The organism is Microbacterium sp. PRC9, from assembly GCF_031844125.1.
Taxonomy (GTDB): Bacteria; Actinomycetota; Actinomycetes; order Actinomycetales; family Microbacteriaceae; genus Microbacterium.
The window spans coordinates 398,313-452,312 of sequence record NZ_JAUZUR010000004.1; the positions used below are offsets into that span (position 1 = coordinate 398,313).

General features: G+C 69.7%; 61 protein-coding genes, 1 tRNA gene, 1 other RNA gene and 1 pseudogene (2 of these 64 running past the window's edge). 24 read left to right on the forward strand and 40 right to left on the reverse strand.

Annotated elements, in window-relative coordinates:
* Positions 1-526: the 5' portion of an aldo/keto reductase gene (locus Q9R33_RS11170; RefSeq protein WP_056367757.1), read on the reverse strand. 455 nt of this gene lie to the left of the window's left edge; 526 of the gene's 981 nt are visible here — the first part of the coding sequence; it begins with the start codon at positions 524-526; its stop codon lies off the left edge, out of view.
* Between the two features lie 148 nt (positions 527-674).
* Between Q9R33_RS11170 and Q9R33_RS11175 the strand changes: the two genes are divergently transcribed.
* Positions 675-1,568, forward strand: coding sequence for a helix-turn-helix transcriptional regulator (locus Q9R33_RS11175; RefSeq protein WP_056367758.1), 894 nt, complete (start codon positions 675-677; stop codon positions 1,566-1,568).
* 60 nt (positions 1,569-1,628) lie between these two features.
* On the opposite strand, the gene Q9R33_RS11180 is transcribed toward Q9R33_RS11175, so the two are convergent.
* Positions 1,629-1,829 (reverse strand): hypothetical protein, encoded by a 201-nt coding sequence (locus Q9R33_RS11180; protein WP_310247241.1) that lies wholly within the window; start codon positions 1,827-1,829, stop codon positions 1,629-1,631.
* Positions 1,830-1,858: 29 nt separating this feature from the next.
* Between Q9R33_RS11180 and Q9R33_RS11185 the strand changes: the two genes are divergently transcribed.
* The 7 genes from Q9R33_RS11185 to Q9R33_RS11215 all read left to right on the forward strand — a co-directional run bounded on the left by Q9R33_RS11185 (position 1,859) and on the right by Q9R33_RS11215 (position 6,473).
* A complete protein-coding gene (locus Q9R33_RS11185; RefSeq protein WP_310247243.1) occupies positions 1,859-2,029 on the forward strand; it encodes a hypothetical protein in 171 nt (56 codons plus the stop codon).
* 287 nt (positions 2,030-2,316) lie between these two features.
* A complete protein-coding gene (locus Q9R33_RS11190; RefSeq protein WP_310247246.1) occupies positions 2,317-2,781 on the forward strand; it encodes a GNAT family N-acetyltransferase in 465 nt (154 codons plus the stop codon).
* 40 nt (positions 2,782-2,821) lie between these two features.
* The gene (locus tag Q9R33_RS11195) at positions 2,822-3,682 is read left to right on the forward strand and encodes an NAD(P)-dependent oxidoreductase (RefSeq protein WP_311293767.1); all 861 of its coding nucleotides are present in this window, start codon (positions 2,822-2,824) and stop codon (positions 3,680-3,682) included.
* Positions 3,683-3,804: 122 nt separating this feature from the next.
* Complete coding sequence (locus tag Q9R33_RS11200) at positions 3,805-4,260, forward strand: AAA family ATPase (protein ID WP_310247252.1); 456 nt, start codon at positions 3,805-3,807, stop codon at positions 4,258-4,260.
* Positions 4,261-4,314: 54 nt separating this feature from the next.
* Positions 4,315-4,797, forward strand: a complete 483-nt coding sequence (locus Q9R33_RS11205; protein ID WP_310247255.1) for a GNAT family N-acetyltransferase — start codon at positions 4,315-4,317, stop codon at positions 4,795-4,797.
* A 691-nt stretch (positions 4,798-5,488) separates the two neighbouring features.
* On the forward strand, positions 5,489-5,893 hold the full coding sequence (locus tag Q9R33_RS11210; protein WP_311293768.1) for a GNAT family N-acetyltransferase: 405 nt from the start codon (positions 5,489-5,491) through the stop codon (positions 5,891-5,893).
* A 79-nt stretch (positions 5,894-5,972) separates the two neighbouring features.
* Positions 5,973-6,473: a 2'-5' RNA ligase family protein gene (locus tag Q9R33_RS11215; protein ID WP_311293769.1), complete on the forward strand. Its 501-nt coding sequence runs from the start codon at positions 5,973-5,975 to the stop codon at positions 6,471-6,473.
* A gap of 17 nt (positions 6,474-6,490) precedes the next feature.
* Here Q9R33_RS11215 and Q9R33_RS11220 read toward each other — a convergent pair whose 3' ends face one another.
* Positions 6,491-6,781, reverse strand: coding sequence for a hypothetical protein (locus Q9R33_RS11220; RefSeq protein ID WP_311293770.1), 291 nt, complete (start codon positions 6,779-6,781; stop codon positions 6,491-6,493).
* Between the two features lie 87 nt (positions 6,782-6,868).
* Between Q9R33_RS11220 and Q9R33_RS11225 the strand changes: the two genes are divergently transcribed.
* A complete protein-coding gene (locus tag Q9R33_RS11225) occupies positions 6,869-7,468 on the forward strand; it encodes a hypothetical protein (RefSeq protein ID WP_311293771.1) in 600 nt (199 codons plus the stop codon).
* 34 nt (positions 7,469-7,502) lie between these two features.
* Here Q9R33_RS11225 and ssrA read toward each other — a convergent pair.
* Positions 7,503-7,873: a transfer-messenger RNA gene (gene ssrA / locus Q9R33_RS11230) on the reverse strand.
* 168 nt (positions 7,874-8,041) lie between these two features.
* Between ssrA and Q9R33_RS11235 the strand changes: the two genes are divergently transcribed.
* From Q9R33_RS11235 to Q9R33_RS11250, 4 genes are all read left to right on the forward strand, one after another.
* The gene (locus Q9R33_RS11235; RefSeq protein WP_056367780.1) at positions 8,042-8,854 is read left to right on the forward strand and encodes a siderophore-interacting protein; all 813 of its coding nucleotides are present in this window, start codon (positions 8,042-8,044) and stop codon (positions 8,852-8,854) included.
* 28 nt (positions 8,855-8,882) lie between these two features.
* Positions 8,883-9,560 (forward strand): SIMPL domain-containing protein, encoded by a 678-nt coding sequence (locus Q9R33_RS11240; RefSeq protein WP_311293772.1) that lies wholly within the window; start codon positions 8,883-8,885, stop codon positions 9,558-9,560.
* Positions 9,557-10,897 carry a M20/M25/M40 family metallo-hydrolase gene (locus Q9R33_RS11245; protein WP_311293773.1) on the forward strand — a complete coding sequence of 447 codons (1,341 nt, stop codon included), beginning with the start codon at positions 9,557-9,559 and terminating at the stop codon, positions 10,895-10,897. Before Q9R33_RS11240 ends, Q9R33_RS11245 begins: the two co-directional genes overlap by 4 nt.
* A gap of 75 nt (positions 10,898-10,972) precedes the next feature.
* The gene (locus tag Q9R33_RS11250; RefSeq protein WP_311293774.1) at positions 10,973-12,445 is read left to right on the forward strand and encodes an MFS transporter; all 1,473 of its coding nucleotides are present in this window, start codon (positions 10,973-10,975) and stop codon (positions 12,443-12,445) included.
* Positions 12,446-12,449: 4 nt separating this feature from the next.
* Here the strand turns inward: Q9R33_RS11250 and smpB are convergent, their stop codons facing one another.
* The 4 genes from smpB to prfB form a co-directional block, all read right to left on the reverse strand.
* Positions 12,450-12,926, reverse strand: coding sequence for an SsrA-binding protein SmpB (gene smpB / locus Q9R33_RS11255; protein ID WP_045296901.1), 477 nt, complete (start codon positions 12,924-12,926; stop codon positions 12,450-12,452).
* A gap of 70 nt (positions 12,927-12,996) precedes the next feature.
* Positions 12,997-13,911, reverse strand: coding sequence for a permease-like cell division protein FtsX (gene ftsX / locus Q9R33_RS11260; protein WP_310250600.1), 915 nt, complete (start codon positions 13,909-13,911; stop codon positions 12,997-12,999).
* Positions 13,908-15,044: a cell division ATP-binding protein FtsE gene (gene ftsE, locus Q9R33_RS11265; protein WP_310250603.1), complete on the reverse strand. Its 1,137-nt coding sequence runs from the start codon at positions 15,042-15,044 to the stop codon at positions 13,908-13,910. Before ftsE ends, ftsX begins: the two co-directional genes overlap by 4 nt.
* Positions 15,045-15,129: 85 nt before the next feature.
* Entirely contained in the window at positions 15,130-16,242 is a 1,113-nt protein-coding gene (gene prfB, locus Q9R33_RS11270) for a peptide chain release factor 2 (protein WP_311293775.1), read from the reverse strand.
* A gap of 25 nt (positions 16,243-16,267) precedes the next feature.
* Here prfB and Q9R33_RS11275 point away from each other — a divergent pair, with 25 nt between their 5' ends.
* A complete protein-coding gene (locus Q9R33_RS11275; RefSeq protein WP_311293776.1) occupies positions 16,268-17,581 on the forward strand; it encodes an MFS transporter in 1,314 nt (437 codons plus the stop codon).
* Positions 17,578-17,910 carry a hypothetical protein gene (locus Q9R33_RS11280; protein ID WP_311293777.1) on the forward strand — a complete coding sequence of 111 codons (333 nt, stop codon included), beginning with the start codon at positions 17,578-17,580 and terminating at the stop codon, positions 17,908-17,910. The genes Q9R33_RS11275 and Q9R33_RS11280 overlap by 4 nt, the downstream gene beginning before the upstream one ends.
* 124 nt (positions 17,911-18,034) lie before the next feature.
* Here the strand turns inward: Q9R33_RS11280 and Q9R33_RS11285 are convergent, their stop codons facing one another.
* Positions 18,035-19,051 (reverse strand): MarR family transcriptional regulator, encoded by a 1,017-nt coding sequence (locus tag Q9R33_RS11285; RefSeq protein ID WP_310250612.1) that lies wholly within the window; start codon positions 19,049-19,051, stop codon positions 18,035-18,037.
* Between the two features lie 81 nt (positions 19,052-19,132).
* Between Q9R33_RS11285 and Q9R33_RS11290 the strand changes: the two genes are divergently transcribed.
* Entirely contained in the window at positions 19,133-22,987 is a 3,855-nt protein-coding gene (locus Q9R33_RS11290; protein ID WP_311293778.1) for a S8 family serine peptidase, read from the forward strand.
* 81 nt (positions 22,988-23,068) lie between these two features.
* On the opposite strand, the gene Q9R33_RS11295 is transcribed toward Q9R33_RS11290, so the two are convergent.
* Together Q9R33_RS11295 and Q9R33_RS11300 are read right to left on the reverse strand one after the other, a co-directional pair.
* On the reverse strand, positions 23,069-23,893 hold the full coding sequence (locus tag Q9R33_RS11295) for a serine protein kinase RIO (RefSeq protein WP_056367793.1): 825 nt from the start codon (positions 23,891-23,893) through the stop codon (positions 23,069-23,071).
* A 301-nt stretch (positions 23,894-24,194) separates the two neighbouring features.
* The gene (locus tag Q9R33_RS11300; protein WP_311293779.1) at positions 24,195-26,135 is read right to left on the reverse strand and encodes a hemagglutinin; all 1,941 of its coding nucleotides are present in this window, start codon (positions 26,133-26,135) and stop codon (positions 24,195-24,197) included.
* Positions 26,136-26,280: 145 nt separating this feature from the next.
* Here Q9R33_RS11300 and Q9R33_RS11305 point away from each other — a divergent pair, with 145 nt between their 5' ends.
* Positions 26,281-26,886 carry a response regulator transcription factor gene (locus tag Q9R33_RS11305; RefSeq protein ID WP_311293780.1) on the forward strand — a complete coding sequence of 202 codons (606 nt, stop codon included), beginning with the start codon at positions 26,281-26,283 and terminating at the stop codon, positions 26,884-26,886.
* A 19-nt stretch (positions 26,887-26,905) separates the two neighbouring features.
* Here the strand turns inward: Q9R33_RS11305 and Q9R33_RS11310 are convergent, their stop codons facing one another.
* The 10 genes and pseudogenes from Q9R33_RS11310 to Q9R33_RS11355 all read right to left on the reverse strand — a co-directional run bounded on the left by Q9R33_RS11310 (position 26,906) and on the right by Q9R33_RS11355 (position 32,995).
* The gene (locus tag Q9R33_RS11310; RefSeq protein WP_311293781.1) at positions 26,906-27,358 is read right to left on the reverse strand and encodes a pilus assembly protein TadG-related protein; all 453 of its coding nucleotides are present in this window, start codon (positions 27,356-27,358) and stop codon (positions 26,906-26,908) included.
* Positions 27,355-27,828, reverse strand: coding sequence for a TadE family protein (locus Q9R33_RS11315; RefSeq protein ID WP_056367799.1), 474 nt, complete (start codon positions 27,826-27,828; stop codon positions 27,355-27,357). The genes Q9R33_RS11310 and Q9R33_RS11315 overlap by 4 nt, the downstream gene beginning before the upstream one ends.
* Positions 27,803-28,180, reverse strand: coding sequence for a TadE/TadG family type IV pilus assembly protein (locus Q9R33_RS11320; protein WP_396654101.1), 378 nt, complete (start codon positions 28,178-28,180; stop codon positions 27,803-27,805). Before Q9R33_RS11320 ends, Q9R33_RS11315 begins: the two co-directional genes overlap by 26 nt.
* Positions 28,181-28,241: 61 nt before the next feature.
* Positions 28,242-28,442 (reverse strand): hypothetical protein, encoded by a 201-nt coding sequence (locus tag Q9R33_RS11325; protein WP_396654096.1) that lies wholly within the window; start codon positions 28,440-28,442, stop codon positions 28,242-28,244.
* Positions 28,443-28,460: 18 nt separating this feature from the next.
* Positions 28,461-29,378, reverse strand: a complete 918-nt coding sequence (locus tag Q9R33_RS11330) for a type II secretion system F family protein (RefSeq protein ID WP_310250633.1) — start codon at positions 29,376-29,378, stop codon at positions 28,461-28,463.
* A gap of 11 nt (positions 29,379-29,389) precedes the next feature.
* Positions 29,390-30,247 carry a type II secretion system F family protein gene (locus Q9R33_RS11335; RefSeq protein WP_310250637.1) on the reverse strand — a complete coding sequence of 286 codons (858 nt, stop codon included), beginning with the start codon at positions 30,245-30,247 and terminating at the stop codon, positions 29,390-29,392.
* A pseudogene (locus Q9R33_RS11340) lies at positions 30,244-30,759 on the reverse strand (ATPase, T2SS/T4P/T4SS family); the annotation flags it as partial. The gene Q9R33_RS11335 and the pseudogene Q9R33_RS11340, both read right to left, overlap by 4 nt.
* Before the next feature lie 97 nt (positions 30,760-30,856).
* On the reverse strand, positions 30,857-31,348 hold the full coding sequence (locus Q9R33_RS11345; protein ID WP_311293783.1) for a hypothetical protein: 492 nt from the start codon (positions 31,346-31,348) through the stop codon (positions 30,857-30,859).
* Complete coding sequence (locus Q9R33_RS11350) at positions 31,342-32,280, reverse strand: hypothetical protein (protein WP_311293784.1); 939 nt, start codon at positions 32,278-32,280, stop codon at positions 31,342-31,344. Before Q9R33_RS11350 ends, Q9R33_RS11345 begins: the two co-directional genes overlap by 7 nt.
* 304 nt (positions 32,281-32,584) lie before the next feature.
* Positions 32,585-32,995: a hypothetical protein gene (locus tag Q9R33_RS11355; protein WP_311293785.1), complete on the reverse strand. Its 411-nt coding sequence runs from the start codon at positions 32,993-32,995 to the stop codon at positions 32,585-32,587.
* 201 nt (positions 32,996-33,196) lie between these two features.
* Here Q9R33_RS11355 and Q9R33_RS11360 point away from each other — a divergent pair, with 201 nt between their 5' ends.
* Positions 33,197-33,427: a hypothetical protein gene (locus Q9R33_RS11360; protein ID WP_311293786.1), complete on the forward strand. Its 231-nt coding sequence runs from the start codon at positions 33,197-33,199 to the stop codon at positions 33,425-33,427.
* Between the two features lie 52 nt (positions 33,428-33,479).
* A complete protein-coding gene (locus tag Q9R33_RS11365) occupies positions 33,480-33,659 on the forward strand; it encodes a hypothetical protein (RefSeq protein ID WP_311293787.1) in 180 nt (59 codons plus the stop codon).
* Between the two features lie 368 nt (positions 33,660-34,027).
* Here Q9R33_RS11365 and Q9R33_RS11370 read toward each other — a convergent pair whose 3' ends face one another.
* The 10 genes from Q9R33_RS11370 to Q9R33_RS11415 all read right to left on the reverse strand — a co-directional run bounded on the left by Q9R33_RS11370 (position 34,028) and on the right by Q9R33_RS11415 (position 40,428).
* Complete coding sequence (locus Q9R33_RS11370; RefSeq protein WP_311293788.1) at positions 34,028-35,200, reverse strand: hypothetical protein; 1,173 nt, start codon at positions 35,198-35,200, stop codon at positions 34,028-34,030.
* Entirely contained in the window at positions 35,193-35,573 is a 381-nt protein-coding gene (locus tag Q9R33_RS11375) for a hypothetical protein (RefSeq protein WP_311293789.1), read from the reverse strand. The genes Q9R33_RS11370 and Q9R33_RS11375 overlap by 8 nt, the downstream gene beginning before the upstream one ends.
* A 27-nt stretch (positions 35,574-35,600) precedes the next feature.
* Positions 35,601-35,777 (reverse strand): hypothetical protein, encoded by a 177-nt coding sequence (locus Q9R33_RS11380; protein ID WP_311293790.1) that lies wholly within the window; start codon positions 35,775-35,777, stop codon positions 35,601-35,603.
* Positions 35,774-36,211 (reverse strand): hypothetical protein, encoded by a 438-nt coding sequence (locus tag Q9R33_RS11385; protein WP_311293791.1) that lies wholly within the window; start codon positions 36,209-36,211, stop codon positions 35,774-35,776. The genes Q9R33_RS11380 and Q9R33_RS11385 overlap by 4 nt, the downstream gene beginning before the upstream one ends.
* The gene (locus Q9R33_RS11390) at positions 36,204-36,716 is read right to left on the reverse strand and encodes a hypothetical protein (protein WP_311293792.1); all 513 of its coding nucleotides are present in this window, start codon (positions 36,714-36,716) and stop codon (positions 36,204-36,206) included. Before Q9R33_RS11390 ends, Q9R33_RS11385 begins: the two co-directional genes overlap by 8 nt.
* Positions 36,716-36,883, reverse strand: a complete 168-nt coding sequence (locus tag Q9R33_RS11395; RefSeq protein WP_311293793.1) for a hypothetical protein — start codon at positions 36,881-36,883, stop codon at positions 36,716-36,718. The genes Q9R33_RS11390 and Q9R33_RS11395 overlap by 1 nt, the downstream gene beginning before the upstream one ends.
* Before the next feature lie 3 nt (positions 36,884-36,886).
* Positions 36,887-37,207: a hypothetical protein gene (locus Q9R33_RS11400; RefSeq protein ID WP_311293794.1), complete on the reverse strand. Its 321-nt coding sequence runs from the start codon at positions 37,205-37,207 to the stop codon at positions 36,887-36,889.
* Between the two features lie 304 nt (positions 37,208-37,511).
* Positions 37,512-38,255: a methyltransferase gene (locus tag Q9R33_RS11405; protein ID WP_311293795.1), complete on the reverse strand. Its 744-nt coding sequence runs from the start codon at positions 38,253-38,255 to the stop codon at positions 37,512-37,514.
* Entirely contained in the window at positions 38,255-39,760 is a 1,506-nt protein-coding gene (locus Q9R33_RS11410; RefSeq protein ID WP_311293840.1) for a recombinase family protein, read from the reverse strand. The genes Q9R33_RS11405 and Q9R33_RS11410 overlap by 1 nt, the downstream gene beginning before the upstream one ends.
* Positions 39,649-40,428: an ATPase, T2SS/T4P/T4SS family gene (locus Q9R33_RS11415; RefSeq protein WP_396654097.1), complete on the reverse strand. Its 780-nt coding sequence runs from the start codon at positions 40,426-40,428 to the stop codon at positions 39,649-39,651. Before Q9R33_RS11415 ends, Q9R33_RS11410 begins: the two co-directional genes overlap by 112 nt.
* 102 nt (positions 40,429-40,530) lie before the next feature.
* Here Q9R33_RS11415 and Q9R33_RS11420 point away from each other — a divergent pair, with 102 nt between their 5' ends.
* From Q9R33_RS11420 to Q9R33_RS11430, 3 genes are all read left to right on the forward strand, one after another.
* Positions 40,531-40,737, forward strand: a complete 207-nt coding sequence (locus Q9R33_RS11420) for a PLDc N-terminal domain-containing protein (protein ID WP_056367805.1) — start codon at positions 40,531-40,533, stop codon at positions 40,735-40,737.
* A 67-nt stretch (positions 40,738-40,804) separates the two neighbouring features.
* Positions 40,805-40,886: transfer RNA gene (locus tag Q9R33_RS11425), tRNA-Leu, on the forward strand.
* 45 nt (positions 40,887-40,931) lie between these two features.
* A complete protein-coding gene (locus Q9R33_RS11430; RefSeq protein ID WP_311293796.1) occupies positions 40,932-41,717 on the forward strand; it encodes a VTT domain-containing protein in 786 nt (261 codons plus the stop codon).
* A gap of 27 nt (positions 41,718-41,744) precedes the next feature.
* Here the strand turns inward: Q9R33_RS11430 and Q9R33_RS11435 are convergent, their stop codons facing one another.
* Entirely contained in the window at positions 41,745-42,671 is a 927-nt protein-coding gene (locus Q9R33_RS11435; RefSeq protein WP_311293797.1) for a Ku protein, read from the reverse strand.
* Positions 42,672-42,742: 71 nt separating this feature from the next.
* Between Q9R33_RS11435 and Q9R33_RS11440 the strand changes: the two genes are divergently transcribed.
* Positions 42,743-45,373 (forward strand): ATP-dependent DNA ligase, encoded by a 2,631-nt coding sequence (locus Q9R33_RS11440; protein WP_311293798.1) that lies wholly within the window; start codon positions 42,743-42,745, stop codon positions 45,371-45,373.
* A 9-nt stretch (positions 45,374-45,382) separates the two neighbouring features.
* Here the strand turns inward: Q9R33_RS11440 and Q9R33_RS11445 are convergent, their stop codons facing one another.
* The 5 genes from Q9R33_RS11445 to murI form a co-directional block, all read right to left on the reverse strand.
* Positions 45,383-46,294 carry a cation diffusion facilitator family transporter gene (locus Q9R33_RS11445; protein WP_311293799.1) on the reverse strand — a complete coding sequence of 304 codons (912 nt, stop codon included), beginning with the start codon at positions 46,292-46,294 and terminating at the stop codon, positions 45,383-45,385.
* A 9-nt stretch (positions 46,295-46,303) separates the two neighbouring features.
* Positions 46,304-47,011: a hypothetical protein gene (locus Q9R33_RS11450; protein WP_311293800.1), complete on the reverse strand. Its 708-nt coding sequence runs from the start codon at positions 47,009-47,011 to the stop codon at positions 46,304-46,306.
* Positions 47,012-47,128: 117 nt separating this feature from the next.
* Positions 47,129-47,740: an RdgB/HAM1 family non-canonical purine NTP pyrophosphatase gene (rdgB, locus tag Q9R33_RS11455; RefSeq protein WP_056367813.1), complete on the reverse strand. Its 612-nt coding sequence runs from the start codon at positions 47,738-47,740 to the stop codon at positions 47,129-47,131.
* Positions 47,741-47,743: 3 nt separating this feature from the next.
* The gene (rph, locus tag Q9R33_RS11460) at positions 47,744-48,490 is read right to left on the reverse strand and encodes a ribonuclease PH (RefSeq protein ID WP_056367814.1); all 747 of its coding nucleotides are present in this window, start codon (positions 48,488-48,490) and stop codon (positions 47,744-47,746) included.
* Positions 48,491-48,518: 28 nt separating this feature from the next.
* Positions 48,519-49,364 (reverse strand): glutamate racemase, encoded by an 846-nt coding sequence (gene murI / locus Q9R33_RS11465; RefSeq protein WP_056367816.1) that lies wholly within the window; start codon positions 49,362-49,364, stop codon positions 48,519-48,521.
* 109 nt (positions 49,365-49,473) lie between these two features.
* Here murI and Q9R33_RS11470 point away from each other — a divergent pair, with 109 nt between their 5' ends.
* Positions 49,474-50,799: a nicotinate phosphoribosyltransferase gene (locus Q9R33_RS11470; protein ID WP_311293801.1), complete on the forward strand. Its 1,326-nt coding sequence runs from the start codon at positions 49,474-49,476 to the stop codon at positions 50,797-50,799.
* Here Q9R33_RS11470 and Q9R33_RS11475 read toward each other — a convergent pair whose 3' ends face one another.
* The 3 genes in view from Q9R33_RS11475 to Q9R33_RS11485 are tightly spaced (at most 50 nt apart) and all read right to left on the reverse strand, a layout consistent with a single transcriptional unit that may run on beyond the window.
* The gene (locus tag Q9R33_RS11475; RefSeq protein ID WP_056367819.1) at positions 50,800-51,066 is read right to left on the reverse strand and encodes a DUF3039 domain-containing protein; all 267 of its coding nucleotides are present in this window, start codon (positions 51,064-51,066) and stop codon (positions 50,800-50,802) included. It lies immediately after the preceding gene.
* 50 nt (positions 51,067-51,116) lie between these two features.
* On the reverse strand, positions 51,117-52,682 hold the full coding sequence (locus tag Q9R33_RS11480; protein ID WP_311293802.1) for a hypothetical protein: 1,566 nt from the start codon (positions 52,680-52,682) through the stop codon (positions 51,117-51,119).
* Positions 52,658-54,000, reverse strand: the 3' portion of a protein-coding gene (locus Q9R33_RS11485; RefSeq protein WP_310250823.1) for an ATP-binding cassette domain-containing protein. It continues 256 nt past the right edge of the window; 1,343 of the gene's 1,599 nt are visible here — the last part of the coding sequence; its start codon lies beyond the right edge, outside the window; its stop codon occupies positions 52,658-52,660. Before Q9R33_RS11485 ends, Q9R33_RS11480 begins: the two co-directional genes overlap by 25 nt.

The window sequence follows — 54,000 nt, forward strand, 5'->3', positions numbered from 1 at the left end:
TCTGGAGGGCGGAAACGGGCTGTACGGCGTGCGCCCGGCGAATGGTCTGTGCGGATGCTTCGGACAGTCCGAAGTGGAGCACTTTGCCTTCGGCGATCAGGTCAGCGACGGCACCTGCGGTGTCTTCGATGGGCATGTTCGAGTCGACGCGGTGCTGGTAGTACAGGTCGATGTGGTCGGTACCGAGACGGCGCAGGGACCCTTCGACCGCGGCTTTCACGTTCATCGGGGCGCTGTCTGTGACACCGGGTCCGCCGCCGGAGTGTGAGACGAGCCCGAACTTGGTGGCGATCTTCACCTGGTCGCGTCGTCCGCGAAGTGCTTGGCCGACGATCTGCTCGCTGAGGTACGGACCATAGATCTCCGCGGTATCGATGTGGGTGACGCCGAGGTCCAGGGCGCGGTGTATGGTGCGGACGGACTCGTCGTTGTCGAGCGCTCCACCCGTCGTGTAGGTGCCGGCCATCGTCATCGCACCAAGGCCGATGCGAGAGACCTCGAGGGATCCCAGGTGTGCGTTCTTCACGGGTGGTGTGTGCCTTTCTCGAATGTCGCCGTTCGTTCTGCGGCTGATGGTTCGAGTCAACGCTTCTTCCGCCGGGTGAGCGTGGCCCTGTCTATGGGTGGCCCGACAGGAACCCCCTACGCGCCCCGAGTCGGCGTAACTTCGAAAGATGGATGCCTCGGACGCGATCAGCGACTTCCTCACCACGCGGCGCGCCAAGCTCACGCCGTCGCAGGTGGGGCTGCCGGACTTCGGCGGCCGCCGTCGGGTGCCCGGACTCCGCCGGGAAGAAGTCGCACTGGTGGCCGGGATGAGCGCGGAGTACTACAAGCGGCTGGAGCGTGGCAACGCCGCGGGGGTTTCCGAAGCCGTCATCGACGGCGTCAGCCGCGCCCTGCAGCTCGACGAAGCCGAGCACGCCCATCTGTATGACCTGATCCGCGCCGCGAATGCCGGCACCCACCCACAACGGCGAGCGAAGACCACCCGCACGTCGCAACTCACGCCCGGTGCGAGGCAGACGATCGACGCGATGTCGACGGTGCCCGTTTACGTGCAGAACGGCCGTCTTGATGCCGTCGCCACCAACCGGCTCGGGCGAGCGCTCTACTCTGAGATGCTCGATGACGGCCCGCACCCGGCCAACGCCGCCCGGTTCATCTTCCTCGACCCGAGGGCGCGGTCCTTCTACCGGGAATGGGAAGCGCAGACACGTCAGATAGTGGCTGTCCTTCGCACCGAGGCCGGCCGCTCCCCCTACGACCGTCGACTGACGGGGCTTGTCGGCGAGCTCTCAACCCGAAGCGATCTGTTCCGAAAGCTCTGGGGAGCCCACGACGTCCGCGAGCACCGCACCGGCCTCAAACTGATCCACCATCCGGTCGTCGGCGATCTCGACCTCACCTTCCAAGCCATGGACCTCGCGTCCGACCGCGGACTCCAGATGATCGTCTTCTCCGCCGAACCCGGAACCCCCAGCCACGAGCGCCTCCAGCTGCTCGCCAATCTGGCAGAAACCGCCGTCCCTGCGCAATCCGCCGAGAGATCAAGCTACCCAGCCTGAAACGCCGCTCGCCGAGGACCGGCCTACGGGCACTGCACGGATATGGATCGAGCGATCGCCTCAAACGGAAGGCTCCGTTTCGGTAGGAAGTACCTCGGCCCCTTCCAACGTGCTTCCGTCGAGGCAACGCAGAAAGTCGCCCTCGGTCTCGACCTCGATCTCCTGCCCCTGGTCCTGCAACTCGAACGCTTTGCGCGCTTTGCCTGTGACGCTGGAGCCGGGCCGGAGCACTGCGGGATTGATGTCGCCCACGACGAGCACGGGGGCAGAATCCACGTATGCTCGGCCGCATGACCGACTACGCGTTCAAACCCGGGGACGACGTCTTCACCCAGGGCGCACGCGGCACTGTGATCGGCGTCCGGGCAACTCCGTCCGGCAAGTGGGTCTTCGGTGTCGAGGACGCCAACGGGACGGTCGACTACTACACGGCTAGGGCTCTCCGGTTGGCGTCGAGCTAGCGTCGGCCTCGAACCTCCTTCGAAGGAGGACACCTCACGGGACAGGGCGCGAGGCCAACTCGGATGAGTCGAGCCGTCCACACAAAGAAGAAGCCCCGACTGTTACCACACAGCCGGGGCGAGACGAATGAGAAGTTCGCCTATCTCGCCCAGAGTACCGCGCGCACCTGGGAGATGACTGGCGACGACCATTTGGGTCTGAGCGCTCTATCGAGCCGACCGACAAGGGAGCGCGCATCGGGCGACGCGATGCGGCCCAGGTCGACCGGACCGGCGACAATTGGCTTGTGAAGATCGAGCGAGTATCGGATGTCGATCTCGAGGAGATTCGCGCGTTCCTTCGTGAAGCCGATCTGACACTTGCAGGCCTCGAAGCCCCCACTGTCCAACTCTGGATCGAGCGCGACAAATGTGGGGAGATCGTCGGCAGCGCGGGATTCGAGCTAAGCGCAAATCGGAAGCACGCCCTGATCCGAAGCGTGGCGGTGGCGCAGCAGCGCCGATCCGCTGGGGCGGGATCGCGTCTTGCGAAGTTTGCCTTGGAGCGAGCGCACGAAGCCGGCGCTACGCGCGCGTGGCTGTTCTCGCGACGGTCCGGGCCGTTCTGGCAGAACCTCGGCTTCACCCGCGCCGACCGTGAGCAACTCGCGGCGACTCTGCCGGACACGCACCAGGTGCTTCTCTTCGTTGAGACGGGTCAACTCGACCGCGAAGTCGCGTGGTCCCGGAGCCTCAGCGACGACGCGCGCTGAGCGACCGGCCAAGTGAGCCGGCGCGTCCTAAGGTCGACGCATGAGGCGCTCCACCCCGCAATCATCGACGGCCGCCGCGCCCGAAGCCGCGGTGGTGTGGGTGAGTGGTTCGCAGGGCAAGCTCGGGCGCGAGGTGTGCCGCCAGTTGCTCGCGGCCGGCGTCCGCGTTCTGGAGGCTGATCTGCAAGGACCATCCTCCGTGGATCTGGCCGACGCGGACGAGGTGGCACGTTCGATGCAAGGCGCGACCGCGATCATCCACTGCGCCGCGATCCCTTCCCCGGAGCACACCGAGCCCAGCGAACTCGTCCGCAACAACACGATGGCCTGCTTCAACGCGCTGGAGCAGGCGTGGGAGGCGGGCATCAGCACTGCTGTGCTGGTTTCGAGCGGCGCCATCTACGGCACGTCATTCTCGCCTGAGCCGCTCCTCTTCTCGACCCTCCCGGTGAATGAGTCGACGCCGCTCGCCTTTGTTGACCCGTACGCGCTGACGAAGGACTTCACTGAGCGCATGGGCGAGATGTACGCGCGACGCGGAATGACGGTCACGGCGCTGAGGCCGCACTGGATCCTCACTTCCGGCGAGGCCGAGCATGTCGCCCGCACCCGCAGCGACGCCGACGGCGCCGCGAGCCTGTGGGGCTGGATCCACCTCGAGGACGCCGCTCGAGCATGCGTGCTCGCCCTGCAGCCTCGACCCGAGCACCGCGGATACGAAGCGGTAGTGATCGCAAGCGACGACACGCTCTCAGAAACTCCGACGAGCGACTTGCTGGCCCGCCACCTCCCGGGCGCGACTCGCCACGGGGACTTCCCAGACCACAGAGGCGGGTTCGACACCTCGCGCGCAGCCACCGTTCTCGGCTGGCATGCGACGCGCTCGTGGCGACATGGCTGATGCGCCAGCACGATTCCCTCCCCCCGCCAAGGTGGAACGACAGGGCTCCGACAGCAGCCAGAGTCAGTACGGTGAGGGACCCGGTCAGCGCCCGATTCACCAGGTCGGCTAGCGTCTTGAGCGTGAGCCGCATTCTTGTCACCGGCATGTCTGGGGCGGGCAAGACGACGCTTCTCGATGAGCTCCGACGTCGCGGCCACCAAGCGGTCGACACCGATTACGACGGTTGGACGCAGGGTGACGGCACGTGGGATGAGCCGCGCATGGCCGCACTGCTGGCGAATGGGGGCCCTGTCATCGTTTCCGGGACGGTCGAGAACCAGGTGCGGTTCTACGACAACTTCGACGCGATCATCCTCCTGACCGCACCACTCAGCGTGCTCTTGGAACGCGTCTCGGCACGCGTCAATAACCCGTACGGCACAACGGGCGAAGAGCGTGAAGAGATCTCACGCAACCTCCGGGATGTCGAACCGCTCCTCAGGGCGGGAGCAACGCTCGAACTGGACGGCCGCGAGACCGTCTCGGCACTCGCCGATCGCGTCGAGGCCGTCATCCGCGACACGAGGTCACACTAGCGACCGATCAGGGACCGGCTTGCGAGCGTGCGGAGCCTTCGCGATGCTCATCTCGTGACAGGTGTGGTGGTACGGAACGCGACGACGGAAGACGCAGCGGCGCTCGCCGTGCTGAAGGTTGCGTGGGCGGGGCGCCCGAACCATCCTGGGCCCGAGGAAATGCGTTCGTTCTCGAACGACATCGCTTCGTGGATGACAGCTGAAGGAGACTCGCTGATCGCTCGGGTGGCGGAGCGAGACGGCGCCCTGGTGGGCATGGCATGGCTTGTGATCTTCGACCGCGTGCCCGACTTCCACGATCGCAGCCGCTCGACAGGCGATATTCAGAGCGTCTTCGTTCTGCCGGAGTTTCGACAGCACGGCGTGGGGCGGGCACTTGTAGATTCTCTGCTTGAGGCGGCAGACGAACGCGGCATTCTCAGGGTCACCGTGAGTGCGAACGAAGCTGCGGCGCAACTGTATGTGAAAGCGGGGTTCCGCTCCGCGCCGCTCCTCCTGGAACGGCGACTGGACCGTCAAGACGTACTCGCGCCTTGACGGGCGTGGCCGCGTTTCGTCGTCTGCACGCGGAAGGACCCACCTGCGGACTTGGGGTAGTTAGTTCCGCAAACGATGCCGATTGCCTTTCGATCAGCGGCCCGGGGCTAATCTGGGTGCTTTCGACGATTGCGCGAAGCCTCGTGTTCGCGGTGGCCGCGGTGGTCACGTAACGATGCATCGCTTGTGCGGCTGGGAAACGAGGGCTCATGTACGGGAACGCGAGAACGCCGGACCGCCGAGAGCTCGAATACATCGGCCGCGTCCTGGGCGGGTGGCAGGACGATGATGGACCATTGCATCTGCATCCGGGCGATCTCGGATGGTACTCACTGCGAGGATCCGCCGCCACCGCCGCCGGAATGCGCGTGTGGTCCGACGGGGACACCATTGTCGCGGTCGCACTGCTCGATGGCCCCGACCTGCTGCGGTTCGCGATAGACCCGGCGCGGTGCCAGGACGCCTCTCTCGCTTCTCGAATCTCGGCGGACGTCGGTGATGCGACAGCCGGTGTCTTGGAGCCCGGAAGCGCGACGATCGAGGCGCGCGGCGCCGCCGCTCTCGGGGAAGAACTCATGAAGCGCGGGTGGCTGCCCGACGAGCCGTGGACACCACTTCGTCGGAGTCTTGCAGAGCCTGTCGAGGTTCCCGATCTGCGCGTTGAGATTGTCGAGCCGGAGCGCACGGCGGAATGGGTGTCGGTTCATTGGTCGGCTTTCCGCGGGACACCCATGCCCACAAGCGGCTTCGCAACTTCGTCGACGGATGGTGTGCGGCTGCGAACGCTCCATTCTTTGACGCCGGGCGTATCCTTCTGCTGCGCGACGAACAGGACCACCCGGTCGCGGTCTCCGCAGTGTGGTCCAGCGGTGCCGCGCGTCCAGGACTCATCGAACCGTTGGGAGTTCATCAAGAGCACCGCGGGCGTGGTTACGGCGCAGTCATGTCGCGGGCTGCCGCGGCGACACTGCGCGAGATGGGTTCGTCGAGCGTCACGGTTTGCGCAGAAAGCTCTAACGTGGGCGCGGTCGCGACCTACCTCGCGGCCGGGTTCGTCGCCGACCCCGAAGTCACCGACTGGCGCCGCGACGCGTGATGCACCGCCGGGTTGCTTGCGGGCGCTGAGCGACCGGCAAACGCACGACATTCCGAGGCCTATCGGGAACACTGGGTACGTGGAGAAGGTCGCAGCGCAGCAACTCTTCGTCGTGGTCGCACTTTTTCGCCCAGTCGACGTCGGAGCGATCTTTGACCGTCGCGAGTGGCCAGCACACGTCACGTTGGCATCAAACTTCGCAGTCACGGATCACGGCGAGGGACTCGCCCGCGCGGTGAGTAAAGGGTGCGCTGACTACGAACAGCTGTCGGTTCGCTTCGCAGCTCCTGCGATGTTCGGTCGCGATCCGACCGTCCCTGTTCAGCTCGTGGAGTCCGCCGACCTTCACGAGATGCATGAGCGCCTCGCCGATCTCCTGGAAGTCATGCCCGGTTTTGCGGCGGCCGACCCCGACTACTGGCGTGCGGGCTACCGGCCGCACATGACGCAAGTGCCGACCGTCGCCGTCCGTGACGGCGACATCAAGCAGATGGCGCACGTCGCTGTCGCCGCGCTGACCGAGAACACCGCAACCGTCATCTCAGCTCTCGCCCTCTCCCACGAGCCTCACGGCGTGTGAGCCCGCGTGCGGACCGCTCAAGGAGCGGCGCGGTAACTGATCTCCCAATAGTGGAACGTGATGGTGGCTTCGGGTAGCGCGCGTTGAACCTCGCCGTACAAGCGCTCTCCTTCAGCGCGATGTCCGTCAGCGGTGGCCTGGTCCGGCCAGCCCTGCTGCCAATCGAAGAGCTGCTCGAACCGGTCCGCCCAATCCCTAACCTCGCGCTCGAGCTGTGGCGGAAGCGCGGGGTCCCCGTCCGCGCACAGCCCATCGGCAGCCCAGAACGGCCAGCGAGCACCGTAGTCGTTGGCGAATCGGTAATGCATCTGGTGATTCTCCCCGGTGGAGCCGTTTGACGCGCGGACAACAACCGCCCTCCGTTCAGGGCTTCCGACGGAAAACTGCACCCCCTGGTGCCCACGGCATGGCGCTCACCTGCCGAGTTTGCTCGATCCTGCAAAGAGCGCCAGCTATCCACAAGACACGCTGGTGTCGCTCCGGCGCACCCGACGGCGTCAGCGATCGGCGCTACCCTGACCCCGAAGTGCTTCCGCACCGAGAAGGACGCCGAGCCGTATCTCGCCAACACCGAGGTCTCGCGCTCGAACGGCTCGTACACCGACCCGGGTGAGGCGCGTATCACGGTCGGCGCGCTGGGCGTCGAGTGGCTGCGCAACAAAAAGCACGCGCTCAAGGCATCCTCGTTCAGCTCTATGAACACGTCGTGGCGGGTCTACGTCCTCCCTCGGTGGGGCGACGTTCGGATCGGGGATACCCGCGCATCACACGTGGAGCAATGGATCCGGGAGCTGTCCGAGGGAACCGCGACGACGACCCGTACGAAGAGCGCCAAGGCACGCGCCAGCCCGCGATCGGCCAGCGTCGTCTATCGAGCGCTCGGAGTGCTCGCCGGCATCCTCGACACGGCCGTGGGCGACGGAAGGATCCCTCGCAATGTCGCTCGCGGCCGCCACTCCGCAGGACGAGGAAAGCCCCGCGATGCCAATGTTTAGAAGGGATCGCGGGGCTTCAACTCCGTGACAACGGCTGTGGAGATGGGGGGAATCGAACCCCCGTCCATCGCTGGGTAACTGCGGTTTCTCCGGGCGCAGTCTGTGAAATCGTTCTACTCGGCTCCGACCTTTGTCACAGACACCTAAGTCGACAAGCCCATCCTGAAAAGAGTCCCACGCGACGCTCAGGCGACGTCACGCAGCAAGATCCCTAGATGACGCCAATACCCGTGACGGGATCAGTCACGGATTGACGGCGTCGGGCTCGCTGCTCAGGCAGCGAGGGCGAACGCGGACTGCTTCTTTTCGGCAGTTATTGGTTTGCAAGGAGCGTTTACGAGATAACCCTGCATCCTCGGCCCGCTTCACGCAGATTCACAGGCGATGTCGAAACCGATCATCCCCGTTACCTCTTCAGAGGTGTCCTTCTCGCGAAGGGCCGCTGTCACACTGTGGAATTGTCAACACTCGGGCGCCGAAGCATCCGAGCACATCAGAATACAACGGATGCTGCGTCCCCGCCATTCCTGGACGCGAAGCCGGATCGCAGCATCCGTTCTCTAGCATGTAAGGGTGACCTCACCTCGCGCCGCGCGCCCGCAGACCACCCTGTTCGTGACCGGGAGCGCCTGGCTCTCGCCCGACCTGGTGCGGGTGACGCTGGCGGGCGACGAGTTCGCCGACTTCGCCGACCGGCCCGAGACCGACAAGTACGCGAAGCTGTACTTCCCTCCGGCGGGCAGCGCCCTCGAGCCGCCGTACGATCTCGCCACGCTGCGTGAGACGGTGCCGTTCGACGAGCTTCCGACGATCCGCACCTACACGATCCGGCGTGTGGATGCCGCAGCCCGCACCATCGAGATCGACTTCGTCGTGCACGGTGACACCGGCATCGCCGGGCCGTGGGCCGCGAACGCGAAACCCGGCGATCGGCTGACGATGTCGTCCCCCGGAGCGGGTTACTCCCCCGACCTCACCGCAGATCACCACGTGCTGATCGGCGACGAGTCGGCGATCCCTGCGATCTGGTCCGCGCTCGAGGCGCTGCCCGCGGAAGCCGCGGTGACGACGATCATCGAGACGCGGTCGGCCGCGCACCGGATCGAGGTGCCGTCGGGCGCCGTCGTCCAGTGGGTCGACGAGGACCACGACGCTCCCGGCGCGCGGCTCGTCGCGGCAGTGGATGCTGCGGCGTGGCCGGCCGGCCGCGTGCAGGTCTTCGCACATGGTGAGCGAGGTGCGATGAAGTCGCTGCGGCCGCTCCTGCTCGACCGCGGCGTCGCGCGGGCCGACCTGTCGCTGTCGGCGTACTGGGCGTACGGACGCACCGAGGATGCGTTCCAGGCCGAGAAGCGCCTTCCGGTCGGGCAGATCTTCCCCGATTGACCCACCGGTCACGGGTTAGGGTCTGAGGATGAGCGACGTCGTCATCACGGTTCGCGGGGAGCACGAGACCCGCATCGCCCCCGAGCGCGCGATCGCGCACCTGACCATCCGCGCCGAAGGACCCGAGCGCGGCGCCGTCGTCGAGCGCATGGCCGCGCTCACCCAGCCGGTGCGCGACGACCTCGCCTCGCGGAAGTCCGCGGGCACCGTCACCGAGTGGACGAGCCAACGCGTGTCGGTGTGGTCGGAACGCCCCTGGAACAACGAGGGCAAGCGCCTGGCACCGGTGCACTATGCGACCGTGGACTTCTCCGTCACGTTCACCGACTTCGCTGTGCTGTCGTGGTGGGCCGGCGAGGTCGCCGAGCGCGAGGGCGTGCAGCTGGGCTGGATCGAGTGGAAGCTCACCCCCGAGACGAAGGCATCCGTGGAACGGGAAGTCGCCACGCAGGCCGTGGGAGTGGCCGTCGGGCGAGCGAGCGCGTACGCCGGGGCGCTCGGCCTCGCCGATGTCACCGCCGTCGAGCTCGCTGACGTGGGACTGCTGACGCAGCAGAGCCGCCCCGAGACGGCACCGGCGCCCCGCATGCTCATGGCGAAGGCGTCGTTCGCCTCGGACGCTGCGGGTGGGGGGCCCGCTGTGCAGCTCCAGCCCGAGGACATCGTGATCTCGGCAGCCGTCGAGGCCCGGTTCGCCGCCCGATGAGCCCTGCCGACGTCGTGCCCCGCGCGGGCATCGCCGAGCGACTGTCGCGCATGATCCAGCTGCCCACCGTCTCGGCGGAGCGCGCTGAACGCGGGCAGGGGCCGTTCGATGCGTTCGCCGACGTGCTCGTCGAGCTCTACCCGCTCGTCCACGAGCACCTGGAGCGCGAGCGCATCGGCGAGCTGGGGATCCTGTACCGGTGGCGCGGGCGCGCCGAAGAGCAGCCGACGGTGTTGATGGCGCACTTCGACGTCGTCCCGGTCGACGAGAGCAACGCCTGGACCCACCCGCCGTTCGAGGGGCGCATCGATCGTGGCTGGGTGTACGGCCGCGGCGCGCTCGACGACAAGGGACCGCTCGTCGTCGTGATGGATGCCGTCGAGAACCTGCTCGCCTCGGGCTTCACGCCCGCGCGCGACGTGTACCTGTCGTTCGGAGGCGACGAGGAGACTTTCGGTGGTGCCGCCCGCATCATCGCCGAGACGCTGCGGGAGCGCGGCATCGAGCCGTGGCTCGTGCTCGACGAAGGAGGTGCCGTCGTGGACGCGCCGCTGCCCTTCGTCCGCGGCACGGCCGCCATGGTGGGCGTGGGCGAGAAAGGCGTGCTGACGCTCCGTCTGAGCGCCCGCGGCGAGGGCGGGCACGCGTCCGCTCCTCCCGCCCGCACCGCCGTCCGGCGCATCGCGCGCGCCGTCGAGCGGCTGTCGCCCCAGACGTTCCCTGCACGCACGCCGGCGGCGGTCACGCGCATGCTCGAGCTCTTCGCGACCCGGACGGGCGGCATCCCTCACGCTCTGTACCGGCTGCTGTCGAGGGCACCGTGGCTCACCGCGCGCGCCTTCACCGCGATGGGCGGCGAGCCCGCGGCGCTCGTGCGCACGACCGTCGCCGCCACCATGCAGTCCGGCGGAACGGCTGCGAACGTCCTCCCCTCGCAGGCGACGGCGACGCTCAACCTGCGCATCGCACTGGGCGAGTCGGTCGCGAGCACCGTGAAGCGGGTCCGCAAGCGGATCGCCGACCGGCACGTGAAGGTCGAGATGCTCGAGGGCGACGGACCGTCCCCGGAGTCGTCGACGGAGAACGCGCAGTTCGCGCTCATCACGGACGCGGTGAAGGTGTCGCACCCCGGCGCAGCGACCGTGCCGTACGTGATGATGGCGGCCACAGACTCGCGGCATTTCCACCGGTTCTCGCCGGCGGTCTACCGCTTCGCGCCACTGGAGATGAGCAAGGCGCAGCGCGCGTCGATCCACGGCGTCGACGAGCGCGTCGAGATCGCGGCGCTCGAGCGGGGCGAGCTGTTCCATCGCACCCTCCTCCAGCGCTTAGAGTGATTCGCACCGCCTTCGGCATGCCCGGGGGCGGTGTGCAGCAGTGACCGGGTCTGGGGCCCGAGCGAAGGAGCACCGATGACGCGCAGCGCCGTGTCCTCACGCGTCACCATCGGCGCGCTCGCGGGAGTCGTCGGCTTCCTCGCGTTCGTCGAGTTCACGAGCGGTGTGATCCAGGGCTTCTACACGCCCATGCTCACCGACATCGCCCGTCACCTCGGAGTGCACGACGCCGACGTCAATTGGCTCGAGGGCACCCAGCTCATGCTCTCGGCGCTCGTCGTCCCCGCATTCGCGAAGCTCGGCGACATGGTCGGACACAAGCGGATGCTGGTGATCTCGACGGCGATCACGGCCGCAGCATCCCTCGTCCTGCCGTTCACCGACTCGTTCGGCGTCTTCCTCGCGGCGTGGGCCGTCCAGGGGTTCTACGTCGTGTGGCTGCCTCTGGAGATCGCGCTGATCTGGTCGCGCTCTCGGCGCATGGAGGGCCGGGCGACCATCACGGCGCGAGCCGCCGGATTCCTCGTGGCGGCGCTCGAGACCGGCGCCATCGCCGGCGCCCTCGTGGGCGGCATGCTCATCGACAGCTTGCCGCTGTGGATCGTGCTGCTCGTGCCCGCTCTGCTCGTCGTCGCGTGCTTCTTCGTGATCCTGTTCGGAGTCAAGGAGTCGCCCGAGCCCACCGGCGGCCGCCTCGACAACGTCGGCCTGGTGCTCATCTCGCTCGCACTCGTCGCCTTCACCGGCGGACTCAGCCTGCTGCGCCTCAACGGCCCGGCTGATCCGATCGCCTGGCTCGTCACGGTTCTCGGGGTGCTGCTCGTGGTGCCCTTCGCGCTGTGGGAGCTGCGGCACGACGATCCGCTCATCGATGTGCGGATGTTCCGCTCCCCCGCCCTCGGGCCCGTCTTCCTCACGGCGGGCTTGTTCGGTGTGAGCGTGCTCGGCGCGCAGGCCCCGCTGTCGACCTTCGCCCGTACCGACCCGGCGGTGTACGGATACGGCCTGGGCACGACCGGCTTCCAGACCTCGCTCATCATCGGCGTCTACCTCATCGCGATGATCACGGGCGCACTGCTGTTCCCGCTCATCGCCCGGCTCACCGCGCCCCGGCTGACTCTCATCGGGGCGGCGACGCTCGTCGGCATCGGGTTCCTCATGTTCCTGCCGTTCCACGACACCTACACGCAGATCATCGTGAACATGGTGATCGTGGGCCTCGGATCGGGAGCCCTCGTCGCGGCGCTGCCGGCGGCGGCGGCATCCGCGGCGCCGCCCACCCAGACCGGTGTCGCGACGGGTCTCACGAACTCGGTGAAGACCGTCGGCGGTGCGATCGCCTCGTGCGTGTTCGGCATCGCGCTGCTGCACGGCGCGACCGGCGCGGCGACCGAGGGCACTGCGGGATCGTTCTCGGGCTACGTCACGGTGTGGGTGGTGTGCGGCGTGACCGCGCTCGCCGCCGCGGTGCTGCTGTGCTTCGTCCCGAAGACGGCGTTCAGCGACAGCGCCGCGCACGGCGCGGATGCTGCGGATGCCGTGAGCTGAGGCTCTACTCGCCGAGGCGGTTGCGCGAGCGCATGGCGCGCTCGGCCTCGCGCTTGTCTTCGCGCTCGCGGATCGTCTGACGCTTCTCGAACTCGCGCTTGCCCTTGGCCACCGCGATCTCGACCTTGGCGCGGCCGTCCGAGAAGTAGAGCTTCAAAGGGATGAGCGTGTAGCCGCCTGCCGAGATCGCGTGCGAGAGCTTGACGATCTCCTCCTTGTGCAGCAGCAGCTTGCGCGTGCGCTTGGACGAGTGATTCGTCCAGTGACCCTGCGAGTACTCCGGGATGTGCACGGCGTCCAGGTACGCCTCGCCGTTGTCGATGTACGCGTAGCCATCCGAGAGGTTGGCGCGGCCTTCCCGCAAGGACTTCACCTCGGTGCCGGTCAGCACGAGGCCGGCCTCGTAGGTCTTCTCGATCGCGTACTCGTGGCGCGCGCGACGATTGGTCGCCACGACCTTCTCCCCGCGTTCCCTGGGCATGATGTCTCCTCGCTGATGCCGAAACGTCGGACGGCAGCCTGTCAGTCTACCCCCGCGACGGGGTGGACGATCACGCGCGCAGCCACCTGCGGATCGCGAAGCTCGCCGACAGCGCGGCGAGCACCACACCGACGAGGATCAGGACGGGCACCACGAGCCACGCGTCGGCCATTCCGACCCAGGTCGTGACGAAGTCGACGCGGTTGCGCAGGTAGTTGTTGACGCCGAAATGCACGCCGGCGATCACGGCGGCGCTGGCGAGGATCGACCCGAGCAGCGCCGCGATGACACCCTCGAGGATGAACGGCGTCTGGATGAAGCGATTGGATGCCCCGACCAGGCGCATGATCCCCAGCTCCCGCCTTCGCGCGAAGGCGGAGAGGCGGATGGTCGTCGCGATCAGCAGCACTGCGGCGATCAGCATGAGCACGGCGATGCCGACCGCGATGTAGGTGGCGATGGTCAGGGCCGAGAACAGCGGATCGAGGTACTGCATCTGGTCTTTGACCAGCTCGACCCCTTGCATGCCGCTGAAGGCCTCGATGATGACGTCCGACTGCTCGGGGTCGACCAGCGTGATGCGGAACGTCTCGTTGACCTGATCGGGCGTGATCACGCTCGCGTTCTCTTCGCCGGCGATCTGCAGCAGCTCGTCGTACGCCTGCTGGTGGTCGAGGAACGTCAGGTCGCGAATGAGAGGCGCCAGCGCGCTGCCTTCGAGCTTCGCGCGCACCTCTTCGACCTGCTCGGGCGACGCCTCGCCGTTCGAGCATGTCGCAGGCGTCGAGATGCTGGTGCACATGTAGACCGCGACCTGCGCGCGCTCGACCCAGAAGTCGCGCATCGTGCCGATCTGCATCTGCATGAGGATCGCCGCACCGACGAACGTGAGCGACACGAAGGTGACCAGCACCACCGAGACGACCATCGAGACGTTGCGCCGGAGGCCCGTGAAAGCCTCCGACATGATGAGTCCGAACCTCATGAGGTGGGCCCCACTTCGTCGTCGGGATCGGTGGCGCCGAGGCCGAGCCGATCGGCAAGACCGAGCTCCTCGACCTGCAGCTCGACGGCGTCGACGAGCGGGATCGGCTGGGTGTGGGTGGGCTTCGCGGGGGCGGATGCCTCGGCCGCGGGCGCGGGTTCGACGACCGGCTCCTCGAGGGCCTGTGCAAGACCCTCCGCCTGCTGGGCCTCCGCGGCCGTGACGGCGACCGCCGCGGCTGCGGCGGCCGCAGCCGCCGCGACACCGGCGGCCGGCGACGCGGCATCCGGCTGCACGCCGACGAGCTCCTCGTCATCCTGCACGGCCGTCGGATCGAGGCCCGCGGCGGCCGCGATCGCGGCCTCGCGCTGCACCTCGAGCACCGCGGTGAGGGCGGCGACCGCGGCGGCGCCGCGCTCCGGCTCCGGGGCGAGGCTCGGCAGGCTCGACCGGTCCCCGTAGCCGCCGTGGCGCTCGTCGCGGATGATCTCGCCGTGGCGCAGCTCGATGACGCGGCGCTGCATCTGGTCGACGAAGCCCGCCTCGTGCGTGGCCATCACGACAGTGGTGCCGCCCGCGTTGATGCGCGCGAGCAGCTGCATGATGTCGATGGATGTCGCGGGGTCGAGGTTTCCGGTCGGCTCGTCCGCGAGCAGGATCTGGGGCCGATTCACGAGCGCACGGGCGATGGCGACGCGCTGCTGCTCACCACCCGACAGCTCGTGCGGGAACCTCTTCTCCTTGCCGGCGAGGCCGACCAGCGCGAGCACCTCGGGGACCGCCTGCTGGATGAATCCCCGCGATGACCCGATGACCTGCAGCGTGAACGCGACGTTCTGGAACACGGTCTTGGTCGGCAGCAGCCGGAAGTCCTGGAAGACCGCCCCCACATGGCGCCGGAAGTACGGAACCTTGCGGTTCGACAGCGTGCGCAGGTCGCGACCGAGGACGACCACACGCCCTTCGGACGGCGTCTCCTCGCGGAGGATCAGACGCAGGCAGGACGACTTGCCGGAGCCCGACGCACCGACGAGGAAGACGAACTCCCCGCGCAGCACCTCGAAATCGACATCGCTCAGAGCGGGCTTGGAAGTGCCGCGAAAGCGCTTCGTGACGTTTTCGAACCGGATCATGGCCTAACGAGCCTATGCGGACGCCACCGGCCCCGGTCCAGCGACACTCATCGTTTGCGCATCGGTTCGCCGAGTGCGGGCTGGATCAGTCGTCGTCGTCCTTGCGCTTGCGCCAGCGGATGCCGGCGGAGATGAAGCCGTCCAGGTCGCCGTCGAAGACGATCGCCGGATTGCCGACCTCGTGCCCCGTCCGGAGGTCCTTGACGAGCTGCTGACCGTACAGGAAGTACGAGCGCATCTGGTCGCCCCAGCTCGCGGTGATGGTGCCGGCGAGCTCTTTCTTCTTCGCCGCCTCCTTCTCGCGCTGCAGCAGGAGCAGGCGAGTCTGCAGCACGCGCATGGCGGCGGCGCGGTTCTGGATCTGCGACTTCTCGTTCTGCATCGACACGACGATGCCGCTGGGGATGTGCGTCAGGCGCACCGCAGAGTCGGTGGTGTTGACCGACTGGCCGCCCGGGCCGGACGAGCGGAAGACGTCGACGCGCAGGTCGTTCTCGGGGATGTCGACCTCGACGGCCTCCTCCATCACCGGGATGACCTCGACCGCGGCGAACGAGGTCTGCCGCTTGTCCGCCGAGCCGAACGGGCTGATGCGCGCGAGGCGGTGGGTGCCGGCCTCCACCGACAGCGTGCCGTACGCATAGGGGGCGTCGATCTCGAACGTCGCCGACTTGATGCCGGCGCCCTCGGCGTACGAGGTGTCCATGACCTTCACCGGGTACTTGTGACGCTCCGCCCAGCGCAGGTACATGCGCATGAGCATCTCGGCGAAGTCGGTCGCGTCGTCGCCGCCCGCGCCGGAGCGGATCGTCACGACCGCCGAGCGCTCGTCGTACTCGCCGTCGAGCAGCGTCTGCACCTCGAGCTGGCTGACGATGTCCTCGAGTTCCGCGATCTCGTGGCGCGCCTCTTCGGCGGAGTCCTCGTCGTCCATCTCGTTGGCGAGCTCGACGAGCACATCGAGATCGTCGAGGCGCTGCTCGACGTCTGTGATGCGCTTGAGCTCTGCCTGGCGGTGGCTGAGGGCGCTGGTGACCTTCTGTGCCTTCTCGACGTCATCCCACAGGTTGGGGGCGCCGGCCTCCTCGCTGAGTCGGGCGATGTCGGCGTTGAGTGCCTCGACGTCGACCACGGCCTTGATGTCGGCGAACGTGGAACGCAGGGCCTGGATGTCGGCGGAGGGATCGAAGTCGAGCATGACACTCCAGACTAACGTGGAAGCGATGACCGATCACACAGGCTCCCCCACCGCTCGTGACGTGCTGTGGCGGTTCGGGCCGATGGTCTACGGCCCCACCGTGCTGTTCGCGCTCGGCGAGGGGGCCGTCATCCCGCTGATCCCCGTCATCGCTGCACAGCTCGGCGCGGATGTCGCCGCCGCCGCCCTCGTCGCCTCCGCGCTGGTCGTGGGGCAGCTCTGCGGCAACATCCCCGCCGGCTGGGCGGTCGCGCGCGTCGGCGAGCGGCTGACCATGGTGATCGCCGGAGTCGTCTCCCTCGGCGGCGTGGTGGGCATGGCGCTTGCGCCGTCGCTCGGCATCTTCGCCCTCGCGGTCTTCCTCATCGGCTTCTGCGCCGCGGCCTTCGGCCTGGCCCGCCATTCGTTCATGACGACCCGCGTTCCCCTGTCCTTCCGCGCTCGCGCGCTGTCACTGCTGGGCGGCACGTTCCGTCTCGGCATGTTCGTCGGACCGTTCGTCGCGGCAGGCCTTCTCGCCCTGTTCGGCGACGAGCACGCCACGATCTGGTTCTTCGGCGGATGCCTCGTGGCCACGGTCCTGCTGGTGCTGCTCGGCCCCGACCCCGAGAAGCAGTTCCTCATGCCGCAGGAGCAGGCGGCGCGCGACGCTTCCGTCGACACCGAAGACACGGGTGAGCCGGTCACCGGTTCCATCCGCCTTCCGCGGAGGGAGACCTCCGGCGCCGGTCCCGGAACCGGAGTGATCCGCACGATGTGGCGGCACCGCCGTGTGCTGTCGACGCTCGGCCTGGCCGCGGCATCCCTGTCCGCCGTCCGTTCGGCGCGCCAGGTCGTGCTGCCGCTGTGGGGTGTGTCGATCGGCCTCGACGCGCAGACGATCGCCCTCGTGGTCGGCATCTCGGGTGCGATCGACTTCGCCCTCTTCTACGCGAGCGGCCAGGTCATGGACCGCTTCGGCCGGCTGTGGGCCGCCCTGCCGGCCATGATCCTGATGGGCGCGGGCTTCGTCGCCCTCGCGTTCACCCACGACCTCCCCCAGGCCGCGATGTGGTTCGCGATGTTCGCGGCGGTGCTGGGCGTGGGCAACGGTCTGTCGAGCGGCATTCTGCTGACCCTCGGCGCCGACGTCGCACCCAAGGCGGACCCGGCGCCCTTCCTCGGCTCGTGGCGAACCCTCACCGACGCGGGGGGCGCAGCCGCGCCTCTGCTCGTATCGGGCATCGCCGCCCTCGCCTCCCTTTCCGTCGCGACCGGGATCATGGGCGCGATCGGTCTCGTCGGCGCGTTCGCCTTCGTGCGGTGGGTGCCACGCTATGTGCCCCGGGCCCGCGCGTGAGCGAGGTCGTGACCTTCTGCCGCAGCCGCAACGACGGGCGTCGCTGCACGCGCCCCCTCGGGCACGCGGGACTGCACCGCCACCGCACGATCATGTGGTCCGATGCCGGGGCGGATCCCGCGCACTGCTCCGGCTCCGGCGAGCCGGGCGAGCCCGCCGCACCCCTCGCCGGCGGCTTCCCCGACGGGCGCGCGCTCTGCCCGGTGTGCCTCCGGTTCATCGAGCTCGACGCTGACAGCCGCCTCCTCGCGCACGACACCGCCGACGAGACGGAGACGGATGTCGAGGCATCCCGCCGCCGCGACTGGCTGAACGCCCACGGCTGGTAGCACTCGCCGCGGCTTCGAGACCGGCCGTGTGCGCCGAGACCGGGGTTCCCTCCCGAAACCCAGGCGCTCACCAGCGGTTTCGCGGCATCACACGGGTTCGCGATGAAGCGCGGGCCGCCGAAGGTCAGACCCAGGCGCGCCGCACGGCCTCTGCGCCAAGCTGCATGCGCGTGGTGACCCCGGCGGTGTCCATCAGGTCGGCCACTCGGCGCTGGACCGTTCGCAGCGAGATGCCGAGCTGCGCGGCGGCTGCGGCATCCGTCACCCCCAACAGGAGCAATCGCAGAAGATCGCGGTCCACGTCCTCGGTGGTCGGCGCAGCGGCGATCGGAAGGAACTCGGTGGCGGCCCGCCAGTACTCCTCGAAGATCGATGACACGAGGTCGAGCAGGCCGCTCGGATGGATGAGAAGGGCGCCGAAGCCCTGGTCCTCGTCCTGCGAGTGCATGGGCACCAGCGCCATCTGGTCGTCGGCGATGAACATGCGCGTCGGCAGCGTCGGCAGCACCCGGATCTCCTCGCCGATCTGGGCCATCTCGCGGGCCGCCGCGAGGAATCCGGGTCGCTCGAGCACAGCGCTCTCGACGATCACGCGGTATCGCACACCGCGTGCGAGAGCGCGGTCCTCCTCGATGTTGTCCTCGCCGCTGAGCAGCGCGATCTCGTGGAGTACGAGCACCCGCACCTGCTCGATCGAAGCGGCCTGCAGCTGCGCCACGCGCTGGCGCACGGCGTCGTCGCCGATGACCACGTCGACCACGTCCGCGATGCTGCGCTGCTCCGCCGAACGCCGGTAGAGATCGCTCAGCTCGACCAGCGCCTCGTGTGCGCGGGTCAGCCCGCGCTCGCGCTCGAGCAGCAGCGGACGCAGCGAGATCGACGGCGGGGATGCCACGAACCGGTCGCTCGCCGACGCCTGGCGTGCGAGCAGCCCGAGCCGCTCCAGTTCGGAGACGATCGGTCTCACGCGCGGCAGCGACATGCTGAGCAGGGAGGCGATCTCGGCCGTGGACGCGGAGGGCTGCTGCAGGACGCACCGATAGACGGACGTATGGGCCTCGTCGAGGCCGAGCGCGTCGAGCACGGTCACCTTCTCCATGTGGTCCATCGTCACCCGCCGACCCTGGCGGATGATGGCCATGGCATTTCTCCGCCATCTACTTTATGCACTCCGGCCACGAAGGTGGGGGTTACACGGATCCCCACACCGGAAGGCTCGCGCATGTCACGACCCCAGCCCTTCGGCCGTCGCCTCGGACCGATCGTCGCCGCCACAAGCGGACTGGCGATCGGCATCGCAGGCATCGGCCTCGCCTCGCTCCCGGCGGCCGCCGCCGCCCCCGCCCCCAGCGGTCCCCCCGACGTCGGCGCGGTCGCCGGCAGCCCGCACACGGTCACCCTGATCACGGGCGACCGCGTCACCGTCACCGACCTGACCGACGGCACCCACGCGGTGTCGATCGACACCGCGGTCGAGGGCGCCGGCGCCCGCACGTACGAGGCGGCGGGCGACCTGCACGTCGTCCCCGACGCGGCGATGCCGTATCTGGCGTCGGGTGCCCTCGACGAGGACCTGTTCAACGTGTCGCTGCTCATCGAGTGCGGCTACGACGACGCGTCCGTCGACGCGACGCCGATCATCGTCGAACAGGATGCGGCCGCGACCCGCTCATACTCCGCACCCGTTCCGGGTCTCGAGGTGCGGACCCCGCTCGAGAGCATCGGCGGCGCCGCGGCGACGCTCGGACACCAGGACGCGGCATCCGCGTGGCAGGCGCTCACCACCCCCACCGCGCGCAGCTTCTCCGCGGCGCCTGCCCTGGCCGGCGGCATCGAGGCGATCCACCTGGACGGCAAGGTGCGTGCCACGCTCGACTCGAGCGTGCCGTACATCCACGCGCCCGAGGCGTGGGCCGAGGGGCACACCGGCGAGGGCGTCACCGTCGCCGTGCTCGACACCGGCTACGACGACACCCACCCCGACCTGCAGGGCCACGTGCTCCCCGACTCGAAGAGCTTCGTGCCCGGCGAGGAGGTGGCGTCCGATCCGAACGGCCACGGCACGCACGTCGCCTCGACGATCGCCGGCACCGGCGCGGCCAGCGGCGGCACCCACCGCGGCGTCGCCGACGGCGCCCAGCTGCTCGTCGGCAAGGTGCTCGGCGCCGACGGCTACGGCCAGGACTCGTGGATCATCGACGCCATGGAGTGGGCGGGACAGAACGCCCCGATCGTCTCGATGAGCCTCGGCTCGCAGAGCCCCTCCGACGGCAAAGACCTGATGGCGGAGTCCCTCAACCGGATCTCGGAAGAGACCGGCGCCCTGTTCGTCGTGGCGGCCGGCAACTCGGGCGCTCCCGAGACGATCGGCGCCCCGGGCTCCGCCGAGCAGGCGCTCACCGTCGGCTCGGTCGACGACCCGTCGGGCGCACTGTCGTGGTTCACCAGCCAGGGCCCGCTCGCGCGGTCGGGTGCGCTCAAGCCCGACGTCACCGGGCCCGGCAACGACGTCACGGCAGCACGATCCGCCGACAGCGGCGGCGCGGGCAGCTACATCACGATGAGCGGCACCTCCATGGCGACGCCGCACGTCGCCGGTGAGGCCGCGATCCTCCTCAGCGCCAACCCCGACTACACGAAGGACCAGCTCAAGGCAGCGATCGCGAGCACCGCGACCGACGTGGGTCACACGGCGTACCAGAGCGGCACCGGTGTCGTCGACGTGGCCGCCGCGCTCGACGCCCCGGTCATCGCGTCGGGGTCGGGCGACTTCGGCATGCTCATGTGGGGCGAAGAGGCCACCCCGGTCGAGCGCACCGTCGAGTACACGAACCGCACGGATGCCGAGCTCACGGTGGCCCTCACCGCGACGCTCTCCGACACCACGCCGGGTGGCGGCGACGGCGGGCCCGGCCGGCTGTCGGCCGGGATCGCGTTCGACGCCCTCACCATGGACGTCGACACGCTGACCATCCCCGCGGGCGAGACGCGTTCGGCGAAGCTGACGGTCTACCCGGCCAAGGTTCCCGCCGGCACGCAGCTGTCGGGCATGCTCGTGGCATCCGTCGACGGCGAGGCCGTCACGCGCACCGCGCTGGGCACGATCGCCGAGGCGGAGCGCTACGACCTCACGCTCACGGCGACGGACTTCGAGGGCAATCCGACCACCACCTACGCGTTCCTCTGGGACCCGGCGACCGAGTGGGCGGAGCCCGTGCTGGTCGAAGGCGAGACCACCCTGCGCCTCATGAAGGGCGACTACACGGTCATGTCGTTCATGGAGCTGAACCGCACCCCCGACACGATCGCCAGCGTGCTCGTCGGCGAGCCGACGCTCACCCTCGACCAGGACCGCACCGTCGCCCTCGACGCGCGCACGGCCGAACAGGTGACCGTCGACGTCGGTCAGAAGGGTCTCGACCCCGTCTTCCGGCGAATGGACGTGACGGTCGACGCGTTCGTGGCGAGCGCGATGATGCCGGTGTGGACCGACGAGATGTGGGCGCAGCCCATGACCGTCGACGACGCCGACTTCTCGTTCGCGACCCGCTGGCGCCTCCAGACGCCGATGCTGACGGTGTCGTCGGGCAAGAAGCCGATGGACCTCATCGTGCAGATCGGCTCGACGTTCCTCGACGGCTCGTTCAAGGCAGCCGCCGTGGACGCCGGCAAGGGCAGCGCCGACGAGCTCGCCGCGGCGGGCGTCGCCGGCAAGATCGCGGTGGTCACTCGATCGGCGGAGGTGTCGGCATCCCAGCGGGCCGCCAACGCGGCCGCCGCCGGCGCGAAGCTGCTGATCGTCGTCAACGACGCCGATGGCGAGTTCAACGAGTGGGTCGGGTCGGAGGACTACACGACGGATGCCCCGATCCCGGTCGCCGGCGTCAGCGGTGTCGAGGGGCGCGCGCTGCTCGCACAGCTCGCGCAGAAGAAGTCCACGCTCTCCGCGATCGGCGTGCCGACCTCGGACGTGGTCTACGACATCGCGGAGTTCGGCGACGGTGAGATCCCGTCCGACATGTCGTACGCGCACACCGCCGAGGACCTCGCTCGCATCGACACCCGCTACATCGGGCAGAAGGAGGAGATCGGCGAGTTCCGCTACGACTTCGTGCCCGGCGCTGAGTACGGCAGCGGGTTCCCGATGCGCACGCAACGGGGCACCGAGCGCCAGGACTGGGTCAACACCGACGGACTCCGCTGGTACCAGGACGCGACCATCACGTCCGTGGGGTGGCAGATGCGCGACATCAAGCGCACGTACGAGCGCGGCGAGCGCACCGAGGCCGACTACTACGGCGCCATCGTCCGTCCCTACGTCGGCACCGGGTACTGGGTGCCGTACCTCGCATCGGACTACGCGCAGATCAACATCCCGAGCTGGGCCGACGGCGGCGACGGTGAGCACACCGGCGCCTTCGACACCTGGATCGAGCCGTCGACCGTGCAGCAGCTGACCGACATCTACATCGACGGCGAGCTGTTCGCACAACGCGAGCACCAGGGGGCCAACGTCTACGACCTGCCCGACGGCGAGCACGATTGGCGTGTGGTCAGCACCGCGACCCACGACGGCTCGCACCTCGCGGGGTCGACGAAGACGGTCAGCGACTGGACGTTCCGCGCGTCGGGCAAGCTCGGCGACTGGGACTACCGGCTGCTGCCGATGATCCAGGCGTACTACGACGTCGAGGTGAATGCTGAGAACCGCGTCGGCGAAGGCCGTCGCAAGGGCTCCGCCATCCCCCTCGGTCTCGAGCTCGGCCACGTCGCCGGCACCGCGCCGGCAGGCGCGATCACCGAGGCCACGCTCGAAGCCCGCACCGCGGGCGGCGAGTGGAAGCCGGTCGCTCTCGACACCGCGAAGACGGATGCCCCCACCGGCGCGGTCGAGGGCGACGGGTACATCTTCGCCGAGTCGCGCGCGTGGGTCAGCGGCTACTCGGCGCAGATCCCGGTGTCGGACAAGGGCGGCTGGGTCGACCTGCGCGTGACCGCGACGGACGCCGAGGGCAACACGTTCACGCAGGAGATCGAGAAGGCGTTCGAGGCCACTCCAGCCAAGGGCGTCCGCTAACCCCCCGCCCCCGGAATCCGGCAACCCCGGCGCACGCGCGCCGGGGTTGCCGGCGTCTGCGGGGATCCGCCTGAACCAGCATCACCAGAGCATCGCGACGAGGTGGGCGAACACCTGCTCGGGGTCGTTCTCGAGCCCGCGACGGGTGAACCACGTCGAGACATTGACGACGTCACGGTGGAGGAAGTCGAGGCCCTGCGGGTTCGCGGCGACGTCGACGATCTGCGGAAGATCGATGACGACGACACGGCCGTCGTGGTCGAGCAGGTTATAGGGCGAGAGGTCACCGTGCGCGAATCCCGCGTGCGCGAACGCCTCGAGGATGCCGACGACCTGGTCGAAGGCACTGCGCAGCTGCTCTCCGTGCAGCCGGCTCTGCGCCAGCCGCGGCGCGGCCGCCCGCCCTTCGCCGACGAACTCCATGAGCACCTCGGTGTCGCTCACCTGCACCGGGTACGGCACCGGGACCCCCGCGCGCCAGGCGCGGCAGAGCGCGTCGAACTCGCTCACCGCCCAATGGCCGGCGGCGACCGAGCGTCCGTACGCCGACCTGCGACTCACCGCTCGGGCGTCACGGGTGTTGCGCATCGTGCGTCCCTCCTCGTAGCTGCCCGAGCGGTGGAAGTCACTGTGATGCGAGTTGCGGTAGCGCTTGGCGGCCAGGAGCACGCCGGCGGTGCCGGGCACCGCACGCTCGATGAGGTGCACGTCGGCTTCTTTGCCGGTCTTCACGACACCGAGCTCGGTGTCGAACGCGCCGGACGCGGTGACGACCCATTCCGGGTGCGGCAGTGGTCCGCGCTGGGTGGGCGGGGATGCGGGCCACGTGGACCAGCGCTGATCGGGGCCGGGTTCGAGATCCGGCGAGAGAACGGATGCGGACGCGTCGAGGCGTTCGGATGACATCGGCAGGACACTCCAGGACTGGAGGTCGCCGATCTCAGTGCGTGCGGGCGACCTCGGAGGAAAGGGAAGGGGCAGGGAGCATGACGAAGACGGTCATCGTTCTCCTCCTTTCCGGTCGAGGTGCCTGGGGCACCGATCCGGCACCACTGTAACGGACGCCGGGCTGCGGCATCCAGCCCTCCGTCTCGGCGGGCGCGGCGAAGCGGCGACGGGCACCGGTTCCGTCGCCGCTTCGTCCGCTGCTGATCGGTCCCGCCTCCGGCGGACGGACCAGTCTTTCTGAGCGGGCTTCACCCCCCAGTCATGGCAGCGGTGGGATCGTTCCTCCGTTCGTGATGATCAGCGACGACGTCTCGTGGCAACTCGGGAGGATGTCATCCTGCGCCGGGTTGGTGCTGTCGTAACTCACCTTCCAGGAGAACGGCCCGCCGGTGGTGACGGCGACGGTGGTGTTGTTGGTTCCCACCGTCTGCGGCGACGCGCCCGAGACCCCTTGGTTCACTGCCGGGAACACCGGAGTGCCCGAGCAGTCGGTCGAGGGATACAGCGTGAACGTCACCGTCCCGGCAAGAGGCCCACCGGCCGAAGCCGAGATCGTCGCCGAATCGTTCGGATACCACCGCTGCGCGGTCGACATCCTCGCCTGCACCGTGCTGACGACGACGTCTTCGTTGCCGTCGGTGCACGGGGCGTTGTGGGTCTTGCCGAGGGTGTTCGGTGAGCTCCCGCTGTATGTCGCAACCCAGTGGTAGATGCCCGCGGCGGTCGGCGTCACCGTCGGCGACTCGTAGTTGCCGTTGCCGCTCACGTTCACCGCGGTGGTCGTCTGCACGAGCGGGCCGCAGCCGGTGGTGCTCGGTCCGTACAGCGAGAACGTGATCGTGCCCCCCGCGGAGGCGCCCGGGACCGGCTGGGCTCCTGTGCGGATGACGGGGTCGAGCGGCTGGGCGGTGGTCCCGCCGAGTGTCGCCGTGTCCTTGACCGTGCCGCCGAGCACGATGCCCGCGCTCGCCTGGGTGGTGAGTGTCGGTTCCACCGGATTAACGGTGAAGCACTCCGTCGCCCTCGAATCGCTCGAGCCCGTGACCCCACTGCCTTGGACCGGCGTGTACTCCGCCCTCCAGCAGTAGCGGCCGGCGGCCGTCACCCACGCGGTGGCCGACTCGACCGTCACCGGATAGGTCGCACCGGTGAGGTTGGTCGATCCGACGTCGGTCCCACCCTCCGCGCACAGTCCAGGTGCGTCCACCTTGCAGAGGTGGAACTGCACCGAACCGCCCACGGCGGTCGTCCCTCCGGTGATGTTCACGACGGCGGAGTCCTTGACGCCGACGACCCCAGTGCCGATCGAGATCCCCGAGCCGGGGATGGTTGCGCCGGCGGCGGTCTTGGGTGTGGTCTCCGTCGTCGATTCGCAGCTGCCGAACTCGGGCGCGGGTGCCAGGATGGTGTCCTTGTAGTCGGCCGTGTCGGAGTTGCCCGTCACGGTGCTCGGGATCACGTTCGCGATCGTGAGGCACTGCTGCACCCCGCCGAACACGGTGTCAGTCAGGTTGATGGCCGCCTCGCCCTTGAATCTGTCCGGACTGTACGCGGCCTGCGATACCGTCGCGTTGAGTGGGATCGCGGCTCCGAGCGTCAGATTCGGCGCCGTTCCGCTCCAGATGCGCAGCGACAGGGCGGTGCTCCCGCCTTGCTGGTCCCAGAGGATCATGAAGTCGCCGGGCACGACCGGCGGTCCCGCGGATCCGCCCTGACGATTCGCCCACGGATTGCAGTTCGCGATCAGCTGAGCGTCGGTGGCCGTCTCGTAGGCGCATCCGGCCGGCACGTCGTTCTGCATGAACTCGAAGGCGATGAACCCGCTGCCGTTGGCCGAGTCGCGCTCCCACGCGAAGTAGAGCCAGTCGTCGCCCGCCGCGTCCTTCTCCGCGTCGACCCACGCACGCCGCAGGTCGACCTGGGCGTTCGGGTTGGTGGGGTCGAGCGTCGGCAGCCCGTCGTTGTGGATGACCGCGATCTTCGTCGTGTTGGAGTTGAGTGGTCCGAGCTCCTTCACGTTGCCGAATTCGTCCTCGATCGATTCCATCGCGGGATCCGTGACATCGGGTACGACGATTCCGTCGATCGCCCACGGGCCGTCCGCCGCGGTGGCCGCGGATGCTCCCCCCAGAACGAAGGCCGCCACCATACAGCCCGTGACTCCCGCGGCGATCGAGCGCCGCCGCTTCTCCTGAGACATGGTCCTCCCCTTTCCCCAGGCCATTGCTGGCCCTAGGCTATGAACCGCGTGGAGACGCGACCATCGGGAGAAATGCGGATGGGGTTCCGGGGAACTCCCTAGGTCGTCAGTCTCGGGCGGGAGGCGCGCGATTCGGGGAGGAATCGTGAGCACGGAAGAGTCATTCGCACTCGTGGTCGCCGGTGACCACGTCAGGGCCGAGTACGTAACGCTGCTGGGCCGGCTGGGGCTGTCCGCGGTCGCATTCGCGACGGTGACGCAGGCCGCCGCACAGCTGAACGGCGTGGCGCCCGAGGTGGCGATCCTCGAGGTCGAGGACGGCGGGTGCGGGTTCCTGCGGGAGCTTCGAGATCGCTACGGACCCGAGCTGCCCGCGGTGCTCGTGTCGGCGGATCGGACGACGCCCGCCGACGTCGTCGCCGGGCTGCTCGTGGGCGCCGACGACTACGCCGCGGAGTCCATGGACGCCGACGAGTTCCTCGCCCGCGTGAGACGGCTCATCGAGCGCACCCGGCCGGCTCGCGGCGCGACCGTGGACCTCCGGCGGCTCTCAACGCTGACCCCGCGCGAGAGACAGGTGCTCGCGCTCACGACCGAGGGGATGTCGCAGAAGCAGGTCGCCACCGAGATGGGCATCAGCATCAAGACGGTCGGCGCGCACATGCAGAACCTCCTCGGCAAGCTCGGCGTGCACTCGCGCATGGAGGCGGTGGCGCTCGCCGCGCGCGCCACGGCGACCTCCGAGGGGTAGCACCCGCGGCGCCCCCGCGTCAGCGCAGCGCCGTGCGGCTCGTGGCGGTGGACTCGAGGACGACGCCGTCAGGTACGAACACGGTGACGATGGGCGGATGCCACTGCCCGGCGACCGTCACCCGCGCGGAGACTCCGTCGGGGGTCGAAGCCGAGATGAGTCGCGCCTCGGGGTCGAGGGTTCCCATCATCGCCTCGGCTTCCCGACGCACGCCCGCGTCGGTGAGCGTGGCGACAGGCTCGCCGTCGACCACCGAGAGGTCGAAGCCGTCCGCCGCAGCCAGAGCCGCCGCATCCGCCATCGCGTCGAGCTGCTTCTGCGCGAGATACAGGCTCGTCGCGGCCGTGCAGACGAGGATCACCGCGATCGCGAGCACGGCGTAGCCGAGGGTGAGGATCAGAACGCTGCCCGCGTCGTCGGGGTCGGCCGCCTTGGTTCTCCGCGCGAGCACGCGCGTCACCTGGGCGATCATCGCTCGCTCCAGAAGCGTGAGACCTTGTGCGCGGACGACGCCTCGATCGGGACCGCGGCGATGCGGTCGAGGTCGAGCACCGGCGGCACGAGCGGCAGCGTGACCGTCGTGCGGACGCGCACGTGCAGCGTCGCACCCGCCCGCGGACAGGCGGCGCCCGATGGCGTGCAGTCGATGGAGAGGTCGACGTCGTCGAGGCCGTACTCCTCCGACACCGCTGCGAGCACCGCGTCAGCCCGGGCGCGCGCGTCGTCCACGTCGCTCGCGGTCGACACGGCGCGCGCGATGTGACGTGCGGCGGCCTCGGCACCGAGGCTCTGCCCCTGGATGAGGCCGAGCGCCACGACCACGTAGACGAGGGGCACGAGGAGGAGGAGCCCGACGAGGATGAACTCGAGGGCTGCGGAGCCGCGGTCGTCCGCGAGCGGATCCGCTGCGAGGCTGTCAGTCGAACGATTCGACAGGCGCATGCGCCGTCACCTCCATTCCGCGCGGCGCACCGAGCAGGCCCACGAGCGGCAGGGTCGCCTGGACTCGTACCTCGACGGTCCGCTGGCCGAGCGCCGCCGACTCCTGCACTCTGACGTCCGTCGCGTATTCGGCGCCGATCGCGCGACCCACGATGTCGCGCGTGCGCTGCGCGCCGTCGGCGAGCGTCGTGTCGGCGAGGGCCGCGTGATAGGCCCCCTCGACGGCCGCGTCGTGCACGACGTTGCGGACGTACACGGCGAGGCCGAACTGCAGCACACCGAGGGTGAGCACGGTGAGCAGCGTGCCGACGAGGACGAACTCGACGGGGCTCGCTCCGGCGTCGTCGCGCAGGTCAGCCCCGAGTCGGGCGCGCAGGCCCGACAACGCGCGGACCAGGCCGACACGCAAGACGTCAGAGCCCGGAGACGCGGCTGATCGCCTGCTCGAACAGGTCGGCCAAGGCGGGCCCGGCCATCGCCCAGATCACGACGACCAGCCCCGCGGTCATCAGCGTGATGAGGACCCACCCGGGGACGTCACCCCTCTCGTCGTCTGCGAGGTCGCGCGCTGTGGTGCCAAGACGAGCCGTGAGGCGCAGCATCCGTGCTTTCATCATTTCTCCTTCCGGCCGTCAGCCGAGTCCGAGTCGAAGCATGAAGATCCCCGGGAACACCGCGAACAGCACGCTGAGCGGCAGGATCAGGAAGACGAGGGGAAAGAGCATGTAGATCTCCTTCCGGCCCGCGCGCTCGATGAGTGTCCGCTTCGCGTCCTCGCGGGCGTCGATCGCCTGCGCCTGGAGAACGTGAGCGAGCGGCGCGCCTCGCTCGATCGCCGCCACGAGCTGGTCGATCGAGCGGGTGAGAGCGGGGATCTCGAGGCCTGCGGCCAGGCGAGTGAGCGATTCCGACAGCGATGAGCCGGTGCCCACCGCGACGACGACGCCCCGCAGCTCCGCGGTGAGCTCCCCCGCCCCCACGTCGCTGACGCGACGCAGCGAGTCGAGGATGCCCTCGCCCGCCGAGAGGCACAGCGCGAGGAACTCGAGCACCGTCGGCAGCTCCTCCTCGATGCGTGCGGCCCGCGCCCGCGCCGCGCGGGTGAGCCACGCGTCGTACGCGAGCGCCGCGGCGACGGCGGCGACCGGCGGAAGCAATCCGAGGACCGGCGATCCGCGGCCGACGAGCACGAGCACGACGACCACTGCGCCGCCGACCGCCAGCCCCGCGATCGCCCAGGCCAGCTGCCTGCCGCGGAAGCGGGCGGCGTCGATCGTCCACGCGGCCTGATGCAGGCGTCGGGTGAGCGACGCGTCACCGCCTGCCAGCCGGCCGAGGCGACGCTGCACGAACGCCGACCACGCGAACGGCGATCCTCCGACCGCAGGACCCGCCACGTCGAGGCCCCGCGGATCGGTCACGTCGCGGATGTAGGGCGCGATCCGCCGCGCCAGGCTGGGCGCGCCCCATCGCGGTGCGAGCGAGATCAGCAGGCACACCCCGACACCGAGCGCCGTGCCGAGCACGACGGCGTAGGCGACGTCGCCCATCGCGAATCCGATCACCCGAACCACCGCCGCGGTTCGGGAAGGCGGCCGAGACGGATCATGAGCCGGTACGCGATGAGCGACACCGCCGCGCCGACGAGGATGAGCGCGATGCCGCCCGCGCTCCCGTACGCGCGGGCGCCCTCCGGACGCATCGCGAGCATCGCGAGGATCACCCACGGGGCGACCACGCCGAGCACGGCCGCCCCGCGGATCCACGACTGGCGCGATTCGACCTCGGCCCGCAGCGCCGCGTCCGCTCGCACGGAAGAGGCGAGCGCGCGCAGCACCGCGGTGAGCTCCGTGCCGCCCACCTGACGGGCCATGCGCAGGGTCTCGACGATGCGGTCGGCGACCGGGTCTGCCAGATTCGTCTTGAGGCGCTGGATGCTCGAATCGAAGTGCCCCGACGCGGCGATGTCGCGCGCGAACGCCGCGAACGCCGGCCGCAGTTCAGCGGGAGCCGAGTCTGCGAGACTCGCGACGGCATCGGGCAGCGACATCCCCGCGCGCACCGACGCGATGAGCAGATCGCATACGTCCGGCCAGAGGCCGCGTCGCGTGCGCAGCAGCTTCGAGCGACGCGAGCGCAGCCAGGCGAAGGGCGCGAGCGCCCCCGCAGCCGCAGCGACGAGAGCGAGCGCGGCGACCGGCGCGATGAGCCACGCCGCCGCGGCTGCCACCGCAGCGGACACCACCGCGACCACGATGATCGACGACGCGGACACGCGGGGCATCCCCGCGTCTTCGAGCAGACGCGAGATCCGCCCGCGCCGGGGCGCACCCGGACGACGCGAGCCCGCCGGCCAGAACCACGGCGACAGCATCAGCAGCAGCCCGGCGGCGAGCACCGCTGCCCACACGAAGGTCACGCGGCGACCGCCCGGTAGAGGGTGTGCGCGGTGAGCACGCCGTCCGCGACTCCCGTCGGCGCGACGATCTCGACCACCCGTCGTGCGCCGCGCGCGTCGCGCTGGCAGTGTGCGACGAGATGGACGGATGCTGCCACCGCCGGCTGCACGAAGCTCGCGTCGATGTTGCGCCCGGCCAGCAACGGCAGCGCGGCGAGCTTGCCGAGCGCTTCGCGAGCAGAGTTGGCGTGGATCGTGGCGGCACCGGGAACGCCGGTGTTGAGAGCCAGCAGCAGATCGAGCGCCTCAGCGTCGCGCACCTCGCCGACGACGAGCCGGTCGGGGCGCATGCGCAGCGCCTCCTTCACGAGTCGGCGAAGCGTGACCTCGCCGGTCCCCTCGAGGCTCGGCTGCCGACCCTGGAGAGCGACGAGGTCCGGCGCCGCGACCGCCAGCTCGAAGGTCTCCTCGACCGTCACGATGCGGTGCTCGGGTGGGCACGCGGCGATGAGCGCGCCGAGCAGCGTCGTCTTCTCGCAACCTGCGGTTATGCCTCATTTCCACCAGGGCTTTTCTGGATGGAGCCTCACCACACGCCGAAGGCGAGAAGCCTGCTCAGCGCGTCGAGGTTCAGGCGGCGCGGCTTGCCCGGTCGCGCGCTCGCTTGCACTCGCGGCACCACCGCTCGACCTTCCCCGAGGAGCGGGTGATGAACGCGACGTTCGAGCCGGTGAGGGCGTGCCCACGCTGACAGTAGGCACGAGTCATGCCCTTGTCGAGCTTGCGGTGGTGGAAGAGACAGAGCGTCGCGTAGTCCGCGAGCTCGGTGCCGTATCGGATGAGCACGCCCCGCGTCAGTTCGCGTGCCTCGGGTCCTGTCCCCATCCACGCCCACTCGTCGGCGGATCGAGTGCAGCCGAGCGACTCGCACTCGAACAGCCGCGCTCGCCCGCGTTCGAGTCGCAGCCGCCTATGCACGGCGGCGTACGAGTTCGGGTTCTTGTGCATGCCGCCGAGGGGATCGCCGTAGCGCTGAAGCCGCAGCAGGTGCGCATTGCAGAGCCCGCGTCCGCGCACCTTGCCGCCGCAGTCGTCCACCGAGCACGTTGCCATGGTCACCACGTCCCGTGGGAAAGGAGAGCCAGAAGGGCCTCCAGATCGACGAAGCTCCACCTGCCGGGGCCGGGGGCCATGCCTGAGTCCGCCCACGCCTGGAGGCCCTGCAGCTGCGGGTCGTAGGGACGGCGCCGGCGCGCGAGCCGGTCGGGGTCCACGACATCGCACGCCGACCTCTCGAGGACGGTCGCGCCAATCGTGCCGCCCTCCTCGGTCACGATGCGGGCGTCTGCGGGGCACAGGTGCCCTCCGGCGTAGACGCCGCTCCTGACCTCCGTCCATGCCTCGCTGACGCGGCGCGCGGTCACGGTGCCGACGCCGCACACGACGCAACCGCGGTAGCGGCTCGTCGCGGGGACCGGCTGCGGGGTCGGCGGTCGGAGGTCGCCGACGTGCGCCGCGAGCGCGCGCCGGATCTCAGCTGCGAGGTCGGAGGGGACGAATAGCCACCCGCCGCCCTGCGACGGCGCTGCGCAGGTCTTCATCGACGCGCGGGGCTGCCAGATGGGGCTGAACTGGCGCGCCCATCCGGCCGTCACTCCGAGGTCGCTGAGGCGCTCCAGCAGGCTCCGCGCGGCCGGGTACGAGTGCAGGTAGGCATCCGTCGCGGGGGTCGCGCCTACCGCCGCGAGAGCGTCGAGCGCGGCGGCCAGCCGGTCGGCGGTGATGCTCGGCGAGCCCAGCGCGAGGAAGCCGGGATGCTGGGTGGCGATCTCGGCGGCGAGCGCGTGCCGGTCGGCGCACGAGGGGCAGACGGCGAACGTCAGCACGTGGGCCTCATCCACGATGCGCAGGCCCACGTCGCGGCCGAGCACGAGGCGCTCGGTCGTCGGCGTCCCCTCGGGGCAGGGGCGGCCACAGGTGGCGCACGGCGTCATGCCGTCCGGCAGGTCGCGGACGCCGATCGGGTGGCCGACGTGCGGGGTGGTGGCGGTCATGGCTTCTCCTTCGGCGCTGTGCGTCGGGCAAGCTCGCCCGCGCTCATCGAGGCGACTCGCTGCCTGAGGCTGCTCACGAGGCGGTCGCGCTCGCGGTCGGCGTTGTCGGCGGACACCCCGCCCGCAGTACCCCCAGAAAGGAGAGGGGCCGCACTCCGACGCGAAGGCGTCGGCCGATCCAGTGCGTCTGCGGGCGGGGCGGTCTTGGGGGTCGGGGTCGGGGAGGGGTGCGCGGCATCCCACGCGCGCTGCGCGTCGCGTCGGCTCTCGCTGCGCCGGGGGCGGCTTCCGGGCGGCTCCATGGTCACCGCCGACGGCGTGCGTGGTCTACGCGCTCGTGGCACCAACCGCGCACGCCCGAGTCGGGAGAGCCGAAGCAGGGCGTGCGGACGGCGGCAGCGTGCTCGATGCAGGGCACCGCGCCGGGGTCGATCCGGTTGCGGGCGAGCTCGCGGAGCACGACGGCGGGCTCGACATACCGCCAGGTCTGCTCGGGGCGGCGCTCGCGCTCGATCCGCTCGACCATCGGCGTGAGCACGCTGTCGCGCCCGCGGCGGGCGTCGGCGAGCTGTTCGAGGGCGATGCGCTGCTCGTCGTTGACGGCTCGGCCCGACCCGGACTCCTGCGAGCGGCGGTAGGCACCGTCAGCCGCCTCGGAGTCGACGCCGAAGGCGCGGCGAACGCGCTCGGGCTGGGTGGTGCGGTGCTGAGCCATGGGGATCCTCCAGGGCTGGGCTGGGCGGGGGGTCGGACGCCCCGCGTGCGCCGAGGCTACGCCGTTGTGTTCGATGGTCGCCAGTCCGTACTACCGAGCGTATTCGTACAGACTTTCGGGCCGTTCGTGAGCGATTCCCTCCAACCCACCTGCTACGGACGTGCGTAGAGAAGCCAGTAGTACAGGCGTACGATTCTCGCCATGGCGCGCCTCGAACGAAACGCCGAAGCATCGGCCCCCGTGCGCCTCTGCGCGGTCGAGTCGGTCGAGTGTCATCGGCCGGTGATGAGCCCGAGTGCGGCCTTCTGCCGGTTCCACGCGATGGGGATCGCCGAGAGCTTCGGCATCCGCACCGCGGCCCAGTTCGAGGAGAAGCTGAACCGGGAGCGGCAGAAGCTCGATCGCCTCGCCCGCCTTGGCCGCCGCCGCTGAGGGCTCGACTACCCACGACCCACGCCCGCCACGATCGAACAGGAGACCGATCATGACCAGCACCCCCGCCGCACCCCCGCCCGCCTCGCTCGTCGCGAGTGGGGCGCCTGTCGTCACGACGGCATCCCAGCTCGCCAGCTTCGAGGCCTACCGCCGTCAGCAGGCGGTCGACGCGATCGCCCAGATCCAGCGCGCCTACCGCGAGGGCAGGGCGATTCCTCGTCTGGTCTGATCTCGTCGCCGGTCGTCGTCCTCACCACCTTGAGCCGAGGGCTTTCCCCGAAGCGCAGCCGAAGCGCAGCGGAGGCGGAGTCGGAGGGGAAAAGCCTTCGGCGTGCTCTGGGTGGGAGCTATTTGGTATTTGCCCATTTGAGCGCTCATAAACACTCAATGAGCATTTAAATCTCCCTTCATGAACAAGCGGGTGAGCGCTGCGCGCGCTCACCCCCTCCCTAGGGGTCGGGGGCGCGCTCCGCTCTCGCCCGTTTGGTCAGGAAGATCGCGGATGAACCGCCGCCGCCCAGCAAACCCAACTCGACGAGAAAGGGGGTTTCCCGGCAGGGAATGTCGGGAAACCCGCGCGGAATGAGGGGAAATGCCTCAGTCCTCCTCGACCTTCGAGGCGAGGTAGAAGCCGAATCGGCCGCGACCGCGCCCACCGCTCGGGATCTCGTGCTTGCCCAGCAGACCCTCCGCGATCAGCTGCAGCACCGCGTCACGCGCTCCCGGGCCTGCCACCGCCTCGGCCTCGAGATCGGCATACGTAGGGTTGTCCGGCCGCTCCTCGAACGCCTTCGCCTTCACCAGGTGCTCCAGCACCTTCGAGCGGGTCTCCTCGCGCTGCCTCTTCGACTTGGCGGCATCCTTCGGGTTCATCGCCTTGAAGAACGTCCCCTCGGGGCCGTAGTGCAGCTCGGCGATCGTCGCGCCCTCCGCGTGGTTGCCGTGCCGGTCCTTCGTGCACACCAGCTCGGAGAGCCCCGGCTGAGCCACCGTGCCCACGATCTTCCGGTAGATGCGCAGGAACATCTCGACGCCGTAGAGCTTCCGACCAGACCCGACACCGCCGCGAGCGTCCTGCCCAGGCGACCAGCCCTTCGGGAGGCCGTCGATCGTGAGAATCGCGCCCTCCGAGCCGTTCACCGAGACGATGTTGCGCTTGAGCCCCTTCTGGAAGCGGGCCACGTCGCGCGACGAGTTCTCATCGAGGTTGAGGGCCGCCATCGCCTCAGGCACGGAGTCCGCGACGATCAGCCCGGCCTGCCGACCGCGCAGCCGCGAGCGCAGCAGCTCCGTAGGCACCGCTCCGGTCTGCCAGTCGATCAGGACGAAGCCTCCCAGCGTCTGCCGAGTGACGCCGGCAAGCCTCATCTGGTTCAGGTACAGCCCCGGAGCGTCGCCCGTCTCGGAGTCCAGCGTCACGGCGACACCATCCACCTCACTGAGCGTCTGCGCGATCAGCAGCTGCCCGAGCTTGCTCTTCGCGTGCCCGGACGCGCCCGCCACTGAGCTCAGCCCGGAGTACAGCAGCGGGCCGTACCCCGGCACGTCGCCGACCGTGGGCGTCTTCTGAGGCCAGCCGCGCTTGTCGAGGTCGTCCCACAGCGCCAGCACGTCCACCGCCGTGTCCTCGAAGTCGTCGGGATCGAGGTTGAGAGGGATCTCGGCGTCCGCGTCGAGGACGGAGGCCGGATCGCCGAAGCGCAGCCGATACTCCTCCTCCTCGCGGGCCTGCTGGAATGCGGCATGCGCCTCCGGGTCGTACTCAGCCACGGTCGCCCTCCTCCTCGTCGGTGTCGTCGTCGGTGACCGTCGTGTACGGCCGACCCGCGATCCGGTTGCGAGGATCGGCGAGGATGCGAGCGTTCTCGGCCTTCTCCTGCTCGGTCAGCGGCCGCGGGCTCAGCACGAGGACGGATGGCACCGGCCATTCATCCGCAGGCACCGGCGCAAGCTCCAGGTAGTCGCGATATGCCTCGTCCCCGCCGCACGGGTTGCAGATCCTGATCGAGCGGTCGAGGACGATCCTCGAGCCCGATGCAAGGTCGTTCTCCGACTCCCTCAACGGCCCGTGACAGCGCGGGCACATCTCGTCCTGCCAGTCGACGCTCATTGACTCGTTGTCGGCGTTCTCGTTCTCGGTCATGATGGTGTTCTCCAATCCGGAGCCCCGCTACTGCGCGGGGCCCTCCTTCGTGTTGTGGGTGGTGTCGTTGTGCTCGGGCTCGCCCACGGCGGCCTCAAGCTCGGCGAGACCGCGCTGCATGTCGGCGCGGATCGCGGCCGGGTCGACGCCTTCGGCGGGCGGGCGCGCGTTCGACACGCCGGGGTAGCGCTCGGTGGGGCTCATGAGCGGGCCTCCTTCCGCACGGTGACGGGATGCCGCCGACCGTCGCTGACGCGCGGCCCCGGCTCAGGCTCGCCGCGCTGCACGCCCTCTGGATCGGAGACGGCCCAGATCGAGGCCGTCCCGCGGTGGCGGGCGGACGCGCCGGGATAGCTGGTCATGAGCCGTTCGAGCGCGGCAAGCTCCTTCCGGCGCTGGTTCGCCAGGCGCCACGCCTCGCGCTCCGAGGGGCGATGCCGTGGTGTCCTGGCCTGAGCGGCCTCCAGTGCGCGCTCAGCCTCGACCAGAGCCGCCCTCGCGGCATCCCGGCGCTCACGCAGACGGTGCAGCTTCTCGCGCTTGGCGGTCATCCTCCCGACCTCGGCGAGATAGGCCGGATCGACCTTCCCCTCCTGGTTGTCGCTCAGCTCGTCGTCCCGGCAGAATCGCCTACTCATAGGTCAGCTCCGTCTTGGCTCCGGGCTTGGTGCGCGCGGCGAGGAGCGAGTCGACCGCTGCATCGGACAGCCGGTCAGGGCGAGCGAGCAGATTGCCAGGGACGGTGATCCCGTTCTCGCCCAACATCTCGAACAGCAGTCCGTGAGCAGCAGATCCGGTCATCTTGTGGCCGTGGACGAAGTGACGCATCATCCCGTCGTAGAACTTGTCGTGAACCCTCTGCACTGACGCGAGCTTCCCCTTCCAAGACTCGATCTCCTCTCGGGCCTCGGCGAGCTGCGCCTGCACAGCGCGCACGCGATCGCTCGACCCGGCCTCGACGTCGGCCGTGAGCCGCACGCGCGTGGTATCGTGCAGAGCCTTCTCCGTGCGGTGGGCCGCCCTCGATTCGGCCAGGTCGTTCTCGAGTGCGCGCACACGATGCGTCAGCCGGCGATTCTCCTCTGCAATCCGATCACGGGCGCTCGTCGCCTCGCTCCGGGTGGCGTACTTTCCGCGAGCCATCAGCGGGCTCCTTCCTTCTTGGGTGCGGCGGGTGCCGCGATGGTGAGGCTCAGGAGCCTCGCGACCTCGCGCTTCTGCTCCGGGGTGAGCCGGATGCGCTCGCGGATAGGTCGGTTGTCGATCTCCGGGCGCGACGAATCGCCCCCGGTCGGGGGTGTGGTCGGCATGGGTCAGTCGCCGACGATCTCGTAGCTGCCGACCGGCGCGATCAGCTTCCTGATCGCCCTGCCGCCGCGCTTGCGGCCGTCGCGCATGCGAGGCGCGCGCTTCTCCTGCTTCGCCAGCATCGCCTCGGCGACCATGGCGCGCTCGACCTCATCGAGGTCGTTGTAGAGCTTCCCGTCGATCTCGTAGACCTCGATCAGCCCGTGGACGTTGTGCCAGTTCTCCGGCGTCCGGCTCGAAGCGTTGAAGTGCCGAGCGGTGCCGTCCGGGTACGGGATGAAGCGGCGCTTTCCGGGCGCGGCGTTGGGGGTGGGTTCGGTAGCCATGACGGCCCCTTCGTGCCAGAGGCGCAGAATGCGCCGAGTCAGAACGCCGACGTAGGCTCCGCGGAGCGTCGGCATGATCTGGCACTTTTTGGGCGGGTCCCTCCCACAGCGCTCCAGAAATGAAGGCGCGCTAAAGCCATATTAGCATATTTCTGCCTGGTCATGGCGGGTTTTCGCGCCCGTCTGCGCCCTGCCCCGTGCGCCCCTGCCCCGCGCCCGTCCCCCGCGAGTTAGCGCGCCTACGCGGCGCACAGCGCGTCTCAGCTGCGCTTTTGCCCCATGACCCGGGGACGGTGGAGGCGACTCAGACGATGAGAGTGAGCGCCGCGGGGACCATCGCCACGCGCTCGCGGTCCGCGGCCGTCAGCGGCACGTCCACGGCCAGCACGAGGTCGTAGGACGGCGCGAGGAGGCTCATCGGCACGTCCTCCCATCGAGCGGGGATCAGTCGGCGCGTGGCGGGATGCTTGCGCACCAGTGCGTTGAGCATCGCCTGGGACGGGTCGATGCCGGTGTACCGATCGGGCGCGGTCAGCCCGAGGTCGAGGGCTCGACCGGTGCCGCAGCCGATGTCGAGCACCCTCGGCGCAGCGCCGGGGAACGCGGTCCGGACCTGATCCACCAGGGCGGCGTCGAAGTCGGGCTCAGGAGCCCGCTGGGCGTCGTAGCGCGTCCCGATGGCGTCGTACTCGGCCCACCCTCCCGAGAAGGTGCGTGGGGCGTCCTGCAGGCCGTACACGCGATCGTTCACGGCGCGGTTGATCAGGTCGGTGTCGTCGAGGTCGGCGTCCATCGTCCACCAGCGGTGCGGGGTGCCCGGGTGGGCGAGGTAGATGTTCGTGGAGCGCCAGAACCGCCCTGGCTCGCCGAACGTGTGGATCACGTGCGCCGCGCGCCGGAACTCGTCTCGCGTGATCCCAGCAGTACGCCCCGCGACGATGTAGTCGTGCGGGGCGCTGTCGGCGTAGGTCTTGGCGAACGTCCACCGGAGAGTTGGTGCGAGGGTGAGCCACCACATCAGGTCGTCGGGGCTCACGCTCTTGGGCATCAGGCCGGGATGCCTCCCGCCGCGGGCTCGATCCGCACGCGCGCTCTCAGCAGGTCGTCGTTCAGCCGCTTGCCTCGGTCCTCGGGGTGGCTCTGCACGATGGTCACGCGGGCGACGGTGGCGAGCACGGCGCGCTGTAGGTCGACGGGTGCGTCGAGGAACGCCTGGCCGGGATCGCGGGACTTGAGGATCGGGCTCGACGTGCTGCGCTGCGTCACCTGAGCCATGCGCTTCTCGATCTCGGCGATCTCGGCCTCGATCTTCGCCGACTTGCGCCGGTAGTCCGCCGTCTCGATCAGGTCGTCGTCCCACTCGCGCTTGGTGCGCTTGAGGCGCTGGTCGAGGATCGCGAGGGCTTCGCGGTCGGGCGCGAGGTCGATGCCCTTCGGGCTGAGCGCGGCCGCGATGTCGGGATCGCGCACGAGGTCGGCGATCTCGCCCAGCACGAACTTGTCGAGCTTCACCTGAGCGATCGCGAGGTGCGCCTGCTCCGTGCACCGGTAGAACCATCGAGGCGGCTCGGGCCGTGACGGCGTGCCTCCCCTCCGCGACACGCGCATCGTGCCGCCGCATTCCTTGCCGGACGGGTCCACGACGCCGCAGCGGTACAGGCCCGAGCCGAGCCAGGTCAGCGAGGTCTTGCCGACGTTGGTCCGGCGCGAGGGATCGGTGAGCTTGTCCTCCACCGCCCGCCACGCCTCCTCGCTCACGATGGGCGGCCACACGGCCTTGCCGTGGATCTTGAAGTCGCCATGGCTGCGCTGCCCGGTCGAGATGAGGCCCGCGTTGCGAGGCCTGAGCACGAGGTCGCGGAAGGCGGTTGTCGCCCACAGCTTGCCGTCCGTGGAGGGCACGCCCCGCTCGTTCAGGTCTTTGACGAGAGCTCGGATGGTGCGCCCTTCGAGCAGCTGCTGCGTCGCCCACCGGATCACGTCGGCCTCGGCGGGGATGATCGTCACGCCGTCCTTCTCGAAGCCGTACGGCCGGCGCCCGCCTCGGTACTTGCCCTTCTCGACGGCCTGGGCCTTGGCCCGGCTCACGCGCTCACCGATCCGTTCAGCCTCGGCGGCGTCCACGTTGCCCTTGATCCGGGCGACCATCCGGCCGTCCGCCGTGCTCAGGTCGTCGTCGCCGGAGACCTTCGTGCGCACTCGCACGCCGGTCTGCTCGAACAGCTGGATGAGGTCTTCGACCTCCATCGGCCGACGCGTCAGGCGGCTGTTCGAGTAGGCGAAGATCGAGTTCATCTCGCCCCGCCTCGCGGCGGCGATCATCTCGGCGTACAGCGGCCGGGGCTTGCGCGAGCGGGTGCTGGCCGACACGTCGTTCTCGATGAACACGAGGTGCTCGGGCACCACATGGCCGTGCTGATCCGCGAGGCCTCTGCAGTCGCTCAGCTGGCGCTGCACCCCGACCTCGAGGCCCTCTCGGTCGTCGCTGATCCGGACGTATATGCCGCCGATGAGCTGCCCCTCAGGGCCTCCTTGGGGCCTCTTGAGCTGCATTCTTCCCACGGAAGCATTTTATCAGGTTTCGTCTTCCCCGCGTGCGTCGCCCCCGAGACCAGCACCGACTGCCCCGCGATCATCGCGTCGCGCAGCAGCGTCGCGGCCTCCGGGGCGATCGAGCCTGCCGCGACGAGGCGTGCGAGATCCCGGTACGCGGGGAGGAACTTGCGGATGTTGACCGCCCAGTGCCGGCGCGTGATGTCCGGGATCACGACGTGAAGCCGGGAGCCGTCGGGTAGCGACGCGTCGACGAACGGCTGACTCAGGTCGACCCGACGACCGCTGGATTGCAGCATCCGTTCCACCAGATCGCGCACCGCCGTGTCGGTGAGCATGAGCGGCGTGCGCTCGGGGACACCGCCGCGGGCGATGAAGATGCGGTCGGGTGCGTTGATCCAGACCTCTTCGACGGTCGGGTCGTCGAGGTACGCCTGCAGGGGTCCGAACCCGGAGACCGCGGCGAGCACGTCGCGCACGCAGGCCGTCTCGTCGTCGACGGGCGCGAGGCCGCGCGCGAGGGCGAAGTCGTTGTGGCGGCGCACCTCTGCGCGGGCGACCTGGGCCGCGAACTCGGGGTCGCGGGTCGGATCCGACCGTTCCGCACGCAGCCGTTCCCGCACGCGCTCCGCCACGACGGATGCGACGGGGGCGGCGGCAGAAGTCACGCCTGCATCCTGCCAATTCGCTGCCGAGCCAGCCGAAAGTTATCCACAGATGCGGGCGGACGGCCGGCGCGGCAGGATGGAGGAACAGACGAAGGGACGAAGATGACCAAGACGGAGATGGCCCCCGCGGCGAAGGCGGGACTCGGCGTGCTCGGCATCGTGCAGGTCGCGTTCGCGTTCCTCGCATTCTGGGATCTCGCCCACCGCGACGCCGACGAGGTCCGCGGGCCCAAGGTCGCGTGGATCCCCGCGATCCTCGTGAACTGGATCGGTCCCGCGAGTTACTTCCTGTTCGGCATCCGCCGCTGAGCCCCCGGCCGGAACGGGGGCCAGCCCCACAGCCGACCCCCAGTCGCCTCACTAGACTGAGAGCCTCGCGGGAGTGGTGAAATTGGCAGACACGCAGGATTTAGGTTCCTGTGCCTCCGGGCGTGTGGGTTCAAGTCCCACCTTCCGCACGCGAGTTCTCGCATCCTCCGCCGACTGACGACGGGACGACCATCGTGCACGCAGTTCCCACAGCCCTGATCCCCTGGCTGGATCCGGCCGCCATCATCGAATGGGCGGGCCCCTGGGCGCTCGTCGCCGTGTGCTTCATCGTCTTCGCCGAGACGGGCCTGCTCATCGGGTTCCTCCTCCCCGGAGACACGCTCCTCGTGATCTCGGGCCTGCTGTCGCACCCGCAGTCGTATGCGCCGCACGGCGTGTTCGGCATCAGCGTGTGGTGGGTGGCGCTGCTGATCGGTCTCGCCGCATTCATCGGCGGAGAGGTGGGCTACTACATCGGCCACAAGGGCGGCCCGGCGGTCTTCGAGAAGAAGGAGTCCGGGCTGTTCAGCGTCAAGAACGTCGAGCGCACGAACGCGTTCTTCGAGCGGTTCGGCGGACTGACCATCATCCTGGCCCGCTTCGTCCCGATCGTGCGCACCTTCGCCCCCGTCGCGGCGGGCGTCGGGCACATGAACAAGTGGAAGTACACGCTCTACAACTTCATCGGCGCGGTGCTGTGGGGTTTCGGCCTGACCATGTTCGGCTACGCCATCGGGTTCATCCCGCCGGTCGCCACATTCGTAGAGAACTACATCGACCTGATCCTGCTCGCGGCGGTCGGCGGCACGGCGCTCGTGACGCTGTGGCACTACTTCCGCGAGCGCAGCAAGGCGAAGAAGGCTGCGGCAGCGGGCGAGGATGTCGTCACCGACCACAGCGAGGCCGAGGCGCTCGTCCTCGACGCCGAGGTGTTCGACCGCGGTCCCGACCACCACGAGGGCGGCGCCCCCAAGGCCTGATCGGACGGCGAGCCGCGGCTCGATCCGTCAGGAGGCCTTCTTCTTGGCGGCCGGCTTCTTCGCCGACGACTTCGCGGCGGGCTTCTTGGCGGATGCCTTCGCCGCCGGCTTCCCATCACCCCCGGCATCCTCGTTGCCTGACGCCTTCGCGTCGCCGACTTCGCGGGCTGCCCGGGACTTCTCGACGCTGGCGCGGAGCGCAGCCATCAGGTCGATGACCTCACCGCCGGCCTCCTCTTCCTCCTGCTCGCCGAAGGTCTCGGAGGTGTCGAGCGCGTCGCCCTTCTCGAGCTTCGCCTCGATGAGGGTGCGCAGCTCCTCCTGGTACTCGTCCTTGAACTCTTCAGGATCGAAGTCGCTCGAGAAGCTCTCGACCAGCGACGCCGACAGCTCGAGCTCCTTCGCCGAGATGCGCACCGACTCGTCGAGCGACGGGAAGGCGGCTTCTCGCACTTCGTCGGACCACAGCAGGGTCTGCAGCACCAGCACGCCGTCACGCACGCGAAGCGCCGCCAGCCGGGTCTTCTGCCGAAGGGAGAAGCGGACGATGGCCGTACGATCGGTCTGCTCGAGCGTCTTGCGCAGCAGCACGTAGGCCTTGGGAGAGGCCGAATCCGGCTCGAGGTAGTACGCACGGTCGAGCGTCAGGAGGTCGATCTGCTCGCTCGGCACGAACTCGACGACGTCGATCTCGCGGCTGCGCTCCGCCGGCAGCGACTCGAGGTCCTCCTTCGTCAGGACGACGGTCTTCTCACCGTCGTCGTAGGCCTTGTCGATGTCGGAGTACGGCACGACCTCACCGTCGATCTCGCAGATCCGCTGGTAGCGGATGCGCCCGCCGTCCTTGTTGTGCACCTGGTGCAGCGAGACGTCGTGGTCCTCGGTCGCCGAGTACACCTTCACCGGCACGTTGACGAGTCCGAACGTCAGTGCACCCTTCCAGATCGCTCTCACCCCACCAGTGAACACCAGGGCGCCGACACGCGGCCACCCCTTGCGTCACGCCGCGCCGATACTCTGAGCCCATGGCGGGCGACGAGCAGCTGGTGCGCATCGGCGGCCGCCGCCTGCGCATCACGAACCTCGACAAGGTGCTCTATCCCGAGACCGGCACCACCAAGGGCGAGGTCATCGACTACTACTCGCGCATCGCCGAGCTCCTCATCCCCCACGTCGTGGGACGACCCGTCACCCGCAAACGGTGGCCGGGCGGTGTCGGCACCGACGACGACCCCGGCATGGTCTTCTTCGCGAAGGACCTCGAGCGCGGCGCGCCGTCGTGGGTGCGACGGATGCCGATCGCCCACTCCACGGGTACCAAGGAGTATCCGCTGGTGGGCGACGTGCCGACGCTGGTCTACCTGGCCCAGGTGGCGAGCCTCGAGCTGCACGTGCCCCAGTGGCGCTTCGCGCCTGAGGAACGAGCAGGCGGGCGCTTCGACGCCGGCGGAGGACGCGGTCCGGCCGACCGGCTCGTGCTCGACCTCGATCCCGGGCCCGGCGCCGGTCTTGCGGAGTGCGCGGTGGTAGCGGGCTGGGCCCGCGAGATCCTGCTCGACATGGGGCTCGAGCCCTACCCCGTCACGAGCGGCAGCAAGGGGATCCACCTGTACACGGCGCTGCCCCCGGGGCAGTCGACCGAGCAGGCCTCCGCGCTCGCGAACGAGCTCGCCCGCGCGATCGAGGCCGACCACAAGGACCTCGTGGTCAGCAGCATGAAGAAGACCGAGCGGCACGGCAAGGTGCTCATCGACTGGAGCCAGAACAACGGGTCCAAGACGACCATCGCGCCTTACTCGCTGCGCGGCCGGCCGCATCCTACGGTCGCCGCGCCGCGCACCTGGGAGGAGCTCGACGATCCTGGGCTGCGCCACCTCGAGTACACCGAAGTGCTCGAACGGGCCGAGACCATCGGCGACCCGATGGCTGCGCTCGGCTTCCACGCCGGTGGCCGTGACGCCGAGTCCGGACCGCTGTCGGCATACATCTCCAAGCGGAGCGCCGACCGCACCCCGGAGCCGGTGCCGGCGAACCCCCTCGGCGCGTCGCCGCACGGCGAACTTCCGAGATTCGTCATCCAGGAGCACCACGCGACCGCGCTGCACTGGGACTTCCGCCTCGAACACGACGGCGTCCTGGTGAGCTGGGCCGTTCCGCGCGGCGTCCCGCACTCGTACACGCGCAACAACCTCGCGATCATGACCGAGGACCACCCCATGGAGTACGCCACGTTCGAGGGCACGATCCCCGCGGGCGAGTACGGGGGCGGCACCGTGACCATCTGGGACGACGGGCGCTACGAGCTCGAGAAGTGGCGCGACGACGAGGTCATCGCGACCCTGGAGGGCCGCCCCGGCGGCCCGCTCGGGCGCGTCCGGCTGGCGCTGATCCGCACCGCCGGCGACGGCGAGAAGTCCAGCTGGCTGCTGCACCGCATGAAGACGGATGCTGCGGGCCGAACACAGCCGGACGGCGCGGTCGTCGAGCCCAGTCCCCAGGCCGACGCGGTTCGCGACGCACCGGGCGGGCGGGGTGCTGCCACCGGTCGAAGACCCTCTGTGAGCTCCGGTTCACACAGCGGCCCCGGCGCTGGGGCCGGCGCGGCCGACGTGGGGACCCGTGTGAACCGGAAGTTCAGCGGGGTTCCAGGAGCATCTGCACCGGCCGCCACAGAGCTGCGGCCCATGCTCGCGACGAGTGCGACTCCCGCCCAGGCGCGTCTGGCCGCGCGCACCTGGACCGACCGCGAGCACAGCGCCGAGGCCTGGGTCGAGATGAAGTGGGACGGCATCCGCGCGGTCGGCGCGTGGGACGGACAGCGCCTGCGCCTGTTCGCGCGCAGCGGCAACGAGGTCACGCACCGCTACCCCGAGCTGACGGCGGTCGACGCCGGCCTCGGCGCGGAGCCGTGCGTGGTGGACGGCGAGCTCGTCGCCCTCGAACCCGACGGCCGGCCCAGCTTTCCGCTCCTGCAGACCCGCATGAACTTCGAGCACGCCGGCGACATCGCTCGCGTGGCGCGGCGCACGCCCGTGCGGTACTACCTGTTCGACGCGCTCTCGCACGACGGAGACGACCTCGCCGGGCTGGCCCTGCGCGAACGCCGTGACGTGCTCGAGGCGGTGGCCGCAGCATCCGTCGAATCGATCACCGTGCCGCCCGTTTTCGACGATGTCGACGCGGCGCTCGACACCAGCGAGCAGCTGCGCCTCGAGGGCATCGTCGTGAAGGACCCGGCGTCGCGATATCTCCGCGGCGGCCGCTCGGAGTCGTGGTTGAAGGTCAAGAACACCAGAACCCAGGAGGTCGTGATCGCGGGCATCCGACCCGGCAAAGGCGGGCGCAGCGGCACCTTCGGGTCGCTGCTGCTCGGCATCCCCGGCGCCGACGGCCTGCGGTACGCCGGCCGCGTCGGCAGCGGATTCAGCGACTCGACACTGTCGATGCTGCTCAAGAAGCTGACGCCGCTGCGCACCGACCAGAACCCGCTCGTCGGGGTGCCGCCGCTCGACGCGCGGGACGCGCTCTGGGTGCGGCCCGACCTCGTCGCCGAAGTGGAGTACGGCGAGTTCACCCCGGGAGGCATCCTCCGTCACCCCAGGTGGCGCGGACTGCGTCCCGACAAGTCGCCCGCCGAGGTGCGGCGCGAGGACTGACGCGCCGCGTCACGCGTGGGCTTCGTGCTCGACGTGCCCGGCGGGCTCGAGCTGGAAGGTCGAGTGCTCGACGTCGAAGTGGTCGGACAGGCACGACTGCAGGGTGCTGAGGATGCCGGCGGCCCGACCGTCGGTGAGTGCCGCGGTCTGGACGACGACATGCGCCGTGAACACGGGTGCCCCACGCGTCAGCTGCCACACGTGCACGTCGTGCACGTCGACGACCCCGGGTGTGGCGAGGATGTGCTCGCGGATCTCGTGCACGTGCGTGCCCTCGGGCGCCGACTCGGCGAGCACCGACACGACCTCGCGCAGCAGGCCGACAGCCCGCGGGATGATCATGGCGGCGATGAACAGCGAGGCGATCGCGTCGGCCTGATACCAGTCGGTCGTGACGATCACGATCGCCGCGACGATCACGGCCGCCGAGCCGATGAGATCGCCGAGGACCTCGAGATACGCGCCGCGCACGTTGATGCTGTGTCGCTGGGCGGAGCTCAGCAGCCACATCGCCACACCGTTGGCCACGAGGCCGACGACCGCGACGACGAGCATGAGGCCACCGGCGACCTCGGTCTCGCCCGGGTGGAGCAGGCGTGAGATGCCTTCGAACGCGACCCATCCCGCCAGCACGATCAGGATGACGCCGTTGATCAGGGCCCCGAACACCTCGGCGCGCTGATACCCGAAGGTGCGGCGGTCGTTCGCCGGCCGGCCCGCGACGGTGCTCGCGATGAGGGCGATCACCAGTGCGGCGGCATCCGTGAACATATGCGCGGCATCGGCGAGGAGCGCGAGCGAGCCCGACAGCACCGCGCCCACGATCTGCACCACCATGACGGTGGAGGTGATCGCGAGCGAGATCGCGAGCAGGCGGCGGTTGCCCGCCCCTCGGATCCCGGTCGGCGCGTGGTCGTGCATGTGCCCAGGCTAAGCCCGGGACCGCCCGGAACCGGCAGTCGCGCCCAGTCGGGAATGAGTGTGATTCTCAGTCGCAGCGCGATGACCGCTACCGGTGCCCGCGTGTGCCCCCGGCCTCGCCGCGATGATGCTCGCGGCGAGGTCCATGGTCCGGCCCGACTCCGCAGGAGGCGCCGGCCGGCGGACCAGGCGGGGCCGCAGGACGAACCACAGCACGACGCCCATGACGACCGTCGCCCCCAGAGCGCCGTTCGAGCCGAGGACGGTACGGGCTCCGCCCACGGTCCCCAGCAGCCCGGCAACGCCCCAGGACAGGCTCACCGTCGCCGCCCACGCGAGCGCGATACGCCACCGGCGTCGCAGCAACGACCCCTGGGCGACCCCGACCACGCCGCCCGTGACGAGTGCCGTCGCCGCGGCCGCGGCCGGCGTGACCGCGGGGCCGAACCAGACAAGGCTGAGCGCGCAACCCACACCCGTCGCGCCGAGCGTCCAGACCGCCCAGCGCCAGTCCACGAGGCGGCCCAGCGCGAGACACTGCGCGGCTCCGACGACGCCGCCGACGATCGAGCCCGCCGCCAGCGCCGTCAGCGCGCTGCGATGCGTCCCCAGGACCGCTGAGGCAATCGACTCCCCCAGCGGAAAGGCGAGGAAGGTGGGGATCCAGCGAAGGAAGAACATCGGCCGCTCCGGACAAGGCTGCGTGCACAACAGCATGCCTCTCCTGGGCGGCGATGGCGAGGCATGCAGGGGTTGTCCCCCTCGATGCCCTCCACCTGATACCGCCGCGCCCGTGAAGGACGGTGTCGAAGGAGTGACCGATCGCCCCTCGCGTCAGAGCTCGGCGAGCAGCGCGGCCAGCGCGACGAACGCGCGCGAGCGATGGGATGCCGCGTTCTTCTCGTCGGCTGTCCACTCTCCGACCGTCCGCTCGGCGCCGGTCGCCTGCCCGTCGGGCACGAAGATCGGGTCGTAGCCGAAGCCGCCGGCGCCTGACGGCGCGGTCGCAAGGCGTCCGGGCCAGATCCCCTCGACCACGTGCTCGTCGGCGTCCCCCTCGGCCACCGGCACGACGAGGGCGATCGTGGAGACGAACTGCGCGGTGCGGTGCGGGTCGCCGATGTCGGAGAGCTGGTCGAGCAGCAGGTTCAGGTTGGCCGAGGCATCCTTGGCATGCCCGGCCCAGTAGGCCGAGAACACCCCGGGCGATCCGCCGAGCACGTCCACGCACACGCCCGAATCGTCGGCCAGTGCCGGCAGTCCGGTGTGGTCGGCGGCCGCGCGCGCCTTGATGAGGGCGTTCTCTGCGAAGGTCACGCCGTCCTCGACAGGCTCGGGCCCGTCGTATCCCACGACCTCGAGGTCAGGGCGCGTCGCCGCGACGATCGCCTGGAACTCCTCGACCTTGTGCGGGTTGTGGGTCGCGAGGACGATCTGTCGCGGCATCCGTCACTCCCCTTCCGCGGGCTGCAGGGCCGCGAGCTGATGTGTCCGGAGGTCCGCGCAGCCGTTGACGCCGAGCTCGAGCAGGGCGTCGAGCTCGCGCTTGTCGAACGGTGCGCCCTCTGCGGTGCCCTGCACCTCGACGAACAGGCCGCGGCCGGTGACCACGACGTTCATGTCGGTCTCGGCGCGCACATCCTCGACATACGCGAGGTCGAGCATGGGCTCGCCGTCGATGATGCCGACCGACACCGCCGCGACGGAGTCGAACAGCACCTGCGCCTTCTGGCCGATGAACTTCTTGCCGCGGCCCCACTCGATCGCGTCGGCGAGCGCGACGTAGGCGCCGGTGATGGCGGCCGTGCGTGTGCCGCCGTCGGCCTGCAGCACGTCGCAGTCGATGACGATGGTGTTCTCACCGAGCGCCTTGGTGTCGACGACGGCGCGCAGCGCCCGGCCGATGAGGCGCGAGATCTCGTGCGTTCGGCCGCCGATCTTGCCCTTGACGCTCTCGCGGTCGTTGCGCTCGTTGGTCGCGCGCGGCAGCATCGCGTACTCGGCGGTGATCCAGCCCTTGCCCTTGCCCGTCAGCCAGCGCGGCACGCCGTTCGTGAACGACGCGGTGCACAGCACCTTGGTGTTCCCGAACGAGATCAGGGCGGACCCCTCGGCCTGGCTCGACCAGCCCCGTTCGATGGTGATCGGACGCAGCTGGTCGACGGTACGGCCGTCGGCACGGGTGATGTCGGTCATGCAGTTCTCCTCTGGAGGGACGGATGCCTCAGCCGAGACGGCGGGCAGGGTTCGAGGCACGCGGAAGGTCGATGGCGCCGGTCTGGACCAGGCGCACGTCGGTGACCTCGCGGCCCATCAGGCGGTGCGCGAGGCGCAGGAACTCATCGGCCGACGCACCGGTGGCTTCGTAGACGTGGCGGGGCTCGGCATCCGGCCCCGCGAGCAGGTCGCGGGAGACCAGCTGACGGTAGACGTCCTTCGCGGTCTCGGAGTCGCTCGACACCAGGCTCACGTCCGGGCCCATGACGTAGCTGATCGCGCCCTCGAGGAACGGATAGTGCGTGCAGCCCAGTACGAGCGTGTCGACCTCGGCTGCGCGCAGCGGCGCGAGGTACTCCTCGGCGACGGCGAGCACCTCCGGCGAACCGGTGACGCCGGCTTCGACGAACTCGACGAACCGCGGGCAGGCCTGCGCGAAGACGGTGAGACGCTCATTGACACCGAGCATGTCCTGGTAAGCGCCGGAGCTGATGGTGCCGGCCGTGCCGATGACGCCGACACGCCCGTTGCGCGTGGTCGACATCGCCGTGCGCACCGCGGGGTTGATGACCTCCACCACCGGCACGTCGTACCGCTCGCGCGCGTCGCGCAGCATCGCCGAGGACGCCGTGTTGCATGCGATCACGAGCATCTTCACGCCCTGGGCGACGAGATCGTCGAGCACCTCGAGCGCGTAGCGCCGCACGTCGGCGATCGGCTTCGGGCCGTACGGCGAACGCGCGGTGTCGCCGATGTACAGGATCGACTCCTGCGGCAGCAGCGCCGAGACGGCCCGCGCGACGGTGAGCCCGCCGACTCCGGAGTCGAAGATTCCGATCGGCGCGTCGTTCACGAGAGTCCACCCTACGCCAGCGGGTCGCCGCGGGGCACGGCGAAGCCGCGGCGAGCAGAGCGAGCCCTCGGGGGGAACCCCCGCGTCATGAAAAGCTAGGCTGACCCGCATGGCCGCCTCGACCGCCCTGCTGACGGACCGCTACGAGCTCACGATGGTCGACGCGGCGCTGCGCGACGGCACCGCTCACCGACGATGCGTGTTCGAGCTGTTCGGCCGGCGGCTTTCCGGAGGCAGGCGCTTCGGCGTCGTCGCGGGCACGGGGCGGCTGCTGTCGCTCATCCGCGAGTTCCGCTTCGCAGACCAGGAGCTGCGCTTCCTGCGCGACGAGAAGGTGGTGGATGCCTCGACCCTCGATTTCCTGGAGGGCTACCGGTTCACCGGCTCGGTGACGGGGTATCGCGAGGGCGAGCTGTACTTCCCGGGCTCCCCCATCCTCACGATCGAAGGAACGTTCGCCGAGGCCGTCGTGCTCGAGACCCTCGCGCTCAGCGTGCTCAACCACGATTCGGCGATCGCGACCGCCGCCGCCCGCATGAGCATCGCCGCCGGAGACCGTCCACTGGCCGAGATGGGTTCGCGACGGGCCGGAGAGTCGTCGGCGGTCGCCGCAGCGCGTGCGGCCTACATCACGGGGTTCAGCGCCACCTCCAATCTCGAGGCCGGTCGCCGGTGGGGCATCCCGACCATGGGCACGGCCGCCCACGCCTGGACTCTGCTGCACGACACCGAGGAGGACGCGTTCCGCGCGCAGATCGAGGCCCTCGGCGTCGGCACCACGCTGCTCATCGACACCTACGACATCCGCCAGGGCGTCGAGACGGCCATCCGGGTCGCGGGGACGGGGCTCGGCGGGGTCCGGATCGACTCCGGCGACCTGCCCACCGTGGCCGCCGAGGTGCGCGCCCAGCTCGACGAACTCGGCGCCACCGGCACGCGCATCACCGTGACGAGCGACCTGGACGAGTACGCGATCGCCGCGCTCGCGGCATCCCCCGTCGACTCCTACGGCGTCGGCACGTCAGTGGTCACCGGGTCGGGCACGCCGACCGCCGGCATGGTCTACAAGCTCGTCGCACGGCAGGACTCCGACGGCGGGTGGGTCGGCGTGGCGAAGGCTTCGACAGACAAGGCGTCGAAGGGCGGCCGCAAGGCGGCGTTCCGCACGCTCGACGCGGGTACGGCGACGAGCGAGCTCATCGTCGTGTCCGACGGCTTCGAAGCACTCGACACCGCCGCCGCCCATCCCGGATCCCGCGCGCTGCAGGTGCCGCTCGTCGTCGACGGCGAACCGGATGACGAGTACGAGGGATCCGACGGCGTCGAAGCCGCTCGAGCGCATCACGCTCGCGTGCGCGAAGAGCTTCCGGTGCGCGGGCTCGCGCTCAGCCGCTCCGACCCGGCGATCCCGACGGTGTACGCCGACGCCGAGTGATCAGCTCTGCAGCGACTCGTAGATCTCTTTGCAGGTGGGGCACACGGGGAACTTCTCGGGGTCGCGGCCCGGCGTCCACTTCTTGCCGCACAGCGCGCGCACCGGCTTGCCCGTGATGGCGGACTCGAGGATCTTGTCCTTCTTCACGTAGTGCGAGAAGCGCTCGTGGTCACCCGGCTCGATGTTCTCTTCCTTGAGGAGCTCTTCGAGCTCGCGATCGAGGGTCGCGATTCCGCCCTGGTCGGGGCTGTCCAGCGGGGTGCTCATGGTCTGCCAGTGTAGTCGGGGCGGACCCGGCTGGGGCGCGTCCGCACGAGTCAGGTGGACTCCGCGAACTCCATGAGCCGCCCACCACGACGCTCGAAGACGATGGCTCCGATGCCGATGCCGACGACGAGCACGCCGAACCCGATCGCCAGGCCTCCCCACAGCGCCGTGTTCGCGGCCTCCGTGTCCCCCTGCAGGGCCAGCCAGCCGCACCACAGGACAGGTGCCGACAGGACGAGCGCACCGGCCATGACGCTCCCCTGCGCGATCGCGCCGTTCGCGCCGGTGCGCTGCGGCTGCTGGAACGGGCTCTCGCCCGGCCGCGACACCGCGTAGGGCGCGACCACCGAAGAGATGCTCGAGAGCCCCAGGCCTGAAAGGAACAGCGCGGCGCACACGCCGGTGAGAGCCGGGAGCACCGCCCAGCGTCCGTGCACCAGCGTCGCCACCGGGATCGCGACGGCGAGCAGAGGGACCCCGACGAGCAGCACCGGCACGAGCCGGCCGAGGCGGTCGGAGACGCCCCGCACGCCGCTGGCGATGTGCATCCACACCGCAGTGGAGTCGTAGGCGATGTCGTCGTGCGGCAGCCAGCCGAGGAAGAGCGCCGCGAAAGGCACGGGCACGAGGGCGACCAGCTCGGGCGGGACGCCGGCGATGAGCAGCGGCACCACCGTGATCGCGGCTGCGAACGGGATCACGAGGCCGTTGACGACGTAGCGTCGGTCGCCGAACCAGTAGACGAGGCTGCGCGCCGCGATCGCACCGCCGGGAGTGCCCGGGGCGACGCCGAACCATCCGAGCCCACCTCGCTCGCGCCCGGTCCCGGGGCGCTCGGTCGTGGTCAGCAGCCGATTGACCGCCCATACCCAGAGCATCGCCAGCAGGACGATGGTGCCCACCGCGATGAGCGCGGACAGCCACGCGTCGCCGCCGGTGATGACCATGCCGGGCAGGGCCCACGCGGCCCCGAGCGGGGTGAGTGCCAGCCAGTCCACGGCCTCGAGCAGCTGCGGCGGCACACTCCCCTGCCACTCGAGCGAGGCGAGGAAGACGCCCATCGGAACCACGACGACGAGTACGACGAGCACGAAGACGCCCGAGAGCTCGCGCGAGCGCCGGTCGCGGAGGAAGAGCGAGGCCAGCGCCATGCACACGCGCGCCAGCAGGACGCACGTGAGCACTCCGAGCAGCACGCTCACGACTCCGACGATCACCGGCACACCGTGATCGGCCCACACGATGGCGGAGCACACCGCGACCGCGAGCAGGACCAGGATGGGCACGCTGAGCAAGCCCGCGACCGCCAGCACGAGGGCGAGGCTTCCGCGTGGAAGGCCGAACAGGGCGAATCGCCGGGGATCCAGAGGGTCCTCCACGGCGCCGAACAACGGAGCGAGCGCGAAGCCGAGGGTCACTGCGGAGCCCCCGAGCACGGTGACCGCGAGAACCTCCTCGGTGGAGGCATCCCCCAGCGTCAGCAGCGCCCAGCAGGCGGACGCCGTCGCGGCGACGAGGATCACCAGCCCGGTGACCACCCGCGTCACATGCCCGCCGTCACCGCGGAACGTGCCGAACAGCAGCGCGAGCCTCAGTCGGAGAATGTGTGCAGCCACTCGAGGCCCTCCACATCGCTGAGCCCTCCGGCCAGTTCCACGAAGCGCTGCTCGAGCGTCAGCTCGCCGCGCACCTCGTCGACGGTGCCCTCCGCGAGCACCTGACCGGCCACGATGACCGCGACGCGCGTGCAGACGCGCTCGACGAGGTCCATGCCGTGGCTCGAGAGGATCACCGTGCCGCCGTGCGCGACGTAGGTGGAGAGGATGTCGAGGATGATCGCGCTCGAAACCGGATCGACCGCTTCGAACGGCTCGTCCAGCACGAGCAGACGCGGCGAGTGGATCAGCGCGCCCGCGAGCATGACTTTCTTGAGCATGCCCGCCGAGTAGTCCGAGACGCTCCGGCCCAGCGCGTCCTCGAGGTCGAAGGCGCGTGCGAGGTCAGCGGTCCGGCTCTCGACGACGGCGGGCGGGAGCTTGCGCAGCACCCCGTAGTAGTACAGGAGCTGACGGCCCGTCAGCCGGTCGAAGGTGCGCAGCCGATCAGGGAGGACCCCCATCATCCGCTTGGCCGCGAGCGGCTTGGCCGCCGCATCCACTCCTCCGACATGGATCGTGCCGCGATCGGGTTCGAGCAGGCCCGCGATCATCGAGAGCGTGGTCGTCTTGCCGGCACCGTTGGGGCCGACGAGACCGTAGAAGGTGCCCGCGGGGATCGTGAGGTCGATGCCGTCGACGGCGACGGTGCTGCCGAATCGCTTGGTGACGCTGCGCAGCACGAGGGCATTGGCGGATGCCGCGGCCGCCGTTGCGGCCTCGTCCAGCGAGACGGCCGCGGCCAGGGCCTCGGGGTCGAGGGTCGTCATCGGCTCCGGGGTGGGCAGAGGCACCGGCTGGAGTTCAGCGGGCGCGGGAGCGTTCTCCAGCGCGGCCGCGTCCGGCTCGGCGGGCGCAACGGAGGGCTCGACCGCGGGCGTGGGCTCCACGACCCCCGCGGGCTCGGCCACGGGCGCGGACTCGACCACGGGCTCAGCATCGACCACCGCCGCGTTTTCGGCAAGAGTCGTGTGTTCGACGTCGGCCTCGGACTCGGCGGCCGGTTCGGGCGCGTCCGGAGTTTCGGGCGCGTCCGGGGTTTCGGGCTCGACCGCGGCCGCCGGCTCAGCCTGCGGCTGCGCCGGGAGCGCGGGCTCCCGCTCGGCCTGCGGCCCCGCCTCGATCGCGGCGTCGTCCGCTGCCGTTCCGTCGTCGACGGGTGTCGCCTCCTCGACCGACGCCGCCTGCGCGGTCTCGGCGGGCGAACCCTCGCCGACGTCGGGAAGCGGCGGGCGCGGCGGCACGACGATGCCTGCGGCAGCGCTGGCCGCGAGCTCGA

Excerpts from the sequence above, each read along its gene's own strand:
- Q9R33_RS11325 (WP_396654096.1), bottom strand. The coding sequence starts at position 28,442 with ATGAAAGCACGGATGCTGCGCCTCACGGCTCGTCTTGGCACCACAGCG.
- Q9R33_RS11275 (WP_311293776.1), top strand. The coding sequence starts at position 16,268 with ATGACCGATCACACAGGCTCCCCCACCGCTCGTGACGTGCTGTGGCGG.
- Q9R33_RS11220 (WP_311293770.1), bottom strand. The coding sequence starts at position 6,781 with ATGCATTACCGATTCGCCAACGACTACGGTGCTCGCTGGCCGTTCTGG.
- Q9R33_RS11385 (WP_311293791.1), bottom strand. The coding sequence starts at position 36,211 with ATGAGTAGGCGATTCTGCCGGGACGACGAGCTGAGCGACAACCAGGAG.
- Q9R33_RS11250 (WP_311293774.1), top strand. The coding sequence starts at position 10,973 with ATGACGCGCAGCGCCGTGTCCTCACGCGTCACCATCGGCGCGCTCGCG.
- Q9R33_RS11210 (WP_311293768.1), top strand. The coding sequence starts at position 5,489 with ATGGGTGTCGGTTCATTGGTCGGCTTTCCGCGGGACACCCATGCCCAC.
- Q9R33_RS11410 (WP_311293840.1), bottom strand. The coding sequence starts at position 39,760 with ATGCAGCTCAAGAGGCCCCAAGGAGGCCCTGAGGGGCAGCTCATCGGC.
- ftsE (WP_310250603.1), bottom strand. The coding sequence starts at position 15,044 with ATGATCCGGTTCGAAAACGTCACGAAGCGCTTTCGCGGCACTTCCAAG.
- Q9R33_RS11390 (WP_311293792.1), bottom strand. The coding sequence starts at position 36,716 with ATGGCTCGCGGAAAGTACGCCACCCGGAGCGAGGCGACGAGCGCCCGT.
- Q9R33_RS11475 (WP_056367819.1), bottom strand. The coding sequence starts at position 51,066 with ATGAGCACCCCGCTGGACAGCCCCGACCAGGGCGGAATCGCGACCCTC.
- Q9R33_RS11240 (WP_311293772.1), top strand. The coding sequence starts at position 8,883 with ATGAGCGACGTCGTCATCACGGTTCGCGGGGAGCACGAGACCCGCATC.
- Q9R33_RS11185 (WP_310247243.1), top strand. The coding sequence starts at position 1,859 with ATGACCGACTACGCGTTCAAACCCGGGGACGACGTCTTCACCCAGGGC.
- prfB (WP_311293775.1), bottom strand. The coding sequence starts at position 16,242 with ATGCTCGACTTCGATCCCTCCGCCGACATCCAGGCCCTGCGTTCCACG.
- ftsX (WP_310250600.1), bottom strand. The coding sequence starts at position 13,911 with ATGAGGTTCGGACTCATCATGTCGGAGGCTTTCACGGGCCTCCGGCGC.
- Q9R33_RS11330 (WP_310250633.1), bottom strand. The coding sequence starts at position 29,378 with ATGGGCGACGTCGCCTACGCCGTCGTGCTCGGCACGGCGCTCGGTGTC.
- Q9R33_RS11380 (WP_311293790.1), bottom strand. The coding sequence starts at position 35,777 with ATGAGCCCCACCGAGCGCTACCCCGGCGTGTCGAACGCGCGCCCGCCC.
- Q9R33_RS11300 (WP_311293779.1), bottom strand. The coding sequence starts at position 26,135 with ATGTCTCAGGAGAAGCGGCGGCGCTCGATCGCCGCGGGAGTCACGGGC.
- Q9R33_RS11420 (WP_056367805.1), top strand. The coding sequence starts at position 40,531 with ATGACCAAGACGGAGATGGCCCCCGCGGCGAAGGCGGGACTCGGCGTG.
- Q9R33_RS11445 (WP_311293799.1), bottom strand. The coding sequence starts at position 46,294 with ATGCACGACCACGCGCCGACCGGGATCCGAGGGGCGGGCAACCGCCGC.
- Q9R33_RS11355 (WP_311293785.1), bottom strand. The coding sequence starts at position 32,995 with ATGGCTCAGCACCGCACCACCCAGCCCGAGCGCGTTCGCCGCGCCTTC.
- Q9R33_RS11285 (WP_310250612.1), bottom strand. The coding sequence starts at position 19,051 with ATGGCCATCATCCGCCAGGGTCGGCGGGTGACGATGGACCACATGGAG.
- rdgB (WP_056367813.1), bottom strand. The coding sequence starts at position 47,740 with ATGCCGCGACAGATCGTCCTCGCGACCCACAACCCGCACAAGGTCGAG.
- Q9R33_RS11400 (WP_311293794.1), bottom strand. The coding sequence starts at position 37,207 with ATGGCTACCGAACCCACCCCCAACGCCGCGCCCGGAAAGCGCCGCTTC.
- Q9R33_RS11175 (WP_056367758.1), top strand. The coding sequence starts at position 675 with ATGGATGCCTCGGACGCGATCAGCGACTTCCTCACCACGCGGCGCGCC.
- Q9R33_RS11295 (WP_056367793.1), bottom strand. The coding sequence starts at position 23,893 with ATGTCATCCGAACGCCTCGACGCGTCCGCATCCGTTCTCTCGCCGGAT.
- smpB (WP_045296901.1), bottom strand. The coding sequence starts at position 12,926 with ATGCCCAGGGAACGCGGGGAGAAGGTCGTGGCGACCAATCGTCGCGCG.
- Q9R33_RS11290 (WP_311293778.1), top strand. The coding sequence starts at position 19,133 with ATGTCACGACCCCAGCCCTTCGGCCGTCGCCTCGGACCGATCGTCGCC.
- Q9R33_RS11310 (WP_311293781.1), bottom strand. The coding sequence starts at position 27,358 with ATGATCGCCCAGGTGACGCGCGTGCTCGCGCGGAGAACCAAGGCGGCC.
- Q9R33_RS11375 (WP_311293789.1), bottom strand. The coding sequence starts at position 35,573 with ATGACCGAGAACGAGAACGCCGACAACGAGTCAATGAGCGTCGACTGG.
- Q9R33_RS11395 (WP_311293793.1), bottom strand. The coding sequence starts at position 36,883 with ATGCCGACCACACCCCCGACCGGGGGCGATTCGTCGCGCCCGGAGATC.
- Q9R33_RS11365 (WP_311293787.1), top strand. The coding sequence starts at position 33,480 with ATGACCAGCACCCCCGCCGCACCCCCGCCCGCCTCGCTCGTCGCGAGT.
- Q9R33_RS11470 (WP_311293801.1), top strand. The coding sequence starts at position 49,474 with ATGGCCGCCTCGACCGCCCTGCTGACGGACCGCTACGAGCTCACGATG.
- Q9R33_RS11360 (WP_311293786.1), top strand. The coding sequence starts at position 33,197 with ATGGCGCGCCTCGAACGAAACGCCGAAGCATCGGCCCCCGTGCGCCTC.
- rph (WP_056367814.1), bottom strand. The coding sequence starts at position 48,490 with ATGACCGACATCACCCGTGCCGACGGCCGTACCGTCGACCAGCTGCGT.
- Q9R33_RS11315 (WP_056367799.1), bottom strand. The coding sequence starts at position 27,828 with ATGCGCCTGTCGAATCGTTCGACTGACAGCCTCGCAGCGGATCCGCTC.
- Q9R33_RS11350 (WP_311293784.1), bottom strand. The coding sequence starts at position 32,280 with ATGACCGCCACCACCCCGCACGTCGGCCACCCGATCGGCGTCCGCGAC.
- Q9R33_RS11440 (WP_311293798.1), top strand. The coding sequence starts at position 42,743 with ATGGCGGGCGACGAGCAGCTGGTGCGCATCGGCGGCCGCCGCCTGCGC.
- Q9R33_RS11195 (WP_311293767.1), top strand. The coding sequence starts at position 2,822 with ATGAGGCGCTCCACCCCGCAATCATCGACGGCCGCCGCGCCCGAAGCC.
- Q9R33_RS11450 (WP_311293800.1), bottom strand. The coding sequence starts at position 47,011 with ATGCTGTTGTGCACGCAGCCTTGTCCGGAGCGGCCGATGTTCTTCCTT.
- Q9R33_RS11245 (WP_311293773.1), top strand. The coding sequence starts at position 9,557 with ATGAGCCCTGCCGACGTCGTGCCCCGCGCGGGCATCGCCGAGCGACTG.
- Q9R33_RS11405 (WP_311293795.1), bottom strand. The coding sequence starts at position 38,255 with ATGCCCAAGAGCGTGAGCCCCGACGACCTGATGTGGTGGCTCACCCTC.